The sequence below is a fragment of the Flavobacterium xueshanense genome (assembly GCF_900112975.1).
Taxonomy (GTDB): domain Bacteria; phylum Bacteroidota; class Bacteroidia; order Flavobacteriales; family Flavobacteriaceae; genus Flavobacterium; species Flavobacterium xueshanense.
This window is the reverse complement of sequence record NZ_FONQ01000013.1, coordinates 57672-110274: the sequence shown is the minus strand read 5'-3', so window position 1 is coordinate 110274 and position 52603 is coordinate 57672. Positions and strand designations below refer to the sequence as shown.

General features: G+C 34.3%; 45 protein-coding genes, 3 tRNA genes and 1 pseudogene (1 of these 49 running past the window's edge). 41 read left to right on the top strand and 8 right to left on the bottom strand.

What is annotated here, in order from left to right; translation table 11 throughout:
* From BMZ76_RS12265 to BMZ76_RS12250, 4 genes are all read left to right on the top strand, one after another.
* On the top strand, window positions 1-938 hold a 938-nt coding region (locus BMZ76_RS12265; protein WP_208857660.1), incomplete at its 5' end, for a transposase.
* 142 nt (window positions 939-1080) lie between these two features.
* Window positions 1081-4392, top strand: coding sequence for a T9SS type B sorting domain-containing protein (locus BMZ76_RS12260; RefSeq protein WP_091206950.1), 3312 nt, complete (start codon window positions 1081-1083; stop codon window positions 4390-4392).
* Window positions 4393-4607: 215 nt separating this feature from the next.
* A complete protein-coding gene (locus BMZ76_RS16205; RefSeq protein WP_244281810.1) occupies window positions 4608-5120 on the top strand; it encodes a hypothetical protein in 513 nt (170 codons plus the stop codon).
* 267 nt (window positions 5121-5387) lie between these two features.
* Window positions 5388-5783, top strand: coding sequence for a lipocalin-like domain-containing protein (locus tag BMZ76_RS12250; RefSeq protein WP_091206946.1), 396 nt, complete (start codon window positions 5388-5390; stop codon window positions 5781-5783).
* Window positions 5784-5827: 44 nt separating this feature from the next.
* On the opposite strand, the gene BMZ76_RS12245 is transcribed toward BMZ76_RS12250, so the two are convergent.
* Window positions 5828-6370: a group II intron maturase-specific domain-containing protein gene (locus BMZ76_RS12245; protein WP_244281809.1), complete on the bottom strand. Its 543-nt coding sequence runs from the start codon at window positions 6368-6370 to the stop codon at window positions 5828-5830.
* 702 nt (window positions 6371-7072) lie between these two features.
* Between BMZ76_RS12245 and BMZ76_RS12240 the strand changes: the two genes are divergently transcribed.
* The 8 genes from BMZ76_RS12240 to BMZ76_RS15930 all read left to right on the top strand — a co-directional run bounded on the left by BMZ76_RS12240 (window position 7073) and on the right by BMZ76_RS15930 (window position 13225).
* Complete coding sequence (locus BMZ76_RS12240; protein WP_091206943.1) at window positions 7073-7768, top strand: SMUG2 DNA glycosylase family protein; 696 nt, start codon at window positions 7073-7075, stop codon at window positions 7766-7768.
* Window positions 7765-8301 carry a DUF488 domain-containing protein gene (locus BMZ76_RS12235; RefSeq protein WP_091206941.1) on the top strand — a complete coding sequence of 179 codons (537 nt, stop codon included), beginning with the start codon at window positions 7765-7767 and terminating at the stop codon, window positions 8299-8301. The genes BMZ76_RS12240 and BMZ76_RS12235 overlap by 4 nt, the downstream gene beginning before the upstream one ends.
* 22 nt (window positions 8302-8323) lie before the next feature.
* On the top strand, window positions 8324-8533 hold the full coding sequence (locus BMZ76_RS12230; RefSeq protein ID WP_091206979.1) for a hypervirulence associated TUDOR domain-containing protein: 210 nt from the start codon (window positions 8324-8326) through the stop codon (window positions 8531-8533).
* Between the two features lie 245 nt (window positions 8534-8778).
* Entirely contained in the window at window positions 8779-11466 is a 2688-nt protein-coding gene (locus BMZ76_RS12225; RefSeq protein WP_091206976.1) for a cation-translocating P-type ATPase, read from the top strand.
* Window positions 11467-11517: 51 nt separating this feature from the next.
* Window positions 11518-11691, top strand: coding sequence for a hypothetical protein (locus BMZ76_RS15935; RefSeq protein WP_167547461.1), 174 nt, complete (start codon window positions 11518-11520; stop codon window positions 11689-11691).
* A gap of 644 nt (window positions 11692-12335) precedes the next feature.
* Window positions 12336-12713: a ribosomal maturation YjgA family protein gene (locus tag BMZ76_RS12220; protein WP_091206939.1), complete on the top strand. Its 378-nt coding sequence runs from the start codon at window positions 12336-12338 to the stop codon at window positions 12711-12713.
* Window positions 12714-12856: 143 nt separating this feature from the next.
* Window positions 12857-12988 carry a hypothetical protein gene (locus tag BMZ76_RS16320; RefSeq protein WP_262987287.1) on the top strand — a complete coding sequence of 44 codons (132 nt, stop codon included), beginning with the start codon at window positions 12857-12859 and terminating at the stop codon, window positions 12986-12988.
* Between the two features lie 90 nt (window positions 12989-13078).
* Complete coding sequence (locus BMZ76_RS15930) at window positions 13079-13225, top strand: hypothetical protein (protein ID WP_167547460.1); 147 nt, start codon at window positions 13079-13081, stop codon at window positions 13223-13225.
* A gap of 67 nt (window positions 13226-13292) precedes the next feature.
* Here BMZ76_RS15930 and BMZ76_RS12215 read toward each other — a convergent pair whose 3' ends face one another.
* A complete protein-coding gene (locus tag BMZ76_RS12215) occupies window positions 13293-14132 on the bottom strand; it encodes an alpha/beta hydrolase (protein ID WP_091206937.1) in 840 nt (279 codons plus the stop codon).
* 181 nt (window positions 14133-14313) lie between these two features.
* Window positions 14314-14691 carry a hypothetical protein gene (locus tag BMZ76_RS12210; protein ID WP_091206935.1) on the bottom strand — a complete coding sequence of 126 codons (378 nt, stop codon included), beginning with the start codon at window positions 14689-14691 and terminating at the stop codon, window positions 14314-14316.
* A 407-nt stretch (window positions 14692-15098) separates the two neighbouring features.
* Here BMZ76_RS12210 and BMZ76_RS12205 point away from each other — a divergent pair, with 407 nt between their 5' ends.
* Entirely contained in the window at window positions 15099-15383 is a 285-nt protein-coding gene (locus BMZ76_RS12205; protein ID WP_091206933.1) for a rhodanese-like domain-containing protein, read from the top strand.
* 1 nt (window position 15384) lies between these two features.
* Entirely contained in the window at window positions 15385-15702 is a 318-nt protein-coding gene (locus BMZ76_RS12200) for a rhodanese-like domain-containing protein (protein WP_091206930.1), read from the top strand.
* 265 nt (window positions 15703-15967) lie between these two features.
* On the opposite strand, the gene BMZ76_RS12195 is transcribed toward BMZ76_RS12200, so the two are convergent.
* The 3 genes from BMZ76_RS12195 to BMZ76_RS12185 form a co-directional block, all read right to left on the bottom strand.
* Complete coding sequence (locus BMZ76_RS12195; protein ID WP_091206927.1) at window positions 15968-17062, bottom strand: alkene reductase; 1095 nt, start codon at window positions 17060-17062, stop codon at window positions 15968-15970.
* A 26-nt stretch (window positions 17063-17088) separates the two neighbouring features.
* Window positions 17089-17595 (bottom strand): hypothetical protein, encoded by a 507-nt coding sequence (locus tag BMZ76_RS12190; protein ID WP_091206924.1) that lies wholly within the window; start codon window positions 17593-17595, stop codon window positions 17089-17091.
* A gap of 92 nt (window positions 17596-17687) precedes the next feature.
* On the bottom strand, window positions 17688-18269 hold the full coding sequence (locus tag BMZ76_RS12185) for a Crp/Fnr family transcriptional regulator (protein ID WP_091206921.1): 582 nt from the start codon (window positions 18267-18269) through the stop codon (window positions 17688-17690).
* Between the two features lie 151 nt (window positions 18270-18420).
* Here BMZ76_RS12185 and BMZ76_RS12180 point away from each other — a divergent pair, with 151 nt between their 5' ends.
* Complete coding sequence (locus tag BMZ76_RS12180; protein WP_091206918.1) at window positions 18421-19272, top strand: transketolase; 852 nt, start codon at window positions 18421-18423, stop codon at window positions 19270-19272.
* A gap of 75 nt (window positions 19273-19347) precedes the next feature.
* Window positions 19348-20301 (top strand): transketolase family protein, encoded by a 954-nt coding sequence (locus BMZ76_RS12175; protein ID WP_091206915.1) that lies wholly within the window; start codon window positions 19348-19350, stop codon window positions 20299-20301.
* Between the two features lie 69 nt (window positions 20302-20370).
* On the opposite strand, the gene BMZ76_RS12170 is transcribed toward BMZ76_RS12175, so the two are convergent.
* Complete coding sequence (locus tag BMZ76_RS12170; RefSeq protein ID WP_091206911.1) at window positions 20371-21354, bottom strand: BamM family beta-barrel-assembly machinery protein; 984 nt, start codon at window positions 21352-21354, stop codon at window positions 20371-20373.
* Window positions 21355-21433: 79 nt separating this feature from the next.
* Here BMZ76_RS12170 and BMZ76_RS12165 point away from each other — a divergent pair, with 79 nt between their 5' ends.
* Both BMZ76_RS12165 and BMZ76_RS12160 read left to right on the top strand, forming a co-directional pair.
* Complete coding sequence (locus BMZ76_RS12165; RefSeq protein WP_091206972.1) at window positions 21434-21823, top strand: RNA-binding S4 domain-containing protein; 390 nt, start codon at window positions 21434-21436, stop codon at window positions 21821-21823.
* Window positions 21824-21890: 67 nt separating this feature from the next.
* The gene (locus BMZ76_RS12160) at window positions 21891-22391 is read left to right on the top strand and encodes a phosphoribosyltransferase family protein (RefSeq protein WP_091206905.1); all 501 of its coding nucleotides are present in this window, start codon (window positions 21891-21893) and stop codon (window positions 22389-22391) included.
* Here the strand turns inward: BMZ76_RS12160 and BMZ76_RS12155 are convergent.
* Window positions 22383-22901: a shikimate kinase gene (locus BMZ76_RS12155; protein ID WP_091206901.1), complete on the bottom strand. Its 519-nt coding sequence runs from the start codon at window positions 22899-22901 to the stop codon at window positions 22383-22385. The two genes, BMZ76_RS12160 and BMZ76_RS12155, sit on opposite strands and share 9 nt — an antisense overlap.
* Before the next feature lie 127 nt (window positions 22902-23028).
* Between BMZ76_RS12155 and BMZ76_RS12150 the strand changes: the two genes are divergently transcribed.
* The 23 genes and pseudogenes from BMZ76_RS12150 to BMZ76_RS12040 all read left to right on the top strand — a co-directional run.
* Window positions 23029-23101: transfer RNA gene (locus BMZ76_RS12150), tRNA-Lys, on the top strand.
* Window positions 23102-23140: 39 nt separating this feature from the next.
* Window positions 23141-23213, top strand: a tRNA-Lys gene (locus BMZ76_RS12145).
* Between the two features lie 43 nt (window positions 23214-23256).
* Window positions 23257-23339: transfer RNA gene (locus BMZ76_RS12140), tRNA-Leu, on the top strand.
* A gap of 320 nt (window positions 23340-23659) precedes the next feature.
* Window positions 23660-23932 (top strand): helix-turn-helix transcriptional regulator, encoded by a 273-nt coding sequence (locus BMZ76_RS12135; RefSeq protein WP_091206896.1) that lies wholly within the window; start codon window positions 23660-23662, stop codon window positions 23930-23932.
* A gap of 522 nt (window positions 23933-24454) precedes the next feature.
* A complete protein-coding gene (locus BMZ76_RS12130) occupies window positions 24455-27304 on the top strand; it encodes a helicase-related protein (RefSeq protein ID WP_091206893.1) in 2850 nt (949 codons plus the stop codon).
* A gap of 5 nt (window positions 27305-27309) precedes the next feature.
* On the top strand, window positions 27310-31242 hold the full coding sequence (locus BMZ76_RS12125; RefSeq protein WP_091206890.1) for an Eco57I restriction-modification methylase domain-containing protein: 3933 nt from the start codon (window positions 27310-27312) through the stop codon (window positions 31240-31242).
* 3 nt (window positions 31243-31245) lie between these two features.
* On the top strand, window positions 31246-36414 hold the full coding sequence (locus BMZ76_RS12120) for a DEAD/DEAH box helicase (RefSeq protein WP_091206886.1): 5169 nt from the start codon (window positions 31246-31248) through the stop codon (window positions 36412-36414).
* Between the two features lie 288 nt (window positions 36415-36702).
* On the top strand, window positions 36703-36924 hold the full coding sequence (locus tag BMZ76_RS12115) for a hypothetical protein (RefSeq protein WP_091206883.1): 222 nt from the start codon (window positions 36703-36705) through the stop codon (window positions 36922-36924).
* A gap of 423 nt (window positions 36925-37347) precedes the next feature.
* Window positions 37348-37797 carry a LexA family protein gene (locus tag BMZ76_RS12110; RefSeq protein WP_091206880.1) on the top strand — a complete coding sequence of 150 codons (450 nt, stop codon included), beginning with the start codon at window positions 37348-37350 and terminating at the stop codon, window positions 37795-37797.
* An 87-nt stretch (window positions 37798-37884) separates the two neighbouring features.
* Window positions 37885-39144 carry a Y-family DNA polymerase gene (locus tag BMZ76_RS12105; protein WP_091206876.1) on the top strand — a complete coding sequence of 420 codons (1260 nt, stop codon included), beginning with the start codon at window positions 37885-37887 and terminating at the stop codon, window positions 39142-39144.
* Between the two features lie 159 nt (window positions 39145-39303).
* Complete coding sequence (locus tag BMZ76_RS12100) at window positions 39304-40350, top strand: hypothetical protein (RefSeq protein WP_091206873.1); 1047 nt, start codon at window positions 39304-39306, stop codon at window positions 40348-40350.
* Window positions 40340-40675, top strand: coding sequence for an STAS-like domain-containing protein (locus BMZ76_RS12095; protein ID WP_091206869.1), 336 nt, complete (start codon window positions 40340-40342; stop codon window positions 40673-40675). Before BMZ76_RS12100 ends, BMZ76_RS12095 begins: the two co-directional genes overlap by 11 nt.
* Entirely contained in the window at window positions 40672-41250 is a 579-nt protein-coding gene (locus BMZ76_RS12090) for a hypothetical protein (protein ID WP_091206866.1), read from the top strand. Before BMZ76_RS12095 ends, BMZ76_RS12090 begins: the two co-directional genes overlap by 4 nt.
* A gap of 317 nt (window positions 41251-41567) precedes the next feature.
* Window positions 41568-42959: an exodeoxyribonuclease VII large subunit gene (gene xseA, locus BMZ76_RS12085; RefSeq protein WP_091206862.1), complete on the top strand. Its 1392-nt coding sequence runs from the start codon at window positions 41568-41570 to the stop codon at window positions 42957-42959.
* A 1-nt stretch (window position 42960) separates the two neighbouring features.
* Window positions 42961-43158: an exodeoxyribonuclease VII small subunit gene (xseB, locus tag BMZ76_RS12080; protein ID WP_091206859.1), complete on the top strand. Its 198-nt coding sequence runs from the start codon at window positions 42961-42963 to the stop codon at window positions 43156-43158.
* A gap of 17 nt (window positions 43159-43175) precedes the next feature.
* Window positions 43176-43415 carry an SOS response-associated peptidase family protein gene (locus tag BMZ76_RS12075; RefSeq protein ID WP_091206856.1) on the top strand — a complete coding sequence of 80 codons (240 nt, stop codon included), beginning with the start codon at window positions 43176-43178 and terminating at the stop codon, window positions 43413-43415.
* Window positions 43416-43427: 12 nt separating this feature from the next.
* Window positions 43428-43637 (top strand): annotated as a pseudogene (locus BMZ76_RS16520) (SOS response-associated peptidase family protein); the annotation flags it as partial.
* Between the two features lie 149 nt (window positions 43638-43786).
* Window positions 43787-44371 (top strand): RNA polymerase sigma factor, encoded by a 585-nt coding sequence (locus tag BMZ76_RS12065; protein ID WP_091206848.1) that lies wholly within the window; start codon window positions 43787-43789, stop codon window positions 44369-44371.
* A 92-nt stretch (window positions 44372-44463) separates the two neighbouring features.
* Window positions 44464-45408: a FecR family protein gene (locus BMZ76_RS12060; protein WP_091206844.1), complete on the top strand. Its 945-nt coding sequence runs from the start codon at window positions 44464-44466 to the stop codon at window positions 45406-45408.
* A 116-nt stretch (window positions 45409-45524) separates the two neighbouring features.
* Window positions 45525-48944: a SusC/RagA family TonB-linked outer membrane protein gene (locus BMZ76_RS12055; protein ID WP_244281808.1), complete on the top strand. Its 3420-nt coding sequence runs from the start codon at window positions 45525-45527 to the stop codon at window positions 48942-48944.
* A 14-nt stretch (window positions 48945-48958) separates the two neighbouring features.
* Window positions 48959-50389 carry a SusD/RagB family nutrient-binding outer membrane lipoprotein gene (locus BMZ76_RS12050; protein ID WP_091206836.1) on the top strand — a complete coding sequence of 477 codons (1431 nt, stop codon included), beginning with the start codon at window positions 48959-48961 and terminating at the stop codon, window positions 50387-50389.
* Window positions 50390-50416: 27 nt separating this feature from the next.
* Window positions 50417-51988, top strand: a complete 1572-nt coding sequence (locus BMZ76_RS12045; protein ID WP_091206834.1) for a calcineurin-like phosphoesterase C-terminal domain-containing protein — start codon at window positions 50417-50419, stop codon at window positions 51986-51988.
* Between the two features lie 161 nt (window positions 51989-52149).
* A protein-coding gene (locus tag BMZ76_RS12040; RefSeq protein ID WP_091206831.1) for an SOS response-associated peptidase crosses the window boundary here: on the top strand, window positions 52150-52603 show its 5' portion. 164 nt of this gene lie beyond the right edge of the window; the window shows 454 of its 618 coding nt (coding positions 1-454); the start codon lies at window positions 52150-52152; its stop codon lies off the right edge, out of view.

Genomic DNA, 52603 nt, shown 5'->3' with positions numbered 1-52603 from the left:
AAAAGCAAAAATACATTGGGTATCAAAACACCATCGATACTACGGGAGTTACTCAAATTTCGACTTCCGATCCTGATAGTCGCCAAATCATGACGCGAAACAACATCTCGGAAGTCGCCTATACGGTACAAACCACGGTGGATGCGTTGCATAACATTCCAATTGATTTCAAGGTGACCAATGAAAACGATTCCAAAGCCATGGGCGGCATGTTGCGCCGAAGCAAAACCATTTTGGGTCATGCTAATTTTATCGCCGTTTATGACAAAGGCTATCATACTGGTAGCGAATTTGATTACGCTAACCGACTTGGTATCGATGTTTTAGTGGCTATTCCTGGCGTGTCTGCACACGCACCTGATACCGCTTTTGATGTAGAATATTTTAAATACAACAAAACTGCCGATTCCTATACCTGCCCTGCCCAGGAAACCCTAACTACCAACGGAAATTGGTACGCCAAAAAAAACGGGAAATCAATAACCAAGATGAAGCATTACAAAACCAGTGCTTGCTTGAATTGCAAACTCTTTACAAAATGCACTAAAAATGCCAAAGGCAGACTGATTGAACGCTCCCAATATGCCCATTTGATTTATCAAAACAAGGTTAGAATCGAAAACAATTACGAAGTCTACCGCAGACGGCAAGCTATAGTAAAACATTCCTACGGAGTAATAAAACGGAAATGGGATTTTTATTATATCATGACAAAGAAAACCATCAAACATGCCGCAGCTGATGTTGGATTAATTTTTTCAGCCTACAACCTGCGTCGGATATTTAATTTAATAGACCAAAATCTATTAAAACAATATCTAAAAGTATTGGCTTTGTATTTTGGGGTTCTAATACCAGTTTTTAACGCTTTTTACGGGTTGTTTTATTTTATGAATGAAGAATACTTTTTTCCAAAAAGAATTTTAATTGTAGTTTAAATCATATATATTTACTCACTGATTAACAAAAATGAGTTCGTTCGAAGGTTTTTAGACGAACTGACGTTGGCAACAAGCTAAGACAATGAACGCAGAATTCAATAACTCATAAACAATTAAAATCTTTAAATTACTAAATTTTATGAAGAATTTTTTGTTGGCAATTTCTATCTTTTTTTTCACACTTCCGAATTTTGCTCAAAATGCAGCTTCAAATTGGTATTTTGGAAAGTATGCTGGATTAGATTTTAGAAATGGACCTCCAATGCTTTTAACTGATGGTAAAATACAGACAAATGAAGGCTGCTCTTCTATTTCAGATTCGGATGGAAATTTATTATTTTATACTAATGGGGCTAAAGTATGGAACAAAAATCATAAAATTATGGTTAATGGTGATGGCTTGTTCGGACACTGGTCAAGTTCAAACTCTTCAATAGTAATACCAAAACCTAATTCAACAAATATTTATTATGTGATAACCCTAGATGAACCTAATCATATAACTTCTGGATATTATCCTAATCCAGATCCAGATCCAAGACATTTAGATCCAAATGATCCAACTACTGATTCAGACGACGGACTCAATAATGGCTTAAATTATTCAATAATTGACATGAGTTTGAATGGCGGTGATGGAGAAGTTCTTTCCAAAAATAATCACTTAATCACTTATGATCCTTCCGATATTGAACAGAAAAAATATAAGTGTTCAGAAAAACTAACAGCTGTATATAATAGTGATGGCACTGCTATTTGGTTTTTAACGTATTTTATTGATAAATTTTATGTGTTTAAGATTGATAAAAACGGAATAAACACAACGCCCATTTCATCACCTTCTGGTTTTACAATTCCTATAAATGGTTACTTAAATAACGCAATAGGATGTATTAAATTTTCTCCAGACGGCAAAAAGTTGGCAATGGCTAATACTTATTTAGGGGCCAATTCGCAAAATTTGTATCAAGGAAATGCATATTTATTTAATTTTGATAGCAATAGCGGACTTGTATCTGGCGGAATCAAAATACTAGATAATGATCATCCTTATGGTGTGGAATTCTCTCCAAACAGTCAGGTTTTATACATAAACGCTAATAAATATAATTCATTTAGTAGCGATTTATATCAATTTGATTTAACTGCATCAAATATTGCTAACTCAAAATACAGAGCATGGGGAGCTGCCGGAGCTGGAGCTTTACAACTTGCAATTGATGGGAAAATTTATATTTCGATGTCTGGCACTTGGTTTCTATCTCAAATACTTAATCCTAATATTTATGGAAGTAGTGTGAATATTACATGGTTTAATATTGATTTAGACGGATTTAATTCCTCCAGAAGAAGTACATTTGGTCTACCCTCTTTTATACAATCTAATTTTGAACAAAATTTAACTTTTGAAAACCTTTGCTTCGGAAGTGATACAAAATTTAATTTAATTAATTATACAAATGTTGATTCGGATTCGTGGAATTTTGGAGATCCGGCCTCAGGAACAGCCAATGAATCAACAGATTTAAATCCAGTACATACATTTACTGCCGCAGGTAATTATGAAGTCACTGTAACTGTAAAAAGCACCAATGGTATCACGCGAATCATAAAAAGAAAGCTCGAGATTACAAATTTGCCAATAGCACATCCAATAAAGGAAATATATGTTTGTGCGGAAGATAATAGTAGTTACTCAAATTGGGTATCATCTTTTCCTGCATCACATCTTGAAAAAGAAGTTTTGAGGGATCAAAAAAATATGATTGTAACTTATTACGAAAAATACGGAACCCCAATCTACAATATAGGAAATAGATCAATATTTGGTCAGCAAACAATAAAAGTACGTGTTGCGAGCAAAAACAACCCAACGTGTTTTGATGAAACAATTTTTCAGGTAATAGTTACTGATGGGGCAAAAGCATTTCCAATTGAGGACATATATGCTTGTGATAATGATGGAGATGGTTTTGCAGAATTTGATTTAAGCAAGGTTAAAGGAATGATAGCTGGAAACCAAACAGATATAACAGTTACTATTTTTGATGAAGATAATAATTTAATAAACTTATCCGCAACAGGTAGTTATGTTAACACGGTTCCGTTGAAACAAACACTCAAGGCACGAATTAGTGATAAAAATGCAAAATGTTATCAGGAAAAAAACTTTAATCTCTTAATTAGTTCGAAGCCTATTGCTCATTCGTTAACTACTTTAATTGGGTGCGATGATAACAACGATGGTATTTCGGAATATTTTGATACTTCAAATATAGAGTCCAATGTTATAGGAAATCAAACAGGAATGAAGGTAACTTATTTTGATAGTAAAGGGAATCAACTGTCAAGTCCTTTAGCAAATCCATTTACTAACACTGTCCCGAATCTTGAAACCATAACCGTAAGAGTTTCAAACCCACAAACAAATTGTTTTTCGGAAACATTTTTAAATATAGAAACTTCAACTAAACCACTAATTAATCAACCTAAGACGGTATACGCTTGCGATGAGGGCAATGGATTTTCTCATTTTAACACTTCAACAATTGAAAATCAACTGATTGAAAATCAAACAGGTTTACTTATTTCTTACTTAGATGAAAATGGAAATAAATTACCAAGCCCTTTACCACTAAATTATCAAAATACAGTTGCATGGTCTCAAACTATTAATGTGAGAGTTGAAAATCAATTAAATTCACTATGTTTTTCTGAAACTAGTTTTAATTTAATTGTAAATGAAATTCCTAAAATAAATCTTAAGGACGAATATAATTTATGTGATTTAGAGCCATCCTCATATATTGCTACAGATTCAAATTTTGATTCTTGGAAATGGACTTTTGAAGATGGTACCGTAATTTCTAATTCCTTCGAAGCAAATTTAATAGATGCAGGAATTTATACTCTTCGAGTTTCTAAAATAAGCAATGGAATATCCTGTGAAAATTCATTTTCATTTAATTTGGTTCGCTCAATTCTCCCTAAAATTTACGAAGTCAAAATTCAAGATTTTTCAGACAACAATTACATTGAAATTATAACCTCTGGAAATGGCGATTTTGAATATGCTATTGATGGATTTAATTTTCAAGATAACAACACTTTTCATAACATTTTAGGAGGAGTTTATGATGTTCAAGTTAGAGATAAAAAAGGTTGTGGCGTTGATAAACGAGAAATTGTACTGGTAGATTATCCTAAATTTTTTACTCCAAATAATGATGGATATAATGAAAATTGGCATATACTTGGAATAGAAAAGTTTCCTAATTCGGTTACAACTATTTTTGACCGCTATGGAAAATTCCTAAAGACGCTAATGTATAATGATATTGGATGGGACGGGACTTTCAATGGGAAAAAATTATTTGCTTCAGATTACTGGTTTACCGTTGAACTAGGAAATGGAAGGAATTTTAAAGGCCACTTTTCACTAAAAAGATGATTCTTTTAAGATATAAATTGGAAAGCCAGTTGCCAACAGTTAGGGTTTCGTTGCGTGCGTAGCACGAACAATGAATCCCGTGTTGAACGGAACCGATTACCTGCCGTCAACATTATGGAGTTATCGTAAAGATTTTAGAGGTATTTTCAAGAGGATTTGGTGCTCTTTTTTTTTGGATTAATTTTAACCTTAGTTTTTTGTGTTTTACTTTATTTTTGAGCATACGTGACCTTACCCGTAAAATCAGCTTTTACAGGAACTTGAACTTTGGCTACCGCCTAGATACCAATCAGGCGGACCGCGCTGGTCAAAAACTGCTATTCGGTGTAAATCGCAAACTCTTCAAAAAATGCACTAAAAATGCCAAAGGCAGACTTATTGAACGCTCCCTACACGTAGATTTGATTTATCAAAACAAGGTTAGAATCGAAAACAATTATGAAGTCTACCGCAGAAGGCAAGCCATAGTGAAACATCCCTACGGAGTGATAAAACTGCAATGGGATTTTTATTATATCATGACCAAAAAAACAATCAAACATGCATCAGCTGATGTTGGATTGATTTTTACGGCCTACAACCTGCGTCGGATATTTAATTTAATAGACCAAAATCTATTAAAACAATATCTAAAAGTATTGGCTTTGTATTTTGGGGTTCTAACACTAGTTTTTAACGCTTTTTACGGATTATTTTATTTTAAGGATGAAGAATACTATTTTCCATAAATAATTTTAATTGTAGTTTAAATCATATATATTTACTTACTGATTAACTAAAATGAGTTCGTTTGAAGGTTTTTAGACGAACTGACGTTATGGGCTAGTTGTGCAGAAATTACGCAGATGAAAACAATCAGAAAATAAGCATTTGTTTTCGCAAGAAGTATACAAATTACAAGCGTTAAAATTGGAATTTGACAGCGGAAACTTGAAAAGCAAAAATCATAAATCCGAAAATATAAAGTTACCTTCAACCTTTAGAAAAACTGCAAAATGAAAAAAGTATTAATTTTTATATTTCTATTAGCCTTTTTGACTCCAAAAGCTCAAAATAACGCTAAACAAGAAAAATTGATTAGAGGAACTTGGAAATATAACGTTGCCTATGATACAATAGCTGAAGTCGACACTACTGACTTTTACAAACCTTATGCAGAAAGAGAGAAAAAAATGTTTTTTACCAAAATTAAGGTAAAAAAGACAACAGCAAAACTATCTGACTATTTGGAAAAATGGAATGTAACTTGGGAAATTAAAAATTCAAACGAACTTTATTTCTTTTTAGAAGATAAAAAAATATTGAAATATTTAATAATAAAATTAACTGATAACACTTTAGAATTGCGTGAACCAAACTCTAAAGTAAGTACGCTTGTATATTACAAATAATAGAAAATGGAAAGTTGGAATCTACCAACAGAAACTGGAAAAGTCTACGGTTTTATAGTAATTTTGACAAAACAACCAGCCCATAATCGAGTAGACGGCTCCGCCAGAAACTGACGGAGTGCGCCTCTCACACCACCGTACGTACGGGTCTCATATACGGCGGTTCGCAAAGTGATGGGTTGAGTTCCATGTAAATCTCCAGCATGGATTGATAGCCTTTCTTCTTGAGCCGTAGTAGGGTAATTGTAGTGGTTAGAATTGGACTCTGAGCGATTCGCCAGCCTCCTTTTACTCACGCTTTGGTATTGTATTTTTGGTATTCGTGAATGCGGAGCATTTCTGGTTCTGCTCCAAGCATAAGCATGGTCTTTATCAATTCCCAGTCGCATCAGGTTTTTCCTTTTGCATTCGGGTTTCTTCCAGTCCGTCCAAATGCAATAGCGCAGTTTACTGCGCAACCAACCATCAATATCTCGTAACTTTCCTTGAACACTTGTCCCACGAAAATAGTTTAACCATCCTCGTTGGATTTGATTGATTTTTCGGATGCGTTCCTCGAAACTTTTGGGTGCGCTCTTGCGCGTCACCTATTTTAGACTCTGCTTGAGTTTTGCCCAAGCTTTGTCACCTACCGTTAATTGATACCTGCCTTTTAAGCCTTTTTGATAGGTCGATGCAAACGAAAATCCCAATATCGTGAACTGAATGGGTTTTCTAATCCCGCTCTTTTCCAGATTGATGGTCAGTTTCAGATTGTCTCTCAGAAATAGAAAGATAGCGTTTCCAATAGAAAATGAATTATATAAAGAATTAAAAAAATTCTACAATATAGGATTATTTAATAAGTCTATATACCTTGGATTCCCAGTTTTTGACATATTACTATGTGAAAACTTTAAATCTGAATACACAACTTACTCTGGAGTAAGAGAATATTACAACTCATTATATTATGTAATTCTAAATGGAATTTTGAGAGAAAAATAAAAACGAAAGGAAAGTAGCGGTTTTGCCGGATTTGGCTTTTTCGGCTTAATACTAAAATGGTTTTGTACTTGAATTAATAGTGTTTTATCAGAAGAAAATCTTAACTTAGTCAAAAACCTCTTGCAGCAAAAGAATATACTGGTAATTGTAAGTCAACATACTTGAATGTACCCAAATCGACAAGCCTAAAAAGATGAAATCAAATTTTAAAAACCAGTAAGATACAATAGGAACTTTGCATCTTTGTACTTCGATAAATATATTGAAAGAGTTTGCAGGATATAAAAATAAAATAAATCATAATGCCAAAAACCTTTGCAGATAAAGTTATTGATTTCAACCGCCATTTGAACTATTTAGGCAAACTACCAGAAGGTTTCCAGGTGCTGAATCCTTACTTGGATAACCTTGAAACAATGGAAGTAATGCAACAGTTTTATCACAAATATTATAACGATTCAAAACAGAGAAGATTTATTGTTGGTATTAACCCGAGCCGTCATGGAGCTGGGGTTACGGGTGTGCCATTTACGGATACCAAACGACTGGAAAGTGCCTGTGGTATCAAAATGCAATCGGCACATACGCACGAAGTTTCTTCTGTTTTTATTTATGAGATGATTGCCGAATATGGTGGAGTAAAAGACTTCTACAAAGATTTTTATATCAACTCGCCTTTCCCTTTAGCAATTATCCGTCAAACAAAAGACGGCAAATGGCTTAATGCCAATTATTATGACGATCCTATTCTTTTTGAAATGGTGAAAGATTTTATGATTATGTCCTTGAAAAAACATATTAGTCTGGGATTAGATACTTCGGAAGTTTTTGTGCTGGGCAAAAAAAATGCAGAATTTATCCAAAAGCTAAACAAAGAAGTAAAGTTATTTGATAATTTAAAAATTCTTGAACATCCACGATATATCCAGCAATATAAATCTAAAGAAAAACAACAATATATTGACAAATATATTTTAGCATTGAACAATTCCAAATGATTAAATTAGAGACACATACCATCTATACCATAGGGCATTCTACTCATAGTCTGGATGAATTTTTGAATATGCTGCGGTCTTTTGACATTAAAATTATTGCCGACATACGAAGTTTACCGGGCTCACGCAGGTTTCCACAATTCGACATGGAAAACATAAAAATATCCTTAGAAGAAACCGGAATACAATATATACATCTGGCCGATTTGGGAGGAAGAAGGAAAATGAAAAAAGACTCAAAAAACAATCGATGGAATAATGACTCTTTCAGAGGTTATGCCGATTATATGGAAACCAAAGAATTTGAAAATGCCATTGTGAAATTGGAACATATCGCTTTAGAACAGCCCACGGCTTATATGTGCTCAGAAGCGGTTTGGTGGAGATGTCACCGTTCGATGGTGTCCGATTATTTAAAAGCAAAAGGTTGGGCGGTATTACATATTATGGCAACAGGGAAAGTTCAAGGACATAAATTCACTTCACCAGCAAGAATAGTTGATGGTAATGTATTTTATTATGATGAAAATTAGATTTACATTTAAAAATAAGTTTATGGAAACAAAATTTAAAATAAGCGACAAAGTAAGCTGGAATTCCGAAGCGGGGAGAGTTTCAGGAACTATCATTAAAATACATACCAAAGATTTCGATTACAAAGGTTATACACACCACGCTACGGAAGAAGAGCCTCAATATGAAATAAAAAGCATTAAGACGGATCATGTGGCAGCTCATAAGGGTTCTGCCCTTACTAAACTCTGAGAAAAATAATCAGAGAAACGAATTAAAAAAACAACGAACCGCCACTAACTACTACAACGGATTTGGGCAATTGGCTTAATAGGAAGTTGGTCTTGTATTTGGGAAGATTTGGCAAATCCGAAAATAGGGCTTAATTTAGTCCAAAACCCGCTTTAGTACCAGAACGTTATGCTGAATTGTTCTCTTTACGAGTAATAAACAACAAAATAAATGAAAACGACATTTCAAATCCTGAAACTCCACAAATGAAAATTAAATATCCGCAATCGTATCCTCATTCCTTCTCTGTAGAAGAAGTTGTGATCGCATTCCAAACTGATTCTGAATCAGGGTTAAGCCAATCCGAAGCAGAGAAACGAACAAGAGAGTTTGGTCCGAATATTTATCAAGCTCAAAAGCAAAAAAGTATTTGGCTTATGATGCTTTTGCAATTCAAGAGCCCAATTGTCTATTTGTTGTTCTTTGCTGTTGCTGTTACTTTTTATTTTCAAAATGTTATTGAAGCAATAGCCATTCTTGCGGTAATAATGGTAAATGCTGCAATTGGATTTTTAATGGAGTTGCAAGCACGCAATTCGATGAATGCGTTGAAGGAAATGGATGTAATACATTCGAAAGTTATCCGTGATGGAAAAGTTCAAGAGATTCCATCTGAAAAAATAGTTCCGGGAGATATAATAGTGTTGGAAGCTGGTGATGTAATTCCAGGTGATGCACATCTGATAGAATCCAATCAGTTGCAGTGCGAGGAATCTTCTCTCACAGGAGAGTCACTTCCTACAGAAAAGAATACAGACAAACTTGCGAAAGATATTGCCCTTGGAGACCAATTCAACATGGTATTCAAAGGTACATCTGTTACAAATGGAACCGGGAAAGCCGTCATAACAGGAATTGCCCAACATACTCAATTAGGCACCATCACTTCTTTAGTTGAAAGTTCTAAAGAAAAAGAAACACCACTTGATAAAAAGATAGGAGCGTTAAGTAAAAAGTTGATATGGATTACGCTGGCAATGACAGGCATTTTTGCAATCACAGGAATTATTCAAGGCAAGGACTGGGTTCTCATTTTAGAGACTTCCATCGCTTTATCGGTTGCGGCTTTTCCAGAAGGACTTCCTATTGTTGCCACAGTAGCTTTGGCTTATGGAATGCTTTTGATGGCAAAGCGAAATGCTATCGTTAAAAAATTATCGGCTGTAGAAACATTAGGAAGTACCAATGTGATATTGACCGATAAGACAGGAACTTTAACAGAAAATAAAATATATGTAGATACTTTTTCTTTTCCCAATGAAAAAATAAAAGTTTCAATCGAAGACAATGTGTTGAGTTTTGCAGAAGGGAATATTAAAAAAAGTGAAGCTGAATTTCAAAAATTAATATTGATAGGTGCGTTATGTAACAATGTTTCCCCAAAGAAGGGAGATGACAAAACTGAATTGATAGGTGACCCAATAGAAATTGCTTTGGTACACCTCGCAGACGCATCAGGTTCTATTACTGAAGATCTGAAATTACAATATGAAAGAACTGGTGAGATACCTTTTAGTTCTGACACAAAAATCATGGGTACTTTGCACAAAAATTCAAACGGATATTTTGTAGCAGCTAAAGGTTCTGTAGAACATTTGTTGATAAAATGTAGTAAGATACAGACTGGATCCACCATACAAAACCTGAGCGAGGAAGACCGAAAAAATATTTTGGCGCAATCTGAAGAGATGGCTGCCGATGGTTTGCGGGTACTGGCTTTTGCCTTTAACGAGGAAGGGGAAATTAATAAAGATGATTTTTTGAATTCATTAGTGTATGTAGCGATGATTGGATTCTTAGACCCTCCCCGATTGGATATTAAAGAAGCCATGTTGACTTGTCGTAAAGCAGGTATCAAGATTGTAATGATTACGGGTGACCACCCTTTAACAGCTCTTAATATTGCCAAAAAAGTAGGATTGGTAGATGAAAACGAACAAAATGCAATTACTGGAATAGATATACCCGATATGGAATCGCTTTCAGATGAATGGAATAAAAAGATACTTTCCACGGCCGTATTTGCTCGTACCACTCCTAAACAAAAACTTGACATTGTAGCTACTTATCAAAAAGCAGGTAACATTGTAGCAATGACAGGTGATGGAGTAAATGATGCGCCTGCGCTTAAAAAATCAGACATTGGTATTGCTATGGGATTGAGAGGGACGCAAGTGGCTAAAGAGACTGCCAGCATTATTCTTAAAGACGATTCGTTTAAATCCATTGCACAGGCAGTATCGCATGGAAGAGAGATATTCCAGAACATACAAAAGTTTGTGATATATCTTGTCTCCTGTAATTTAAGTGAAATATTTATTGTGACTACTTTAGGTTTTGTTGCTCCTGCTTCTACATTGCTTCCATTGCAAATCCTGTTCTTAAATATGGTAACGGATGTATTTCCGGCACTCGCACTTGGTTTAGGAAAAGGAGATAAAACCGTTATGGAAAGACCGCCAAGAGATCCTAAACTCCTTATTTTATCTAATAAAGATTGGATTACTATTTCTTTTTATGCTGCTACCATGACCTTAGCAGTAATTGTTGCTGTGTTTTATTGCAAACAAACTATTTCAACTGATTCCAAAATTATAAACAATGTCGCATTTATTACGCTCGCATTTGCCCAACTGTTTCATGTATTCAATATGTCCTCAGCACATTCAAATTTTTTTGTGAATGACATCACCAAAAATAAATTTGTATGGATAGCTCTTTTAATTTGCACCGCTCTAATGGTATTGGTTTTTGCTATACCTCAGATGCGTTCAGTACTCCGCTTGGACGTGCTGCCTGCTCAAGTGTGGCTCGTGTCAATTTTAGCGGGATTGATTCCATTGTTGTTAGTTCAGGTCTATAAATTTATTTGGGAGAGAAAAAGTTCAAAATAAACCAACAACTAAAGTGGATTTCTACAACAGAGCTCATGACGACGATTCAAAATGACAAAACAAGTTGAAAACAGAAAAATGCCTGCCTTTGAAAGCTGTTTGGCAAAAGTGGCGGTTCAGTGCTTCGTAAAAACATTTGTGGTTCATCAAACATCGGTTCTCCGTATCAACATTTGTGGTAAAATCCGCCACCTTCACCAAGCCGTAGCACGTCAAACTGTCTAAAAACCTCCAGTTTGAGTTTTTGTTCTCGGACTCCTATCTTTGAAAAATCTCAAATATGGGATTCTCAGAGACTTGTTTTAGGTTTTTAGACAAACTGACATTATAGGCAACCGGCAAGCAACGAAAAAATGAATATACAGGAACTACATAGAAGAAATGTACAGATTGAAAATTATCAATCAATTTTTTTGACACTAAAATGTGATCAAAAAATAGGTTGTTTTGACATTTTCGGCAAATAAGAATTTGGATTGAAAAAAGGCACAATTGGACAACTTAAATGTTTTGAATCATCCGTTATTGATTAATTATGCATAGAATAAAATTGTGACGTTGCCAGCAGATTATTATTTCAGTTCCACAAGAAATTATGCTGCATTAGAAAATGAATTAGAGGTAACTTAATTAGATCTACTTTAGTTGGCAATTGGAATGGACACAGTTTGCAAAACTGCCCTAACGATTATGGTAAATTCGGATAGCTATTTCCAAATATTTACGGCGATGGCAAATAGCTTGAATGTTAAGAAAATTAACCGAAATATTGATTAGAAATATATGTAAAAATGCTTTTAAAAAAAATTAAATTTAATTTAAATCAAACAAATTTACACTCTGACTGACCAAATCGTTAAACTAAAAACATGTTTCAATTCAACCGCAACTATTTTGTGATTACCATTTTGCTTTTTCTGCTGGAAATTGAAATTGCTTTGTATGTTCATGACAACTTTATAAGACCTTATTTTGGCGATTTTTTAGTAGTGATTCTGCTCTATTGTTTTCTGAAATCCTTTGTAAAAGTATCCGTTTGGGTAGCCGCAGCTCTTGTTTTGGTTTTTTCATTTGCTATCGAAACCGCACAATATTTTAATTTGGTTGAAAAACTAGAATTACAGCATTCAAAAATTGCTAAAATTGTTCTTGGAAATTCTTTTGCGTGGATGGATTTGCTTGCATATACGTTGGGTATTTTAGCTGTGATTAGCATGGAGAAAATTTTATTTAAAACGAAAGACTAGAAAGCAATAATTACTACGAGCTCATACTAAAACAATCAAATTCTTGTAAAAATAAAGTACGTTTTTAAGAACCAATACTAAAAACTTTAAAAATTTAATTCAAAAATTACTTCCTCTGCTTCTTAGTCTGCTCATATAACGGATTGGGATTCGCTTTTTTTACGACTACCATTTGGTTTATTGCTGTTGGTCATGGTATTCCAAAAATGATCGAGCAAATGAATAGCACAACGGAATTTAGTGATCCAATTGGCATCAGAGTTCTCGAATTATAGGCTTTAACTGTTTTTGCCGAAGTTTTGTGCTCCGTATAAATAGTAATAGGATTTTGGACCAGACTGGCTTTAATTCCACTTATTATTACAATGGCAGTTGCCGTGTTTATTGTTCACATGAATAATGGACTGGAAACTATTGAATTAACAATACTCTATTTGCTATCCTATTGCGCTCTGCTTTTATGGGAAAGTGGTCAATATTCTGTTGATGCAATTTTGAAAAGAAAATCATAAAACAATTATTCTTAAAATTTTAATAATACAACCTTAGTTGTACTGTTTACAAGGTATAATTAAAGTTTTACTTTTTGTGCAATTTCATAAAAGCAATTATCTCATCAAAGCGGTTGCTCCATGGCGAGAAATACTGAAGCACCATCGGAACGTGCCTTTTATTCAATTTAATTGGCTTCACATCAGGTTGGAATGGTTGCAAAGCATCTATAAAACGGCTATTGGCAATTTTTATGGAATTATACGTTTTATCTCCTACATAAATTAAAAAGGGAGGCGTGTTTTTGTTTAAAAAATAGATTGGAGAAGCATCTTTCCATTGCTCAGGATTTGAGGTCCAAGTAGTGAGATAATCGTCTTTTGCCGTTGGCGGATTTCCTTCCAAATAATTTTTCATATCTAATCCTGCCGCATCGTTGAGGATGATTCCAGCAATACTTCCGGAAGCAATTCCGAATTTTGGATTCATAACCGCCAAAGCACCAAGATGCCCACCTGCAGAATGACCGCTAATATAAATCATCTTGGGATTACCATTGTATTGGCTGATGTTCTTTTTTGTCCACTGGATTACGGACACAATCTGCCGTGACATGTCATCATACGTAGCATCAGGACTTAACGTATAATCCGGGATAACCGTAATGACTGCTTTGCTGGCAAAATTCCTGCCCAGTAAATCATACGTTCCTTTCCTGCCATTGTTCCAATTTCCTCCGTGCACAAAAATTAAAACAGGTACTTGCGCTGCACTTGATTTTCGAGGCGCAAAAACATTTAGTCGGGGTGCTTTTGGGATATTTTTATTCGCAGATTCTAAATACGAAATATCAGTACTTTTTTTCGCACCGCAATTGACCAACATAAAAGCACTCAATAAAACGATGATGACACAAGAGAAACGCATATATATTTTTTACAAATATAAAATTAAAAAAAGTAGTCTCGGCACCGCTTATTCTAAAAACACAAAACAGAAATTAAGCGAAAAATACAAATACTTTTTTTATTTGACTTTCAAAACTATATAGTTCTAAACAAAAGAAGCTGCCCTTTGGAACAGCTTCTTCGTATTTATCGGTAATTGATTAGTTAAATTGTGAAGCCACATATTCAATTAAACTTTCGTCGTTCATTTTATTAGACGTACTTTGTTTCGTCTCTACATCTTTATATTGTGGAGTTTCACTCAAATATTTAATAAATTGTTCTTGAGCTATTCCAGGACCTGTTACGTGTAATTCATCAACATTTTGCATGTGAGAAGTGATGCTTTTGAATAATTTGTGAAGTGAATCTCGTTCAGCATTATTAGCTGCATTTTCATTTGAGTTACCACCTTGACCTTCTTCTTTTTCGTGCCCTAAAACTACGAAATCTCCAGAATCTACATTTTCTTTACCTACAATAATTGCATGATGTGAATCCATCCAAACTCCAAATTGTTTTTTACTTTTCTCTGACATTATTTTTTATTTATTTGTTTAATACTTTTAGTTTTAAATCGTCAAAAAGTATGCCGTGAAAGCTTAAATACTTTTTCTTTTAAAAACAAGATATTATTGTCAGTTATTCAGGCCCTGCCTTTAACAAAAAATTTAAGATTGACTGAAATAAATTATAGGTAAAAATTAATGAAATATAGCTACCTTTATTATCGCCCTGTAATAAAAAATTGCTAACCAAAATATTCTGAAAATATTGGATTTATAAAATCATTTTTTTCTAATTTATTAATTTATTGATGGCAACTTTTAATAAAAAACTCAATATCTCTTTGTGTGACAAATGACACCAAAAACCAACTCTGTAATTGTAATTTTGTACCATTCAAACAGCTTTAAAAACGCGCAAATATCTTAAAAATAAAATTATGGAATTATCAAAAATAATAAGAGAAAAACTGGGAACGATTGTCGATGTGCGTTCCTATGATGAATTTATGGGTGGCCATGTTGCGGGTTCATTCAATATTCCGTTGAATGAAATTCCGCATAGAATGCACGAAATACAGGAGCTCAAAGCGCCTTTGATACTGTGTTGTGCCTCTGGAAATAGAAGTGGCCAGGCGCAAGTGTTTCTGACCGCACATGGTGTCGAGTGTTATAACGGCGGTTCGTGGCTGGATGTGAATTACCTTCAATCTCAATCTGAATAAAATGATAGAAAGACTCAAAAAGTTATTCGGACTTGGTCCCAAAGTGAACTATCCGGAATTAGTGCAAAACGGAGCCATTATCGTTGATGTGCTCAGCAAAGCGGAATATTCAGCGGGGCATATAAAAGATTCTATTAATATTCCTGTTGATGCGCTACGCAATAATCTGTACAAACTGAAAGATAAAAACCAACCTATAATTACGTGTTGCGCTTCAGGAATGCGAAGTGCTTCGGCAAAAAGTATTTTGAAATCAAATGGATATACAACAGTTTATAATGGTGGTGGATGGAGCAGTCTTAGAAATAAAATAAGCTAAAAAAAAACTAATTTATTAGCGATGACGCTTGATGAAAAGAAAAAAACAGATGCAACATCAACAGGAATTGCCATGTCGACTATCAACAAACAAACCTGAAGAGCGGATGCAATTACAAATATTAAATGATAATTTTAATATCAAAACAGCATTACTAACTGTTTTCCAATAAGTAAGAAGCCCGCTAAATGCGGGCTTCTTTGTGAATTATAATCTGACTTGAATAAAAATGTATTGTATTTTTTCAGCTAACGAAAAATTTCTATTATTCAGCCATGGCCGGATAATCAGTATATCCTTTCACTGTGTCAGTGTAAAACGTACTTTGGTCTGGTGTGTTTAATGGCGCATCAGCTTTAAAACGAGCCACTAAATCCGGATTCGCAATAAAGGGAACTCCATAAGCAACAAGATCAGCGTAACCGTCTTCAATAACTTTGATACCCGTTTCTTTAGTAAAACTTTTATTGATGATTAAAGTTCCTTTGTAAAACGGTCTGAAATGTTTGGCCACTTCAGTAACTGCGAAAGGCACATCATCCACTGGCGTAAAAGGCTCCGTTAAATGCACATACGCTAAACCATAATCATTCAAACGGTTTACAATATATTCATGCGTTGGAATTGTCTCTTCATCCAGCATCATTCCCTGCGCATTGTGCAATGTAGGATTCAATCGAACGCCAACTTTAGAATAATCAATAACACCTTCTAAAGCATCAAGAATATTAAATAGAATTCGGGATTTATTTTCAATAGAACCACCGTATTCATCGGTACGATGATTGGAATAACCATTAAAAAACTGTTGCAACAAATACCCGTTGGCAGCGTGCAATTCGATTCCGTCAAAACCTGCAGTCATAGCATTTTTTGCTCCGTTTTTGAAATCTAGAACGGTTTGTTTAATGTCTTCAATCGTCATTTCTTTTGGAGTCACCGTATCTACAAAACCATCTTTGGTGTAGGCTTTTGCATGAGGATTCAGCGCTGAAGGTGCGTGTGCTAATTCGCCATTATGTAAATCCGGATGCGACAATCGTCCCGTGTGCCACAATTGCGCAAATATAGTTCCTCCTTTTTCGTGTACTGCTTTTGTAACCAGTTTCCAACCTTCAGTTTGTGCTGCACTGTAAATTCCGGGCACATTGATAAAACCAATTGCTTTTGTACTTACAAAAGTTCCCTCAGAAACAATTAAACCTGCTGTAGCTCTTTGCGCATAATATTCTGCCGTAAGTGCTGTAGCAACATTTCCTTCATTATTAGAACGGCTTCGCGTCATTGGTGCCATTACCATTCGGTTTTTTAAAGTATTGCTTCCTAATGTATAGGGTTGAAATAAAATTGATTTACTCATTTGATTTTTTGTTAAAAATTAGTAGTTTATGTTTGTGCGATACTGGCTTTCAAACCAATACTTGTAAAAAGAGTCCAAATAGTTTTTAAGGTTTCTTCATCATTTCCTTTCAAAAGAACGGAATTTTCTACTTCATCCATTGATTCGAAACTCTGAACAACTTTAGAAAAAGGAAACAAATGGTGTAATTTGTCAAGAGTACTTTCGAAATTAATCGTATTCTTTTCGTTTACCAAAACAACTACGATTTTACCCGTAGCGACTTTTCTGATTTTTTTAATAAAATTGTCATCAGTTCCCGTAGCATTTGAAAGTATAATAATATCCGCCTCCCAACTTGCATTAGTTGGACAAATCATCATCTCCGCATTTGCCTTAGGATACTCTAAAAGTATTTGGGCATGAACCTCATTCACTACAACAGCATCATGATCAAAAAGCAAAACGGGATTGGTTTTGGCAATTTGCTTCGCCAGAAAAATACTTTTGGTTTCTGAAACTCCAAGGACTGCAAATGTTCTTCTATTTGACATCAACTTTTATTTACGTGGCAAATTTAAGGCTGTACGGCTAAAGTTTCAGTTGATGTAAAACAAGAAATTCTATTGATGTAAATCAATTAAAATTACCTCCGATTGTTAATTTGTTTGCGAACCCTACTCAATGTTTCGGGTTTAAGTCCAAGGTAAGAAGCGATCATGTGCTGTGGAACACGTTTTACAATTCCGGGATAAGCAATTCCTAAATTGATATATTTTTCTTCGGCGGTTTCTGTTAAGGCCGAATTTATTCTGGCTTGATTTGCGATATAGGCATTTTGCAATAACAAGCGTTGGTATCTTTCGAACATGGGGATTTTATCCATCAAAGATTCTCTGGCAGCTGTCGTCAGCAAAAGCAGTTCAGAATCTTCAAGCGCTTCAATAGTATAAATAGAGTTACTGTTGGTCAGAAAACTGGACAAATCAGTAATCCACCAGCCTTCAATTGCAAATTGTACGATGTGTTCATTTCCTTTTTCATCCATGGAAAAAGAGCGAAGAATTCCTTTTTCAATAAAAGCATTGTAGATGCAAATATCTCCTTCTTGCAACAGGGTTTGTTTTTTGCGCAACTTTTTAGGGATAAAAAAAGTTTTACACAACTCCATTTCTTCTTGAGTCAGCATCACTTTTTCCTGAATGCTTTTGAATAATTGTTGAAACATGGCTGCAAGGTACTAAATACTCAATAATTCAGGGAGAATTTTATTGTTGCTAAAATTAAAATCCTTAATAACTATTGATAAATCTAAAAATGGAACCTTATATTAATCAAATTATCTGATTATATTTGCACAGTCTAATTTTAACACACAAATGAAACCGAACACACAACAATTAAACGATTTAACAATCCAAGTCAGAAGAGATATTCTTCGAATGGTACACGCAGTCAACTCAGGTCACCCCGGTGGTTCTCTAGGTTGTACTGAATTTCTTGTAGCCTTATACCAAAATATAATGGAGCGTAAAGAAGGTTTTGACATGGACGGTATTGGTGAAGATCTTTTCTTCCTTTCAAACGGGCATATTTCACCAGTATTCTACAGTGTTTTGGCAAGAAGCGGTTATTTTCCAGTTTCAGAACTGGCTACTTTCCGTTTGATCAATTCAAGATTACAAGGGCATCCAACTACACATGACGGATTACCGGGAGTTCGTATTGCGTCTGGTTCTCTTGGACAAGGATTATCAGTAGGGATTGGTGCTGCACAGGCAAAAAAATTGAATGGTGACAACCATATTATTTATACGCTTCACGGCGATGGTGAATTGCAGGAAGGTCAAAACTGGGAAGCGATCATGTATGCTTCTGCAAAAAAAGTGGACAACCTTATCGCTACAATCGATTTAAACGGAAAACAAATAGATGGTTCTACTGATGAAGTTTTAGCTATGGGAAGTGTCCGTGCTAAATTTGAAGCTTTTGATTGGGATGTTTTAGAAATTGAAAAAGGAAACGATATCGAAGCTATTATTGCTGGTATGAACGACGCCAAATCAAGAACTGGAAAAGGAAAACCAGTTTGTGTATTGTTGCACACTGAAATGGGTAATGGTGTAGATTTTATGATGTACAGTCATGCTTGGCACGGTAAAGCACCTAATGATACGCAACTTGAAATTGCTCTAGGTCAAAACTATACTGAAGGAGAAAGCGACTATTAAATAATTATGAATTATAAATTATAAATTATGAGTTCTCATAATCGTTTAATTTATAATTTATTCAATTAAGAAAAAATGAAAAAATATACAAATACAGGAAGTAAAGATACGCGTTCAGGTTTTGGAGCGGGAATGACTGAATTAGGTAAAAAAAACGAAAATGTTGTGGCACTTTGTGCAGATTTAATAGGATCCTTAAAATTTGACGATTTTAAGAAAAACCATCCAGAGCGTTTTTTCCAAATTGGAATTGCGGAAGCCAACATGATTGGAATTGCTGCAGGTTTAACCATTGGAGGAAAAATTCCTTTTACCGGAACTTTCGCTAACTTTTCTACAGGAAGAGTGTACGATCAAATTCGTCAATCGGTTGCGTATTCAGAGAAAAACGTGAAAATTTGTGCTTCACATGCCGGGTTAACTTTAGGAGAAGACGGTGCAACACACCAAATCCTGGAAGACATCGGCTTAATGAAAATGTTGCCGGGAATGACTGTGATTAATACGTGTGATTACAACCAGACAAAAGCAGCTACATTAGCAATTGCGGATCACCACGGTCCTGTTTATTTGCGTTTTGGTCGTCCGGTTGTGCCTAACTTTATGCCAGCTGACGAGCCTTTCGAAATAGGAAAAGCAATTGTTTTAAACGAAGGTTCTGATGTAACTATTGTAGCTACAGGACATTTAGTTTGGGAAGCGTTAGTCGCAGCTGAAGCATTAGAAGCACAGGGAATTTCGGCTGAAGTAATCAATATTCATACGATCAAACCATTGGATGAAGAAGCTATTTTGAATTCACTGGCTAAAACAAAATGTATTGTTACCGCTGAGGAACATAATATTCTTGGTGGTCTTGGCGAAAGCATTTCCAGAATCTTAGCCTTGAACAGTCCGTTACCGCAAGAATTTGTGGCGGTAAATGATAGCTTTGGAGAATCCGGAACACCAGAACAATTAATGGACAAATACAAATTGAACAATCAAGCGATTGTTGAAGCTGTAGAAAGAGTGATGAAAAGAAAATAATCTCTTCATTTTATACCAAAAAAAAACAGTTCAATTGAGATTGAACTGTTTTTTTTTGAATTGTATTTTTTAATTACATTTTACTAAATGTCTTTTTATCCTTGCGGGATCGGTCGTATTTCCGTTACAAGCAGGAATAGATTCAAAAGGAATCAAAACACCATTAGCACCTGTTATTTCTAATTTCGTACTTAGTCCATCAGCATCATCATCAACATCTAAAAAATTTGGAATTCCATCTTTATCAGTATCATCCGGATTTGCGACACCAGTTGCAAAAACACTCATATAACCATCCCCATCCAAATCCTCTTGAAAATTCTTAATTCCATCACCATCCGAATCGACTCTGCTAATTTCATATAATTTAATACTAAAAACCAAGGGCGCATACTCTGGAATAGAGACTTTTCCTGAATTATAATATCCTAATCCCGAAGGAATAAAAAGAACTCCAGCTCCAAAATCTTTGTAAGAAATGGTACCGTCATTATTAGATGAATACGTTCCTGATTTAAATTCTGGAAAAGTTTCTCCCCAACCAGTAATAGTCGTCGTTAGATTAAAAAACTGTTGCGGACTCTTAGATTCTTCGAAAAAAGTAGCGGTTAACGTTTCCACTTCGGCAACTTTTTGACGGGATAAATAATCTCCCTTATAAGAAGTTAGTATCTCGTCTGTATTTGTAGGTGATATTCCTGTTCCTGCTCTTAAAACCAAATAATATAGTTTATAAGTAATGTCGTGAAGTTTTACATTTCTACTCAAAAGTTTGGGATACGTTGCTCTATTCAAATAAGAATAAATAGAAGGTTGTGTTCCGCCTGTTACAATCTTAGTAAATGTAACATCTTGATCGTCTTGAAAACCAGCGTGGTTAACAACTGTAATATAATATGTTTTTAAATACTCTTCAATATCCGTTAAATCAGTTGCATACTGTACTGCATAGTCTCTTGGTGGGGTGATTTCTGCTGGGGCATCATCCTTTGAACATGAAAATAAAGAGACGGTTGTAATTAATAGAATAAAATAATACTTAAATTTGTTCATTATAGCTAATTTTTTAAGTGCGCAAGATACAATATTGATTGATTTTTGTAAACAATTTAACTCCGATTTTAGAAAATTTATGAGAATAGATAAATATTTATGGTGTATGCGGTACTACAAAACCAGAAACATGGTTACCGAAGCCTGTAAGAAGAATCACGTAACGGTAAACGGTCTAGTTGCCAAACCTTCAAAGGAAGTTTTTCCTACTGATAAAATTACTTTTAGAAAAGACCAAATTACCCAAATCATTACGGTTTTGGACATTCCTGAAAATCGTGTCGGGGCAAAATTGGTTGACATTTACAGGCGAAACGATACTCCGGCAGAAGCGTATCAACATCTGGAACTTTTAAAATTATCAAAAGAACACTATCGAAAAAATGGAACCGGAAGACCAACTAAAAAAGACCGAAGAGACATTGATGAATTTGGGAATGAAATAATTACTGACGACGACACCAAATAAAAAACAGGACTTAATCTATTAATCTAAGATCTTAATTGGCGGTAACTTAAAAAAATAAACTAAAATAATGAGCAGAAATATCATCTTAACGAAACAAGAAATAGAGCATAAAATAAAAAGAATTGCATACCAAATCTATGAAACCTTTGTAGACGAAGAAGAAATTGTAATTGCCGGAATTGCCACTAACGGTTTTATATTTGCAAAAAAAATCGCATTGGTTCTGGAATCCATATCGCCCATTAAAGTTTCGCTTTGCGAAGTGCAAATCAACAAACAAAATCCGCAATCGCCCATTAACACTTCCTTAACAAAAGAACAATACGCTAATAAAGGCTTAATTCTGGTTGACGATGTATTGAATTCAGGAACAACACTAATTTACGCAGTAAGGCATTTTATTGACGTTCCGTTGAAAAAACTTAAAACAGCGGTTCTCGTTGACAGAAACCACAAAAAGTATCCGGTAAAAGCAGATTTCAAGGGAATATCGCTTTCTACCTCATTACTAGAACACGTGCAAGTTGTTTTTGATGAAGACAATGATGACTGTGCGTATTTAAGCTAAAATGGCAACAATATCTAAAACCGTCTGATCAATGGTTTTATAATCAACTACCACTTTGTATTGTGCCTGATTGTAATAAAAGCTTCGATCAAAAAGATGTTTTGCAATAAACTCTTTCATTTCGTCCTCGTTTTTAGCGGCAATAAGAGGACGTTTGCTTTTATTATGATTCAATCTACTAAATAAAGTCTGAATTGACGCTTTAAGATAAATAGAAACAACATTATCGCCTTTTAGTAACTCATGGTTATCGGCATAACATGGCGTACCTCCGCCCAATCCTATAATTAATTGCTCCGGCGAATTCAATAATTCGACTAAAACTTCATGTTCTAACTTTCTAAAATATATTTCTCCATGTTTCTCAAAAATGACATTTATGGATAAATTTACTCTCTCTTCAATTTTTTTATCCAAATCCACAAAAGGAATTCCGATATTTTTGGACAGATTATTTGCAATTGTGGACTTACCACAACCCATGTAACCCAATAATATAATTTTTTTCATCTGAATAAAACCTTACAAATTAAGGTGTTGAGTAATTTTGTTTAAAAAAGACAAATTTATAATAAAATTGCTTTGAAAACTCCAAAATAAGTCCTTATATTTGCACCCGCATTCAAGGAAAGAATATGACTCGATAGCTCAGTTGGTAGAGCACATCACTTTTAATGATGGGGTCCTGGGTTCGAGCCCCAGTCGGGTCACAATTTTAGTGATCAACACATAATTTTCTTGAAAGCATTGACTCGATAGCTCAGTTGGTAGAGCACATCACTTTTAATGATGGGGTCCTGGGTTCGAGCCCCAGTCGGGTCACAAAAAGGTCGAGTAATTTATTACTGGACCTTTTCTTTTTTAAGGCCACGTGGAGAAACGGTAGACTTGCCAGCTTGAGGGGCTGGTGCTCGCAAGGGCGTGCGGGTTCAAATCCCGCCGTGGTCACTTTAAAAGCCTATTTATAAGGCTTAACAAAGGTTTTAGTCAACATTTAGTCAACCAAGTTGAAAAGTGTAGACTAAAGCCTTTTTATTTATTCCAAATTTACATTCTTAAACAACAGATAAAGCATTGTTTTTTTTATATAAAATGCCTTTACTTCAGGTATATCTTCAAAACTACAATTACTGTTTTTCCTTCTATCAAGATTGCAAAATTTATTTTATAAGCAAAGATTTTATTGCTACCCATCTCTAATAATTTAATTCACTTTGTTGAATTATTCTTTTTACTACTTTAAAAACATAACCACAAAATCTATTATCATGAAAAAAGAAATTATTCAATTTGATATTATTAGCGTGGAGGATTTTAAGGACGAAATTATAAAAGAAATTATCATAGCACTAAAAGACATCATACTTCCTATTCAAGAAATCAATGAAGATAAATTATTAACAAGAAAAGAGATCGCAAAAATGCTCTCTGTTTCTCTCGTAACTTTATGCGATTGGGAAAAGAAAAATATCATTCAATCCTATCGTATTGGCAATTTGGTTCGGTATAAAAAAAGTGTCATAATAAAAGCAATTAATTAAAAAAAACAATTTTTAGAACCACGGAATAAGTCTAAAAGTTGAAGCAATACTATTCTCTTCCTGCCGCTCAACTTTAATTAAATTTGTTCACGTAGTCGTTAACAAATTTCAAAGCTGCATTGAAAAACAATATTACTTGTAAGAATAACCAACCGTAAACCCGTCAAAAGCCGTTGACGGTTATGAAATCGCCCGTTGACGGAGCCGTTAACGGAACCGTCAACGGAATTTCTAAAAGGTTCTATTTTTTTACCTATTTACTTCAATCAATATCACTAAAAGTGAGTATTGCAAAATCGGTCAAAACCGCATTAATTTACAAATCAAAAAAAAGTCAAATTTAGTCATTTTTGAAAAAATTAGAGGAAGCAATAAAATTCTTAAAGCAATAAAATTCACAACAATTACTTTACAACATATTCAAATTTTGAATAGTTTAAATAGTTAAAAATATTTAGTTTTACAAGTCGAGATATCATACAAGATATAGAGCCATAAAAATAAAATACATCCCTAAAATAAATGACCACCGATAAAATTAAGCCTGGAATTATTGTTAACATGCGAAACCGCCTCTGGAGAGTAGACGAATTTGACGGTATAGAAGTTGTAGCAACTCCAATTACAGGCAACTCCGATGACCAGAAAACATTTTTAGCAGATATTGAAGATATCAGCGAAGAAAGATTTGAAAGTATAAATGCTAATTTACCAGGGGATTTAACTGCACAAAGGTTGCTTTTAAGAGCCTATCAATTTGATTTAATACATGGTTCTGCTCCGTTTCTTAGCCTACACCGTTCTTCTATTGTTCCTTATAATTATCAAATGGTACCGTTGGTATTGGCTCTGGAAAATCCAAATACCAGGATGTTAATTGGAGATGATGTTGGTTTAGGAAAAACAATTGAAGCAGGACTTATTATATCGGAACTAATTCAACGTGGTAAAGTAAAGCGAGTACTTTTCCTAACTCCTGCAAACCTTAAACCACAATGGAAAGAGGCATTAGAATATTTCTTTCACATTAAAGCAACAATCATAGATTCATATTCTAGAAAGGAATTTGAAAAAGAATTACCTGCAGGGGCTAATCCTTGGCAATATTTCCAATTTGTGATTGCTTCTGTCGATTACGCGAAATCACCCGATATTAAACAACAGATATCTGAACAAGATTGGGATTTTATGCTAGTGGACGAGGTCCATTTATGTGCAAAACCACACAGTAAATCAAACGTTACTAAGCAGCAAAAAAGATATGAATTGGTAAAAGATTTAGGGAAAAAAATTCCTAATGTATTATTTCTTACCGCAACACCTCACAACGGGTATTCAGACTCCTTTGCTAGTATTCTTGAAATCTTGAATCCTGAAATAGTAACTAGAAAAAGTAATGGTGATATCACTTTTGACAAAAACAAAGCCCGTTATAACGTAATTCAACGTAATAGAAAGAAATTAGAAGCCTGGTATAAAAAACAGGGTAAAAATTCCCCTTTTCCAAAAAGAGACCAAAAAGAAGTTATCATTGATCCAAAACCTAATGGTAAACTAATTCAATTACTGGATGCCGTGGAACGATATGGTGATTTTATTTTAAAATCAGCGCAAGAAAACAATTCAAATGGAGGCAAGAATATTGCGAATTGGGTAGCAATCCATCTTCAAAAAAGAGCTATTAGTTCACCATATGCTGTTTTAAAATCTTTGGAGAATAGAATCGCAACAATTGAAAATAATGTTGATAATATTACTGTCAATGATGCAGAAACACTTGAAAATTATGTCTTCGATTTTGTATCCGATGATGAAAGAGTTTCTGACGAAATGGCATCATTAAAATTAGATTTCGAAGCACTAAGTAGTAATGAAATCGAAGAGTTAAAATCCATTATAGAATTTGGAAAGACCCTAACTCCTAAAGATGATGAAAAACTACAAAATCTTAAAAATGTTATTCTCCCTGAATTAATGGCAAAAGATCCAAAAGTCATCGTCTTCACCAAATATAAAGACACGCTTGATTATTTGGAAAAAAACTTAAAAACCAAAGAATTTGATACTTTCATAATGCATGGTGACATGAGTTTGATGAGTAGAACAGAAATATTTGGGAAATTTGACAGAGCTAAAAGAGCTATTCTAATTGCAACAGATGTAATTTCAGAAGGTTTGAACTTACAGCGTCTTGCTTCTAATATCGTCCATTATGAATTGCCTTGGAATCCTAATCGATTGGAACAACGTAATGGTCGTATTGATAGAATTGGTCAAAAACGAGAAACTGTTTGCATAAGAACTTTAGTAGTTGACAAAACTTTAGACAAGGAGATTTTAGATTTATTGTTAGAAAAAACCAAAACAATTGAAATCGACCGTGATTATGCAGCTGCATTTTTTGGTGATGAAGAATATTTAAAAAGTATCATATTTGAAGCTTCTTCCAAAAAAAGAAGTAAAAAGAAAAATGTGCCCGATGGTCCTGATTTATTCTCAACAGTAGGAGTTGATGAAACAAAGAAAGCAGTAAGACAATCATTTTCTTTCCCTGAAGAGGATAAAAAACGTAAAATGAAAATTGAAGAAGAATCATTTTACAGTAGCCTTGATATTGAATTACCTGAAATAGATAAACGAATTGAAGAAACAAAACGAATCGTCGGTTCACAAGATCAAGTATTGATTTTTGTGAAATCAGCTTTAGCAAGATTCAATTCGGCTTTAATTGATAAAGGTTCGGGATTTTATGAAATAACAATTAATGATGACCGACTAGTCCTGCAACGTTTTGGAGATACTATTAAAAAAGTAACTTTTGATCCTGAATTAGGTTTAACAAATCCTGACGCAATAATTTTAGATGCTGGACATCCATTCGTTCGTAAATTAATTGAATTAGTAAAAGCCGAATTCTTCACCAACAAAGGATTGTATGGACGCAATGCCTACTTTTTTAGTGATGAAGTAGAATCAGTTCATTACAATTACAATTTCTTAGTTCGTTTTACAGTCGGTATTAAAGAGAAAAGAGTAATCGAAGAATTAGTCTCGCTAACTGTTGATAGTTATTCTGATAAAGAAATCAGTAACACCAATTTTTCGCCAGCAACTACAACAAGAAATCTATCGCAATCTGATTTCACAGAATACATTAATGAAGCATTACAATTAGCTAGTTTAGACAAAATCATTCAAAATAAAATTGAAGAGCTACGATTTAAACTGATTAACGAAAGACAGGAGCTTTACAAAAAAATATTAATAGAAAGTAAAAACTCATCCCAACCAACTTGGTTAGATGACATTATTTACATTGAAAAAGCAGGTTATGATTTGTTAACAGTAACAATAATCCAACCTCTTAATTAAAAAACATGGCATTAAGTTTTATTAAATCTAGTGGAAATATAATTACCGAAGACTTTTGTTTGGCTCTGGCCAGCGAAACAAAAGCCGATTATGTAAAAGATAAAAGTTTTGGTCCCGAAGTAAAAAAGGTAGATGAAACTATCGCAGAAACTTTCGAAAAACTTCGCGAACGTTGGGAGGAAAACAGATCCAACATTATCGAAAACAAATTGGATAATTCTGAATTAAGAAACAAATGGATAATCCCATTTTTAAAAGCATTAGGTTACCAGACTATTTTTGTCGCTTCCAATATTAAAAGTGAATCTGGAATTGAATACCAAATACCTTACAAGGGTTGGGACAGCGAATATGCAGCTCCTATCCATATGGTACATTCGTCTCAAGAATTTGACATTAAAGATAAAAGCAGCCGTACACATGCTAACAAAAGTCCACAGGATAGTGTGCAGCAATTCCTCAATACCAGTCACCACCAATGGGCAATTCTGATAAACGGTAAAAAAGTTAGAATCCTTCGTGATTTTTATCACTCTATTACCAAAGGTTTTTTAGAATTTGACATAGAAAGTATTTTCGAAACAGCGAGTTCCGAACAGTTTCGTGTGCTTTATAGAACACTCCATCAGTCACGTATTGACAACCAATATCAGGGAAATCAAGTTATAGAATATGATGAAGAAGGTGTTGCAATAGAAACCGAAGACAACTGTCTTTTAGAAAGCTTTCATAAAAAATCAAGAGAAACTGGAGTAAAAGTTGGTAACAAATTACGTGAGCAGGTTATTGACGCCATTGAAAAATTAGGAAACGGTTTTGCTGAAGATTTAAATCCCGATGAATTTCAAAACGGAAAAGTAAAAGCCTATTATGCCGAAATTTTAAATATCATTTACCGATTGCTTTTCTTAATGTTTGCAGAACAAAAAGGATGGCTTCCGGTGCGTAATAGTATCTATGCCAGAACCTACAGCCTTAATGCGTTAAGAGAAAGAGCAGAACGTGGTAATTTCAACCACGATGAGGAAAAAGACTTATGGGAAGGACTAAAAATAACTTTCAAATTAGTGACCAAAGGGTATACATTTAAAAACGGTGATATCATCAATGCATTTGGTGGGCAATTGTTCTCTGATAAAAAGTTAAAAACCATAAATGGACTTTCTCTTAAAAACAAATACTTGCTCGATGCCATTTACCATTTGAGTTATTTTAAAATGGATAAACTCAGCAACCGTATCAACTATGCAAATCTCGCCATAGACGAATTAGGCTCAGTGTACGAAAGCTTACTCGATTATGACCCCAAGTTAGCAAGAGAAGCCATAACTGTTGGTAAAAGAGAAATGAAACGGGGTCAATTTTATCTGGATGATAGAGGAACCGACCGTAAAACATCTGGCTCTTATTATACAGATAGCCGTTTAGTAGCACAACTGATAGAATCCGCATTAGTGCCTGTAATTAATAATGTTTTAGTTGGTAAAACTACTATTGCTGAAAAAGAACAAGCCCTACTCGATTTAAAAGTAGCCGATATAGCCTGTGGTTCGGGCGCATTCCTTTGTGCCGCATTAGAAAAAATGGGGGAAGAACTGTCATTAATTCGTATGGGTGATGAAGAAAGGCCAACCGAAGACCAATTACGTGAAGCAAAAAGAGACGTGCTCTTACATTGCATTTACGGAGTCGATTTAAATCCAATGGCATTAGAATTAGCCAAGTTTAGTTTATGGATTACGGCTTCCTTACCTGACATGCCAATGACTTTCCTGGACCACAAATTAAAATGTGGAAATTCATTAATTGGTGCCAACCCTGATTTAATCAAAAAAGGTATTCCAGCAGAAGCTTTTAATGCAGTTGGTAATGACAATCCTGCAATTTGTACGGAACTTAAAAAGAAAGTAAAAAAACAACTCGAACAATTAAGCAAATTAGAAGAACCAACAGAACAATACGGCTTTAAGTTTAAACGCAATGAAACCGATGAACTACTAGAACTACGTGAAAAACTCAACAAGCACAAACAAGAAAAAACGGATGATGTAGAGGCCGCTGAAGAAGAATTTCATAATTTAGAAAAGCTCGAAAAACAATTCAAAGATTGGGTGATGGCCGATGTGTGGACCGCTGCTTTTTTTATAGAAAAAGAAGAGCACGATCTCGAATTATATCCTACCAATACAACTCTTCAAAGTCTAAAAGAAAACCAACTGGTTAACAAAACTTTGATTGATAATGTAAAAATGTTATCAAGTAAATACAACTTCTTTCATTACCATCTTGAATTTCCCGAAGTATTTAAAAAAGGGGGGTTTGATTGTTTATTGGGGAATCCTCCTTGGGAAACAGTTGAATTTAAAACACAAGAGTTTTTTAAGACTTCAGCACCACATATAGCAAATATAACAGTGACAAACAAGCGGCTAAAGGAAATAGATAAGTTAAACATTTCAAATTCATCATTATATAATGACTACTTAAATGAAGCTTATAAATATGAGTCATATAAACGTTTTTATAAATTTTCTGGCACGTTCCCGCTAACCAATGAAGGGAAGATAAATTTATATTCCAAATTCACCGAAAAAATATTAAACCTTTCTAAGGCATCTGGAATAATAGTACAAGGGGATATTGCAACGGGGTTTGACACAAAAAAAATATTTGATTATTTGATTCAAAAAGAATTATTATCCAAATTCCACCACTATCATAACAGAGGAAAATTTTTTGATATACATAGAGATACGAAGTTTGCATTATTAACAATTGTACCAAATTCTATAATAACAGAATTTATGTTTAACATAATTTCCTATGATGAAATAAATGATGTCAATAGAAAAATTGTTTTAAGTAAAAAAGATATTGCATTAATAAATCCTAATACAAAAAATGCTCCTGTTTTAAGAAATAGTGAAGACTTATCGCTGTTAATTAAACTCTATTCATTTCCTATTGTTTGTAATCTCTCTCATGAAAATCCATGGAAAATTTTAAATCATAGAATGATTAATGGTTCTGATGATTCTAGATTTCTAAAATTATTATCCGAATTTGAATTTGAAGGAGATAAACATTCTCTAAGCATTAGTCTTGATCGGAAAGAGTATTTACCTGTTTATGAGTCAAAGTTGATGTGGCAATATGACCATAGATTTGCAACATATGAAGAAGTAACCGCAAAAGACATTTCAAATAGTAAACCTAAATATGTTAATTTAGAAGAAAAAGTTAATCCTGATTTTGAAATATTTACTAAAGATTATATAGATTCAGAAGTGTTTTTGGATAAATACTCAAAAAATTATAGTCAAGAATGGTTCATAATTTACCGTAATGTAACAGGAGCCGTTAATAATAGGACAACTATCGCTACAATCGTTCCAAAATTACCTATAGTTTTAAGTGCTTATATTTTAAAATTTGACAAATGTCATGATGCAAAAAATCAAGTATGTTTTCTTGCAAACATTAATTCATTTGTTTTTGATTTTATTTCAAGAAAAAAAATTGGGGGGTCTCATTTATCTGTTTATGTATTTGATCAAATTCCCGTGATATCTCCTTCACATTATAATTCAAAAATTATTGATGTTATTTCAAATAAAGTTTTAAATCTTACTTATACTTCCAATTCATTAAGCAAATTTGCTTCCGATTTAAGTTATTTAGAAAAACCATTTAAATGGAATGATAGAGAACGTTTCCAATTGCAGTGTGAGTTAGATGCTATTTACGCACATTTATATGGTTTAGAAAAAGAAGAAATGGAATATATTCTAGACACTTTCCCAATTGTAAAACGTAAAGACATAGCCAAATATGGCACATTCCGCACCAAAGATACCATCTTGAAACTCTATGATGAGTTTGCTTGGGTAAAGCAAGAAGTACAACAACAAGTAAAAACAACTACTGAAAAAGCATAATCAATGGATCCATTCAAAATATACAAATCAGTAAAAGAGCAATACAAGTCCTATATTCAAACCTTTCAGGTATTTAAGAACCCAGAAATTAAAAAATTTGTTGAAGACGGTATTGACAAGCGTAAAATGCTTTGGCAAGAACCAGTAATACAAATCAGCAAAAGGTTTAAAGCAGGTGCTTCTATTGATGAATTAATAAAAAAAGAATGGCTCAATGCAGCTTGCAACAATATATATTCAGGGTTCATTACCTACGCCCATCAGCAAAAAGCAGTAGAAATTGTTAGCTCCAATAATGAAAATTTAGTAGTTACTACAGGAACAGGATCAGGAAAGTCGATGTGCTTTGAATTACCTATTGTAAACTATTGTTTAGAGCAACATTCCAAAGGCGAAAAAGGAATTAAAGCCATAATCATTTATCCAATGAATGCTCTGGCAAACACGCAATATGAAGAGTTAGCCAGTAAATTAAATAGTTCGGGTTTGAAAATTGGTCTTTATACCGGTGATACTCAAAACACAGGTGAAGAAGCTTTGAAAGCCTACAAAGAAGTTTTTGGCGCAGACGCAATGCCTAACGATTCTGAAATCATCGACAGAGAACAACTACGAAGAACACCACCAGACATTTTAATTACCAACTATGTTATGTTGGAATTGCTGTTAACACGTAATGATGATGCCGTGTTATTCAGAGAAGAAGTAAAAAGAAATCTTCATTTTCTAGTACTCGATGAATTACATACCTATAGTGGCAAACAAGGTGCTGATGTAGCTTTCCTCATCCGTCGTTTAAAACAAAAAACAGATACTACTGGCAAATTAATTTGTATCGGCACATCGGCTACGATGGCCAATGACCTTGATGGAAAGGGTTCTTCAGAAGCAGTAGCAGGTTTCGCTTCAAGAATTTTTGGGGAGGAATTTTTATCTAAAAATATAGTAGTCGAAGAAGAAGATAAAACGATTGAATTTGATGGAGATAAATTAGCTCCTAAACTAACCCTTAATGAAGACGATTTCATAGATTTTGATGGTGAAAACATAACAACAGTATACCCTCTTTTTGAAAGAGTAATGGGATATGCCTATAGCGGTGAAAGTACAAGTTTAGCTTTAGGTGAAGAACTGAAAAATTCTAAACTATTAAGTTTCTTAGAAAAATCACTTAAAGAGGTTAAAGACCTTGGTACATTAGCGAAACAATACAAACAAGAAATCCGTCCAACAGAAACAGAAGAAGCTTGTAAACTCGAAATTCATTCAGGTTTGTTATTAGGTATGATGGGAACTGTTGTCTCAGCAATGGGAAGAGAAGTCCCTAGATTTGTACCAAAAGTTCATGCTTTTTATAATCAAGGTTCTGAATTAAGAGGTTGTTTAGTAGAAACTTGTGGCTATTTGAGTGATAGCGGAGAAACAACTTGCCCAGAATGCGAAAAACAAGGCAGAGATATCTCAACATTATTTCCATTACATTTTTGTCGTTCCTGCGGGCAGGAGTATTATGGAATGTGGTATGACGAACAAACCAATGAAGCCAATCCATGGACATATCAGGACGAAACCAACAGAGGAACAGCTGGATATTATACTCCTGTTTACAAAGAAGGTTTGAATAGTGTTCCTGAACAATGGTTAACACCGAAAAGAAGAGAATTAAAGGCTGCATACAATGATAAAAGACCAATTTTGGGGGTGTTAAATTCTCAAACTAACTCTTTCATAGAATATCATGAGGAAGAAGAGGAAATGGGAACCTTGATGCCTGCTCCTTTTTCCTACTGTCCTTCCTGTAGAACAGAACATGCTGGTAGTGCAACGGAGTTTTCTAAAGTATTTTTATTAAATTCTATAGGACGAGCTACTGGAACCAATGTAATTGTAACAGCCTCTTTAGGGGCATCACCTGAAAACGAAAGAAAAGTAATTGGATTTACGGATAATAGACAAGATGCAGCCTTCCAAGCAGGACATTTAGACCATTGGTATAATCAAATTTATTTTAGAAGAGCGTTGTATAACGTGCTTAAAGAACAAGAAGATTTTTTACCTGTAAAAGATTTACCAATCTTATTGTATCCGTTAATCATTGATGAAGAATACGAGAAATCTATTCCGTTTGCGCAACGGAGAATGTTTAAAGAAAAATATCTTAAATATCTTGAAACGTATTTGTATGTAGAGATAAGAGCTACTAAACGATTTATCAGTATAAACCTCGAGGATGTTGGATTGTTAGAGGCAACTTATGAAGCGCTTGACGAAGTAATTATCCAGCCAGAGCTGTCTTATTTCTCGGAATTGAAAGGTGTAGACAAACTGCTTTTAAAAGATTACATAACAGGTTTTATGGAAATTTTCAGAAGTGAGATGGCTATAGGTCATCCCAATCTTTTAGATAAATCAACATTTCGCCAACAGGTAATTGACTTCATTGAACAAAAAGCCCCTGAGAAAAGAATATTTGAAGCCATAGAAGATACAAACGTAGGTATTTATACGAACGGTGGTAAAGAAAGATTTGCAAAAACACCGAATTTGACCTTCCATGCTTTTGATGGCTCGCGAGCTTTAAACACATGGGTGAGAAAATGTTTTCAGTTGGAAGAAACGGAAGAAATTGTTACTGTAATTCAGCAAACAAGGGAATTTTTAGTTTTAATGGGCTATCTGGCAAAACAAAAAATAAATTATGAGGATGTCTATTTCATAGAACCAGATATGATTTTAATTCAATCACCAAAATCAGAATACAGATACATGTGTGGTAAATGTGGTTCAAAATACAATTGGGCTAGCATTAATCGTTGCATTAAACCGGCTTGTAAATCAACATTAGTGGCTGATGTAAAACAAGAAAATTTTTATACTATACAATACACTAAACCTTTTAATGGTAAAGAAAACATTATTGCAGAAGATCATTCAGGTCAGGTAAAAGGTCAGGACAGAAAAAGAAAAGAAAATTTATTTAAAAAAAATCCACCGGAAATTCAGTTTCTTATAGCCACACCAACCATGGAATTGGGTATTGATATTGGAACATTATCTTCCGTTTATTTAAGAAATGTGCCACCAAACCCTAGTAATTATGCACAACGTGCAGGTCGTGCAGGTAGAAGTGGTCAGGGTTCAATTATTCAAACTTTTTGTGGTTCGGGTTCCAGTCGTGGTGTTCACGATCAATATTATTACAATAGACCTGTGGAAATAGTTTCTGGTAAAATCAGTGTCCCTCGTTTCAATTTAGCGAATGTTACTTTATTTCAAGCGCATGTAAATTCTTTGGTATTACAAACAATAGACAAAAAATTACTTACCAAACCGGAACAATTTATCGACTTCAGTAATAGAGATGATCTTCCAATGATGAAAGATTACATTGAAGATTTAATAGAATCCATTCAAAAAAACAAAAAGACAATACTGAATAACATCAAAGAAGCCTTTAGTAACGAAATTGACGTCTCATATGGTCAGATAACTTGGGCAGCAATAGAAGACCAGGTTGACCAATTTGCCTATTATTTTGATACGGCTTTTAATAATTTGAGAGAAGATTACAAAGAATCACTCAAAGAAATTGAAGAAATTGATGCACGTATACGCAATGACGGAAATTCTGATTTCTCGTTACCTGGTAGAAGAAATGCGCTGGAAAAAAGAAATAATAATCTTAAAAATGGAAAAGAAGATTTCTATGTGTATCGCATGTTATCGCAGGTTGGATTCCTTCCTAATTATGCTTTTCCATCGAAAGTTACATCAGTAAGATTATTGCACAAAGGAGAAGAAGAAGAAATATCAAGAGACCATGCAATGGCAATCAGAGAATTTGCGCCGTTAAACACACTCTATTATGGTGGGTTAAAGTATAGTATTCAAACAGTCAGTAAAGAAGTGGATCCTTCCAATAAGTTTAATGCGGTTGTTTGTAATGATTGTGAACATGTAGAAAAATTAGGTACAGCTACTCAAATTCCATCCAATTGTCCAAACTGTGGTTCGGTATGGGAATCTCAGACCGTCATTAATGTGATGAAATTTCCAAAAATGCGAGCGCAAAAACGTAACAGAATTACAGCGGACGAAGAAGAAAGATTAAAAGGAGGTTACAAAATAATCCACAGCTACAAACCAACAGGAAAAGCAGAAGTAAACGAAGTTATATATCACGACAAAAGCATTTGTAGAATTTCATTTGAACGTAGTGGTGAAATGAATCACCTCAATTTAGGACAAATGGCTGACTTTAATAAGGGTGATGTTGGTTTTATGTTAGATACTTTTAATCTGAATTGGGTTCCATTGAATAGGTTTGATGATTATTTGAGAGAAAAGAACTTGAATGCCAATCAAATAAATAGGAATATATCATTAATAACAGAGTCTAGAAATGATATAATTACATTACAGCTTAAAGAACCTTCCATTGGAAACGATGAGGTATTTGGAAAAACATTATATAATGTTTTAGTCCAAAGTATTTGTACAGTTATGAATCTTGATGATAATGAAATTAATGGTTTATACCAGCCAATAATCGGTCAAAATTGTAAACTAATCATTTTTGAAACTTCTGAGGGAGGAACAGGAACATTATCAGCAATTGTTAAAGATGTTGATTTACTAAAAAGAATAGCTATTAAAGCTTTAGATATTTTACACTTTGATGAATTCGGCAATGATAAAGATGGGGCTTGTGCTACCTCTTGCTACAATTGTATATGTAATTTCTTTAACCAAAGAGATCATAAACTATTCGATAGAAACATAATAAAAGACTTCCTATTAGAATTATCAAATGCTTCTTCAGTTAATGGTTCGCAAGATGACAATGTAATATTTGAAATTTTCATCAAAGAAGCAGCATCAAGCTTTGAGGCAAGTATGTTGTCAAAACTGAAAGAAAAGAAAATAAAACTCCCATCTCAATTACACAAAAACATCGTAAAAGATGGAGAACCAATAGCCGAAGCCGACTTTTATTACGAACCGAAAATTTGTGTTTTCATTGATGGTCCTGATCATGACAAAGATTACATAATTCTAGATGATAAAAAGAAACGTACTAAACTAAAAAAACTTGGTTATAAAGTGATAGTGATACACCATTCAGATAGTAATAAAGGTTTGGAAGATTTGATTAATTCGATTAGTAAATAAAATATAAACGCTTACTAGAACTCAACCACAAAATCCATGAAGAGGAAGTAGTCGCTGGTATGTGGAATAACTAGAAACCGGTGAAGGAGGAGAAAGTGGTTAAGGGTAAGAAAACTGGGACTGTGGTGAATGAGTCGGGGGAGACCTTATGGACAAACCGAGATGTTTGGGGACTAGATGCAAATAGCTATATCTGATCAAGATCTCCGGCCTTATTTAGAAATACATATTCATTTACTAAAAGTAAAAATGATCGAGAAAGTTTATAAATCTCAAAAAAATTAATTTATGGCAATTTTAGGTAAAGTAGTAAAGCTAAACAATGAAAATATAAATATTCACTCAGGGGAAGTTGTAGCGGATGTAACTATGGATAAACAATATCTTCAAATTAGAACTTATGCAATGGGAGATACTGATCGAGAAAGAGGCTCAAAACAAAACATCCAGATTACAAAGGAAAAAGCATTAGAATTAAAAGACATTCTTGAACAATTTTTAAGAAGCTAAATAAGTTACAAGTTGTTGTAGATTTTCAAACTAAGCTATAAGTAAGTCACCACCCCTCTTCTGCAGACGATTTTAACAAATTTGAATTTGAACTGTACTATATAAATTAAACATAAAAAAAACAATAACCCGAAAATTTAATCTATATGAACGAAATTATTTGTCCAAATTTTAAAAAGGTTTTTTTGGTTTCGCAAAGTTGTTAGGAGAAATCGTTTTTTGTAACAGGGAAAGCCATAAATAGAATTTACAAATAATTTGATTCAGGAATAATTTGATCCATTCTAGCAAGGATAATGATTCTCAGCATTTTTCTATAACTGGTTGGAGCAGTCATCCCAGCCGTGGTATAAGGTCGAGCCGTTAATAACTATTTCTTCCAATTTCCTAACAACCAATTTCAATCTTCTCTAATTTTGTAAAATGAAATTACGAAGCCTGCATAAACCCCCAACATTGGAATTTTACTTCCCGGACTATTCTTCCGCATTAAAATTGCCTTTTTTTGATGTGGGTATCAGTGCGGGCTTCCCCTCGCCTGCTGATGATTTCATTGAATTAACCATCGACTTAAATAGGGAATTCATTAAGAATCGGGATTCCACTTTTTTCGCAAAAGTAAAAGGACATTCGATGAAAAATGCCGGAATCAATGATGGTGATTTATTAATTATTGACAAAAGCTTGGAACCTCAGAACAACAAAATAGCAGTCTGCCAAATCGATGGCGAATTTACCGTAAAGCGCATCAAAATTGAAGAAAACATCGTTTGGCTCATTGCCGAAAACGAAGACTACAAACCCATTAAAGTAACACCTGAAAATGATTTCATGATCTGGGGGATCGTTACGAACTGCATCAAAACGTTCTAACCTTTTTGGTGAAAACTGAATACTCAAAACTGAATATTCAAAAATCAAAACTGAACACTGAACACTGAATACGGAATACTCAATAATATGTTCGCCCTAATAGACTGCAACAACTTCTACGCCTCTTGCCAAAGAGTCTTCGAACCCCATTTAAGAAACAAGCCCATAGTGATTCTTTCTAACAATGACGGTTGTGTTATTGCGCGTTCTAATGAAGCCAAAGCATTGGGAATCCCAATGGGTGCTCCGGCATTCGAGTACAAAAATATTTTTATTGCCAACAATGTATTTGTCTATTCGTCCAATTATGCACTATACGGCGATATGAGTTCCCGGGTAATGAACATTCTGGCGACGTATTCTCCTGAAATTGAAATCTACAGCATCGATGAAGCCTTCCTAAAATTCAAAGGTTTCGAAATGTTCGACCTAAATGAAATTGGATTAGACATGCAGCGCAAAGTGACAAAGGGGACAGGCATTCCAGTTAGTATCGGTTTTGCACCAACGAAAGCTTTGGCCAAAGTGGCCAATAAAATTGCCAAGAAATTCCCAGAACGCACTAAAAGTGTGTACAACATAGATAGTGATGAAAAGAGAATTAAAGCTTTAAAATGGACCAAAATCGAAGACGTTTGGGGTATCGGCCGTAAGCATGCCAAACGATTACAAGCCAAAAACATTTTTAACGCCTATCAATTCACACAGTTGTCTGATGAATGGGTCCGTAAAGAAATGGCTGTCGTTGGGTTGAGGTTAAAACACGAATTGGAAGGCAAACCAACATTAGATTTAGAATCCCCAAAAAACAAAAAGATGATTGCCACCACACGTTCATTCGAAAAAATGTATACCAAAATCGAGGACCTATCAGAAAGAGTATCAACCTTCACGGCATCCTGTTCACAGAAACTACGAATACAAGGCAGCCATTGCAACATGATTATGGTATTTGTTCAAACCAACTATTTCCGCAAAGACCAACCGCAATATTCGCGTAACATCATCATCAATACCGACTTCCCAACCAACTCCACAATAGAGCTCAACCACTATGCACAAATTGGACTAAAAGCACTTTTTAGAGAAGGTTATAATTACAAAAAAGCAGGCGTAATAGTGATGGGCTTAACGCCAAATAACGAAACCCAATTATCTTTATTCAACACCTCAAATCCAAAGCACCAGCCACTAATGAGTGTGATTGACAAAATGAATAAAAGTTACGGCACCAACAAAATCAAATTCGCCACCCAATCCCTCGACCGCCAGTGGAAAATGAAGCAGGAAAAACTTTCCCCGTCCTTCACAACAAAAATTAAGGAAATTATATCTATCCAATTATAATAGTGTACTAAAAGTTGTATACATTTGAAAATCGCTAAAGCGAAATAAACATTAGTTTATCTACCCATTTTAGGTGTAAATGCTAATGCTTGTTGCGCTCATAAATAAGCTAGCTATAATGTTGCCCAACAATCACTTAAAAAGGTATTAAATAACTATATGAAGAAATTTTACACAACGTCTAAATTCAAAAAACGTAATCAGAAAAAGTCTTTAGATGCTATTAAAAAATATAAAAAAAGAAAAGAAAAGAAATACACTTACGTTGAAAGTAAATCAAAAAAAGATAGAAAAAAAGGTAAATACTACAACACCGTGGAACGGAAACCAAAAATAATTCCTTTAAGTGCTCCAGCTGATTTTAGTTTAATAAATAATACTGAAAAAACAATAAGTTATTTTAATTTAGCGCAAAATACAATAAAATCAAACAATGGTATTTTATTTGATATTTCTAAAATAACAACTTTAACAACTGACGCGATTGCTGTTCAAATAGCAAAAATCAAAGATGAACGATTTCATTTAAATCAACGAATTTTAGGTAATGAACCTGATGATGAAGATTTAAAAAAGCTATTCACGCAAAGTGGATTTTATGAATACGTGAATACTACAAATAAACACCCGAAAAATGACAAAAAATTATTAATACATGAAATTACAAACAACCGTGTCGAGCCAGACATAGCTAAAGAAGCTTGTCTGATAGGTTTAAAATATACTTTTAAAAACGAAGAAATCTTTGAACCGTTATATGATATTTTGATTGAAATCATGCAAAACACAAATAATCATGCTGGTAATACTAGAGGAAAATACGACTGGTGGCTTCATGTTTATAATCATTTAGATTCATCGAAAACTAGCTATACATTTTTAGATCTTGGGGTCGGTATTTTTGAAAGCTTACCTGTTAAATCATTTAAAAGAGATGTATTAGAATTAATTGGTCTTACTTCAAATTTGGATTTAGTACCTAAATTGTTTGCCGGTGAAATCAAATCTAGAACAGCAAGACCTGAACGAGGAAAAGGTATTCCTCAAGTTTTCGAATGTAGCCAAGATCCTGTTTTTGATAAATTTATATTAATTTCAAACGATATTTATGCAGATTTGAAAACTAAGGAAAATAAAATAATTAAAACCCCATTTAACGGAACTTTGTTCTATTGGGAAATAAACAACAATCAAAATGAAAATTAAAGACACATTAATAATTGCCGTTGAATTTAAAGATAACCCTGGAGCCAGAGACAGAGAGGACGGTCCTAATTCTGGACAGGAGTTTCTAGAGGATGTTTTTTTAACAAGATTTAATAAAGCTGTTGAAGAAAACTACATAATATTAATAGATTTGGATGGAGTTTGGGGATATCCATCTTCTTTTGTTAGTGGTTCGTTTGGAAAATTATCTATGGAACGTGGTTCAGAAATATTATTAAAACATTTACAATTCAAATCTGATAAAAATCCAATTAGAATAGATAAAGTATTAAATGAAATAAAAAATCCAACTCCAAAAAAATGAAATATTTAAAAATATTGCTATTTATTTTATTCTTTATTGGTACAGTATCAATTGGATATTTTATCAAAAGCTATCCTATAATTGAATTTGATAAAAAACTAAAAATATATGAAGTATTTAATCTAATTTTAACTGCCACCATTGGTTTATCTATTCCTTTTTTTATAAAACGATGGATTGAAGATAGTAGACATGTTAAGAATAATTTGATAATTGAATTAAAGGACACTCTTTCTGAAATCATTACAATTAAATCAATAATTAAACAATGTTTTAATGATAACACTATTTCTCAAAGACATAAACAACAAATAATAGTTCAATTTGAAGAAACAGATTTGAAATTAAATTGCTTAGAAGAACAGTTTAAAGAATCTTTTGATAACGAAACAAAAACGATGAGAGCCGAAATTAAAGCGGAATATTTGAATTATTGGAAATATTCTACTGGTGCAGAAATAATGTCTGAAAATTTTATCACTGTATCTGAAATTTTCTACAGAAGTCATAATGAAATCTTCAATAAACTTGAAACTAAAATTAAACAAGCAATAAATAAAGTCCATAGAATTTAATAAAAAAAAACTATTGTTGCCTGCCATTTTAAGTTAGCGGGAGTTTATTGGAATTACCGTTATACATCAAGTTTTTGTTAATCCGAAAATTGAGTGTTAACGATTTTACAGTCATCTTTAATTACCGAAACGTTAGCTATTAATTACATATGTACCCATTCCAATTAATATACAATAACGATTTACCTCTCATTTCAGACCTTTCTACAGTTAGAGTACTAAACTAATAATCACCTTCCAATAAAAGAGTGATAAAACTGCTTTATCTTTGAAGTAACATTAAAGGACCACCCTTTTATTCATAATTACAAAATCACATGCCTGAAAAAATCAATGATAAGACTATTTTTTCGCTGCTAGAGGTAACGAATAGTATCAAAAAAACGTTAGAAGAAAGGTATAAAAGTGCGTTTTGGATTAAAGCTGAAATGAACAAACTCAACCATTACAGTCAATCCGGTCATTGCTTTCCCGAAATAATAGAAAAAGTAAATGGTAAGGTAATTGCTCAAATAAAAGCAACGTTATGGCGCGATGATTACCAAAATATAAATCGTAATTTTCTACGAATATTAAAGGAACCGCTCAAAGATGGAATTAAAATTTTATTCCTTGCTAAGATATCCTTCGATCCAGCTTTTGGCCTTTCACTTCAAATAATAGATATTGATCCCCAATACACGCTAGGTGATTTAGAAAATGAAAAGCGGGAAACGATAAAAAAACTACAGCTGGAGGGTATCTATGATCAAAACAAAAAGTTAGAACTCTCTTTTTTACCCCAACGAATTGCAATAATTTCGGTAGAAACCAGCAAAGGATTTGGTGATTTTATCGATGTAATTGATAAAAATTCATGGAATTACAAGTGCTTTTATCTTTTATTTCCATCCATACTGCAAGGAGAGAAAGCAGTTCACGGTATCATTGCGCAATTAGAAAGAATTAAAAAAGTAATCCATCATTTCGATGCAGTCGCTATTATCAGGGGTGGCGGCGGTGATGTGGGCTTATCCTGCTATAACAATTACGATTTGGCCAAAGCAATTTCCCTGTTCCCTATCCCAGTTATTACCGGTATTGGCCATGTCACAAATGAGACTGTCTGCGAAATGATTGCACATACTAATGCAATAACACCAACAAAACTTGCCGAATACCTGATACAAAAATTCCATAATTTCTCTGTACCAATTCAAAAAGCCAAAGAAAAAATAGCAGACAAATCCAGACGATTGTTAAGTGAAGAGAATACAAAACTAGAATCCGAACTTAAATTATTTCGCTCGATAACAGTTAATATTTTGAACACCAATGAAAACCGAATCAAAAATGCCAGCTACGCAATTCAACAACAATCACAATTTATAGTAAAAAACAACCACGAAAAATTAAACGTATTACAAGCAAAAACACGCATTGCAACTAAATTCAATCTGAATCAATTAAAAGTAGTAGTAATTCAATTGCAAGAAAAATTAGAATTTCAGCCCATACTATATCTCAAAAATTCCGAACTTGCATTGGAAAACATAGAAAAAAATATCCAAATCATGGATCCGATAAATGTTTTAAAAAGAGGTTTTAGCGTAACATATTTAAATGGAAAAGCTATCAAAGAAGTGTCCCAATTGGAAGAAGGCGCAATAATACAGACAATGCTATTTAGCGGTACAATAGATAGTACAATCACAAAAATTAAAGAATAAAATGGAAAAAGAAATGAATTATACGAATGCTTTTGAGGAATTACAAAAAATTGTTACCGAAATAGAGCAAGGAGAAATCTCTGTTGATGAACTATCTGCAAAAGTAAAAAGAGCAACAGCACTAATTAAATTTTGCAAATTAAAATTAACCACAACAGAAGAGGACGTGAATGCAATTTTAAAAGAACTCGAAAATTAATAAATAAAGAAAATAGTATGTGTTTTCATTCCAAACAAACCATATTAGCATTATCAGTACAAAGAAGGTTTGATGCAACTATTGACAATCCAGTGGAATTCAAACCCTGTGCTCACATAAATGGTTTTGAATATCCTAAAACTCCTGTAATTATTGATGAAAAACCAAACATCATTACAGATTACAATTGGGGTTTAATGCCAGAATGGGCAAAGGAGGAGGAAATTAAAAAATACACGCTAAACGCTAAAATATAAACGGTCAACGAAAAACCTTCTTTCAAAAATTCAGTTAATAAAAGATGCTTGGTTATTGCTAATGGGTATTACGAATGGCAATGGTTGGATCTAAAAAGGAAAGCAAAACAAAATTTCGAATTGCGTATGCCCAATGATGAACTGTTTCCCTTTACTGGATTCGATTCCCATTGGTTATACAAAGAAACAGGAATTAAAAAATACTTATCCTTACAACCTTAAATACTACCAAAAATGTTTAAATCGTAACTAACTAAACATAGTTAAACCTCGTAAAGGGCACAAATCATCGACATTCGTTAACTATAACTTAAACTCATTTCGAATTTCAACCACCTAAAATTGACTTCATTTGTGGCAACTACAAATGAATGAAAACATCACTACTGCTATTATCGGATACAGAATTGCAAAAAAAACTACAGCGTCAAGATCAGCTTGCCTTTGAAGTCTTGTTTGATCGTTATTGGAAAAGATTGTATTCCTTTGCTTTTAAAATCTACAAAGAAGAAGCCATTTGCGAAGATATTGTTCAGGAAATATTTATCACTCTTTGGGAAAAATCCATTAACACCAACATTGTCAATTTAGAAGGCTATTTACTCCGAGCCGTCAAATACAAAGTCGCAAACTACATTCGGGATTTAAAATTCGATTCCGGACATGTTGAAATACTTCAAAACATTCCGCATCCTTCAAAAACAGACAAGCACTTAGTCTACCAAGAATTTGAAGCAGGGATTTTTATGGAAATTAAAAAATTGCCTCCGAGAAGCCAGGAAGTATTAATTCTTAGCCGATTGGAGCATTACACCAACATTGAGATAGCCCAAAAATTAGGCTTATCAGTTCGCACGGTAGAAAAGCATATTAGTGATGCTTTAAAATTGCTTAAAATGAAGATTGATCCGTATCAATTCTCGGTTTTTATTACCGGAATGTTGCTTCAATGTTAATACGCTTCAACTTCTGTTAACAAATCTTTAAGACTAAATTTTCTACTACGTAAAAAGAATTCAAGCGGGTACTTATAGTTAAAAGACCCATTTTGCAAAAAGAAGACTTCATAACATTAGCCCACAAATATGTCCAAAATAAATGTTCCTTATCAGAAAAAGAAGCAGTGGAAACCTTCTTTTTAAGACAAACAGAGAGAGAGCAAAACACCATAATTCTTTCGTTAAACGAAGAAAAAAGGAATACAATTCTGCAGAAAATAAAAACTGAAATTAATAAGCCCAAGAAAAAAATTCGGTCTTTATATTTTAAAATAATTCAAATAGCCGCAATTGCCATTATTGTGCTGGCCATTCCTCTTTTGATAACCCGATCAACAAGTAAAAGTCTCATAACACAATCCGCTGCCAAAGGAGAAATAAAAACACTCTTTTTACCTGATGGGAGTCAGCTAATACTTAATTCCAACAGCAGTATTACTTACTCGAACGACTTCAAAGATAACCGAAAGCTAATTCTTAAAGGAGAAGCTTATTTTAAGGTAGTAAGAAATCCAAATAGTCCTTTCACAATTGAAACACTCCAATTTATAACCAAAGTTTTAGGAACTTCTTTTACCATTAAAGCGTATGAGAATTATCCAAACAGCATTAGTGTCCTTTCGGGAAAAGTGAAAGTAAATTCAATAGAAAATCCAAATCAAAATATTTTCCTCACCAAAAATCAACAATTACTTTTTCAAAAATCACAAGTACCGCAGGTTTTAAACGATTCTCGTGAGGACTTTTTGGCATGGACCAAAAATATTGTGGTGCTTAAAAATACAAGCCTTGGCGAAACTGCTGAAATTTTGAGAAATAAATTTAATGTTACCATTCTTTTTGACAATCCGAAATTAGAAAAGCTTCGGATAACCGGGAAATTTAAAGATGAAAACATCACTACAGTCCTTAAAAGCATTGCAGAAGTAAAACAATTAGAAATCAATTTTCAAACCCCAAATAAAATTTTTATACGAGAAAAACCAAAGAAGTAATTACGGAAATTCGCTATTAAAATCAGGATTAAGTTGCATTCGAATTGAAATCCTATTAAAAAATTAAACACTTAAAAATCATTAAAATGAATTTGAAAATCCAATTTTTTTTTTCCATGAAATTAAAAAAATACCTTTATTTATTCAGTTTCCTCTTTGTATTTTCGGAAACCTATGCCATCCCTTTTACCGATGTAAAGTATGAAGAGAAAAATCTCTCTGTCAATATCAAAGAAGTTCAAATTACAGAAGTTTTTGATATATTGGAGAGCAAGACTAACTATACCTTTGTTTTTGATGAAAAAATATCCTCATCAAAACAACGTTTAACTTTATTGGCTAATAAGGAAAGTATAAATACTATTTTAAACAAAATTACAGCCCAAACAGGTTTCCAATTTAATCGAATTAACAATACTATTTCTGTTACGAAACCCGCTTCGATCCAGCGAATTATCCGCGGTAAAGTGAATGACTCTCAAGGGATGCCGCTACCCGGTGCAACCGTTTTAGAGAAAGGAACCACAAACAGTACTACAACTGATTTTGACGGAAATTTTAGTCTAAAAACAAGCTCCGCTACTGTGGTTTTAGTGGTTTCATATATGGGCTTTGATAATAAAGAAGTACCTGCGAATTATTCAGCCCCACTAGTAATCCGCTTAATAGAGAACACTAATGCGCTTAACGAGGTGGTGGTAACCGCATTAGGAATTAAAAGACAGGAAAAACAATTGGGTTTTTCGCAACAAACCATTAGTGCCAATAACTTGGCACAAACAGCCCCGAACAACTGGTCTTCCGGATTAAAAGGAAAAGTGGCCGGTTTGAATATCGTTTCCTCAGGATCCGGCCCTTTAAATTCACAACAAATTACTTTGAGAGGAAACAATTCGCTAAATCCTAATGGCAACAACGCCCTCATTGTTGTCGATGGCGTTCCTATCAATAGTAAAATAACGAGTTCAGGGTCAGATAGTGCGTATATGGGAAGCGATTCTCCTGTTGATTTTGGTAACAGTATTTCAGACCTTAATCTGGACGATATTGAAAATGTTACGGTTTTAAAAGGACCCGGAGCAACAGCACTTTATGGAAGCCGTGCTGCAAATGGTGCTTTAATCATCACTACCAAATCCGGTAAAAAGAATAAAGGACTTGGAATTACATATAACTCAGGGATCACTTTTGACGTTATTCAGCGTTGGCCTGATTACCAATATGAATATGGTCAGGGTACCGGAAAATCGTTTGACAAAAATAAAAATCCTTATTATTCCTATTTAAGCTCTGCGGATGGAAACAATACGGGTTCTACCAGCAGCGCCTGGGGTCCAAAATTCGAAGGACAATCTTATTTCCAATACGATCCTTTGACAGAAACACAGGGAGTAGAAAGAACACCATGGATTCCTTATAAAAATAATATTAAAGATTTCTGGCGTACCGGAACTACTATTAACAATAGCATCACACTTCAGGGCGGAGACAAGAATGGCTCTATGAGAATGTCTGTTGGCCATTCAAAAAATGAATGGATTATGCCCAATACCGGATTTGAAAGAATAACGGCTTCTGTAAATGCTGATTATAAAATATCAGATAGAATCAAAATTGCTTCGGTGATTAATTACAACAACAGAGACAGTGATAATTTACCGAGTACCGGATACAATAACGGTTCTATTGCCTACTTTACTATTTTCCAAAATCCAAATGTTGATCTCGACTGGTACAAACCTATTTGGAAACAAGGTCGGACCCAAATTCAACAACTGCAACCTTTCAGCAGTTATATTGACAATCCCTATCTGATTGCCAATCAAGCGACAAACTCTTTAGGGAGTAATCAAATCGTGGGTAATTTGAATGCTACAATCCAGTTGGCTCCTCATTTAGATCTTTTACTGAGAACCGCATTAAACACCTACCACCAAGATCGGGAGCAAAAAAGACCGTTCAGCATCAATCGCTACGCAAAAGGATTTTTTAGAACTCAAGATGTTTTTATGCAGGAAGTAAATTCTGATTTTTTATTAACATATAAAAATAAGCTATCGGAAGATTTTTCTTTTTCTGCTTCGGCGGGAGGAAATGCCATGAGCTATAAATACCAGAGAATGGATGCGGCTATTGAAGGCTTGGTCGTTCCAAATGTTTACAAATTAGCAAACGGCATCAGCAACCCCATTATCAATGTCAATGACAGTTATAAAAAAGTCAACAGTTTGTACGGACTGTTCTCTTTCTCTTTTAAAGATCAAATTTTTCTGGATTTAACGGGCAGAAATGACTGGTCCAGTACTTTACCGGTACAAAATAATTCTTTCTTTTACCCATCAGTAAATACCAGTTTTATTCTTTCTGAAATTTTTAATTTACCTAAATCTTTAGAGTATTTTAAATACCGATTATCCCTTGCCCAGGTAGGTAACGATACTGATCCGTACAGAACCAGTAAATACTACGATCAATCTGCCTTTGCCAGTTCAGCAGTAGCGCCGTCAACACTGTACAACTCCAATTTTAAACCGGAAATCACGACCAGTATTGAAACTGGTTTTGAAGGGCGGTTATTAAAAAACCGAATCAATTTTGATGCAACGGTATATCAGACAACGACAAAAAATCAAATTATTTCTGTTCCCTTAGACATCACAACGGGTTTCAGTTCAGGGATCATGAATTCAGGAGAAGTTCGAAATAGAGGTATTGAACTTACCCTAACAGGAAAAATAATTAATCTAAATAAATTAAAGTGGTCAACAACGCTAACCTGGTCTAAAAACTGGAATCGCGTTATGGAACTTGCAGATGGTATTCAGGGCCAACAAACCATCGGATCAGGAGGTTCAGCAACATTAATTGCCAAAGAAGGCGGAACAACAACCGCAATTTACGGTTATGGTTTTGTACGATCTCCTGACGGACAAATTGTATATGATAAGAAAGGCTTGCCAGCTTATCCAGATGAAATTCAATATATTGGCGATGCAACACCCGATTGGAGAGCAGGATTATACAACAGTTTTAAATTTGGAAATCTAGGTTTAAATGTCATGCTCGATGGTCAACTTGGCGGAATAATCTACTCGCAAACACACCATAAACTTACCGAAATGGGAAAACTAATGTCCACTATGAAAGGACGTGAAGAAGGAGGAATTGTAGGAGATGGAGTAGTTTTAAACAATGACAATACCTATTCTCAAAATACAACTAAAGTAATGACACCAGACTGGTATGCCAGATACTACCGCAGAGCCAATATTGAGTCCAACTCTTTTGAAGCTTCCTATGTAAAATTGAGAGAAGTAAGTTTGCAATACAGCATATCATCTGAGTGGCTTAAAAACACCGGTATCACCAGCTTAGACCTATCTGTTTTCGGTAGAGACTTAGCGGTTCTTTCTGACTTTCCTATTTTCGATCCGGAAACGGCAGCCTTAAATGGAGATACCATTTTACCGGGTATCGAAATGGGTCAAATGCCCACACCGGCTAACTATGGTTTTAACTTAAAAGTGAATTTCTAAATTATTATTTAAAGATGAAAAAGATAAAAATTTTTACGGCAATTTTAGCCTTAGTCCTACTAAACTTTGCTTGCACGGGCGATTTCAGTGAACTCAATGAAGATCCAAATCGAATTGCTCAAATAAGTCCGGGAACTTTAATAAACCCAATCATTTATGGTCTTGCGGCACACAATGCAGGCCGAAGTGCCAATGTCACTTTCGATTTAATGCAGGTATCTTTGCCTTTTCCTAGTGTTTCCGGAGGGCTTCATCGCTATGATTTAAGTCAGGAAATAGGATATTCGTCTTGGGCAAATTATTACAAATGGCTGAATAATATAAAAGAAATGAAGGCCGCAGCCGTACGAGCAGAAGATCGCAATTATGAAGCGATTGCATTGACGTTAAATGCCTGGGTTTATGCTAACCTTACGGATATTTTTGGACCGGTTCCCATGACAGAAGCAGTTAACGGAGAGGAAGGCAATCTCTATCCTGCGTTTGATTCGCAGGAAGTGATTTATACCACTATTTTAGCTGATTTAGAGCGAGCCAATACACTGTATAATACCGCTACTCCTATGATTTATGCCAGTGATATTCTATTTCACAACGATATCACGAAATGGAAAAAGTTTACTAACTCTCTTCGAATGCGTTTATTATTGAGAATATCCAACCGTACGGAAGCCAATTCTTTTCAGAAATTGGCGACGATGATTCAAAATCCAACAAAATATCCTGTTTTTGAAAACACTTCCGAATCTGCGATTTTGGAAGTGACCGGAGTGACACCGAACGTTTCTCCCTGGGGAAGACCGCAGGATTTTAGTTTAAACACAAAAATAGCCTCCTTTTTCATTGACAATCTCAACACCATGGCAGATCCCCGAAGACCATTTATTGCCGGTGTTGCCCGAGACTTGAACAATGTTTCCATTGGATACAAGGGTATTCCCAGTGCCTATGCGGGTGCTGAATCTCAGTTTACTTATAATGCTTCTACTTTTAATGCCGCTCAGATTACCAATCCCATGAATATTTTCTTACTGACCTATGCCGAAGTCGAATTTATAAAAGCCGAAATGGCACAAAGAGGATTCACCAAGGGTGCCGAATCGCATTATAAAAAAGGAGTTCAGGCAGCTATGGAGCAATTGGGAGCCCAAATACCGACTACTTATTTTAATAATTCGCTGGCGGCGTATAATGACACTTTAGAAAGAATCATGCTTCAAAAGTATTATGCGCTTTACTTTATCGATTACCAGCAATGGTTTGAATACCGTAGAACAGGATTTCCTATACTTCCAAAAACGACTGCTATGGAGAATAATGGACTCATGCCGTCCCGTTTTTTCTATCCAACTAGTATTCAAATCAATAACCAAAAAAATTACCTCCAAGCATTAGAAATACTGGGCGCAGATGATATTAACACTAAAGTTTGGTGGGATAAATAAAAAATCTTAATTACATATAAATAAACGATGAAAAAAGTATTGTTATCCGCATATGCTCTTTTGTGCTCCATCCCTTTTATGGCACAAACCAATGTTCAGGGTTTTGTTTTCGAAGATCATAATCAGAACGGTAAAAAAGAACGAAATGAAAAAGGAATTGTCAATGTTTCCGTGACCAATGGTCTGGAAGTGGTCCTCACTGATGAAAAAGGCAGATACATCCTGCCGATTAGCGATGATGCAATCATAGCCGTAATTAAACCTGCCAATTATAGAGTTGGCGTAAATGAAAATAATCTGCCTCAATTTTTTTACAATCACAAACTTAAAGGTTCTCCTCAGTCAAAATATAAAGGAGTGAATCCAACGGGAAAACTGCCTGAATCAGTCGATTTTGGTTTAGTTCCACAACAGGAAAACCAAGAATTTACGGCCCTTATTTTTGGAGATCCGCAACCTTATACTCAGGCAGAAGTCGACTTTTTTGCCAAAGGAATTGTCGCTGAAGTAGAAGGTATCAAAAATGTCCCTTTCGGTTTGAGTTTGGGCGATTTGGTGGGGAATGATCTTGCTCTTTTTAATCCTTATATAAAAGCAGTTAAAAAAGCAGGAATTCCGTGGTACAATTTATTGGGAAATCACGATCTTAATTTTGATGCTACTACAGATGAAATGGCCGATGAAACTTATGAAGCCCATTTCGGCCCAGCCAATTATGCCTTTAATTATGGGAAAGTCCATTTCATCGTAATGGATAATGTGCTTTATCCTGATCCTCGAAATCAAAAAGGATATTGGGGTGGTTTTACACCAAAACAGTTACAGTTTATTGCCAATGATTTAAAACTGGTTCCAAAAGAACATTTAATAGTGCTGGCTTTTCATATTCCGATAAGTGAAACCGAGGGAGATTCATTCAGAGATGCAGATCGCGATCAGTTATTTGAACTTTTAAAAGATTTTCCAAACACTCTTTCTCTTTCAGCCCATACGCACATTCAGCGTCAGGATTACTTTGGAAAAACCGAAGGCTGGTTACAGGAAAAACCGCATCATCATTACAATGTAGGAACCACTTCCGGAGACTGGTATTCCGGAAAACTCAATGAACAAGGGGTTCCGGTTTCGACCATGCGCGATGGAACACCAAAGGGATACGCTTTTATTAATTTTAACGGAAATCAATACAGTTTAGATTATAAAGTTGCGGGTAAACTCAAAACCTACCAGATGGACATTTTCGCACCCAAAGTAGTAGAGAAAGGACGTTCTACCCGATCCGGAATTTATGTAAATTTCTTTATGGGAAGTAAAAACGACAGCATTCAATATCGTGTAGACCAAGGAGAATGGAAAGCGATGGAGTACGTAGAGGAAATAGATCCATCCTACGCCACGACGGTTTATGAATGGGATCTTACCGAAGTATTGATTCCTGGTAGACGCTCATCTAATCCTACCGAAAGTAAGCATCTTTGGAGAGGAAAAATCCCAACGGACCTTGAAATTGGAAAACATAATATCGAGATTAAAGCAATCGATCAATTTGGAAAAACCTATACCGAAACGGCTTCATACCGATTAGAGAATCACAAATAAACTTATTTTTTAAAGGCTCGCCAAAGATTTTATCTAAGCGAGCCTTTTTATATTTTAATAATATTTAAAAAATGCGTTTTCGATGTCAAATTAACCACAACCGAAGAGGATGTGAATGCAATTTTAAAAGAACTCGAAAATTAATAAATATAGAAAATAGTATGTGTTTTCATTCCAAACAAACCAAATTAGCATTAAAAGTAGAAAGCAGGTTCAATGCTACTATTGATAACCCGGTGGAATTCAAACCAAGTGCTAATATCAATGGTTTTGAATATCCCAAAACTCCTGTCATCATTGATGAAAAACCAAATATCATTACCCAATACAATTGGGGTTTGATACCTGCATGGGCGAAGGATGAAGAAATTAAAAAATTCACGCTAAACGCCAAAATAGAAAGGGTCAACGAAAAACCGTCCTTCAAAAATTCAGTTGATAAAAGATGCTTGGTTATTGCTAATGGATATTACGAATGGCAATGGTTAGATCCAAAAGGGAAAGAAAAACAAAAATACGAACTTCGCTTGGCCAGCGAAGAACTGTTTGCTTTTGCGGGTTTATATTCCCATTGGGTCGATAAAGAAACCGGAGAAATCAAAAACACCTACACGA

Bases quoted from the DNA above. Each gene is read 5' to 3' on its own strand.
- BMZ76_RS12075 (WP_091206856.1), top strand. From the start codon at position 43,176: ATGTGTTTTCATTCCAAACAAACCATATTAGCATTATCAGTACAAAGA.
- BMZ76_RS12095 (WP_091206869.1), top strand. From the start codon at position 40,340: ATGAAAATTAAAGACACATTAATAATTGCCGTTGAATTTAAAGATAAC.
- BMZ76_RS12065 (WP_091206848.1), top strand. From the start codon at position 43,787: ATGAAAACATCACTACTGCTATTATCGGATACAGAATTGCAAAAAAAA.
- BMZ76_RS12155 (WP_091206901.1), bottom strand. From the start codon at position 22,901: ATGAAAAAAATTATATTATTGGGTTACATGGGTTGTGGTAAGTCCACA.
- BMZ76_RS12130 (WP_091206893.1), top strand. From the start codon at position 24,455: ATGACCACCGATAAAATTAAGCCTGGAATTATTGTTAACATGCGAAAC.
- BMZ76_RS12120 (WP_091206886.1), top strand. From the start codon at position 31,246: ATGGATCCATTCAAAATATACAAATCAGTAAAAGAGCAATACAAGTCC.
- BMZ76_RS12045 (WP_091206834.1), top strand. From the start codon at position 50,417: ATGAAAAAAGTATTGTTATCCGCATATGCTCTTTTGTGCTCCATCCCT.
- BMZ76_RS12250 (WP_091206946.1), top strand. From the start codon at position 5,388: ATGAAAAAAGTATTAATTTTTATATTTCTATTAGCCTTTTTGACTCCA.
- xseA (WP_091206862.1), top strand. From the start codon at position 41,568: ATGCCTGAAAAAATCAATGATAAGACTATTTTTTCGCTGCTAGAGGTA.
- BMZ76_RS12215 (WP_091206937.1), bottom strand. From the start codon at position 14,132: ATGCGTTTCTCTTGTGTCATCATCGTTTTATTGAGTGCTTTTATGTTG.
- BMZ76_RS12210 (WP_091206935.1), bottom strand. From the start codon at position 14,691: ATGTCAGAGAAAAGTAAAAAACAATTTGGAGTTTGGATGGATTCACAT.
- BMZ76_RS12110 (WP_091206880.1), top strand. From the start codon at position 37,348: ATGAAATTACGAAGCCTGCATAAACCCCCAACATTGGAATTTTACTTC.
- BMZ76_RS12050 (WP_091206836.1), top strand. From the start codon at position 48,959: ATGAAAAAGATAAAAATTTTTACGGCAATTTTAGCCTTAGTCCTACTA.
- BMZ76_RS12115 (WP_091206883.1), top strand. From the start codon at position 36,703: ATGGCAATTTTAGGTAAAGTAGTAAAGCTAAACAATGAAAATATAAAT.
- BMZ76_RS12220 (WP_091206939.1), top strand. From the start codon at position 12,336: ATGTTTCAATTCAACCGCAACTATTTTGTGATTACCATTTTGCTTTTT.
- BMZ76_RS12185 (WP_091206921.1), bottom strand. From the start codon at position 18,269: ATGTTTCAACAATTATTCAAAAGCATTCAGGAAAAAGTGATGCTGACT.
- BMZ76_RS12190 (WP_091206924.1), bottom strand. From the start codon at position 17,595: ATGTCAAATAGAAGAACATTTGCAGTCCTTGGAGTTTCAGAAACCAAA.
- BMZ76_RS12235 (WP_091206941.1), top strand. From the start codon at position 7,765: ATGATTAAATTAGAGACACATACCATCTATACCATAGGGCATTCTACT.
- BMZ76_RS12135 (WP_091206896.1), top strand. From the start codon at position 23,660: ATGAAAAAAGAAATTATTCAATTTGATATTATTAGCGTGGAGGATTTT.
- BMZ76_RS12105 (WP_091206876.1), top strand. From the start codon at position 37,885: ATGTTCGCCCTAATAGACTGCAACAACTTCTACGCCTCTTGCCAAAGA.
- BMZ76_RS12170 (WP_091206911.1), bottom strand. From the start codon at position 21,354: ATGAACAAATTTAAGTATTATTTTATTCTATTAATTACAACCGTCTCT.
- BMZ76_RS12175 (WP_091206915.1), top strand. From the start codon at position 19,348: ATGAAAAAATATACAAATACAGGAAGTAAAGATACGCGTTCAGGTTTT.
- BMZ76_RS12200 (WP_091206930.1), top strand. From the start codon at position 15,385: ATGATAGAAAGACTCAAAAAGTTATTCGGACTTGGTCCCAAAGTGAAC.
- BMZ76_RS12090 (WP_091206866.1), top strand. From the start codon at position 40,672: ATGAAATATTTAAAAATATTGCTATTTATTTTATTCTTTATTGGTACA.
- BMZ76_RS12260 (WP_091206950.1), top strand. From the start codon at position 1,081: ATGAAGAATTTTTTGTTGGCAATTTCTATCTTTTTTTTCACACTTCCG.
- BMZ76_RS12160 (WP_091206905.1), top strand. From the start codon at position 21,891: ATGAGCAGAAATATCATCTTAACGAAACAAGAAATAGAGCATAAAATA.
- xseB (WP_091206859.1), top strand. From the start codon at position 42,961: ATGGAAAAAGAAATGAATTATACGAATGCTTTTGAGGAATTACAAAAA.
- BMZ76_RS12180 (WP_091206918.1), top strand. From the start codon at position 18,421: ATGAAACCGAACACACAACAATTAAACGATTTAACAATCCAAGTCAGA.
- BMZ76_RS12195 (WP_091206927.1), bottom strand. From the start codon at position 17,062: ATGAGTAAATCAATTTTATTTCAACCCTATACATTAGGAAGCAATACT.
- BMZ76_RS12165 (WP_091206972.1), top strand. From the start codon at position 21,434: ATGAGAATAGATAAATATTTATGGTGTATGCGGTACTACAAAACCAGA.
- BMZ76_RS15930 (WP_167547460.1), top strand. From the start codon at position 13,079: ATGGCAGTTGCCGTGTTTATTGTTCACATGAATAATGGACTGGAAACT.
- BMZ76_RS12055 (WP_244281808.1), top strand. From the start codon at position 45,525: ATGAAATTAAAAAAATACCTTTATTTATTCAGTTTCCTCTTTGTATTT.
- BMZ76_RS12100 (WP_091206873.1), top strand. From the start codon at position 39,304: ATGAAGAAATTTTACACAACGTCTAAATTCAAAAAACGTAATCAGAAA.
- BMZ76_RS12205 (WP_091206933.1), top strand. From the start codon at position 15,099: ATGGAATTATCAAAAATAATAAGAGAAAAACTGGGAACGATTGTCGAT.
- BMZ76_RS12240 (WP_091206943.1), top strand. From the start codon at position 7,073: ATGCCAAAAACCTTTGCAGATAAAGTTATTGATTTCAACCGCCATTTG.
- BMZ76_RS12230 (WP_091206979.1), top strand. From the start codon at position 8,324: ATGGAAACAAAATTTAAAATAAGCGACAAAGTAAGCTGGAATTCCGAA.
- BMZ76_RS12125 (WP_091206890.1), top strand. From the start codon at position 27,310: ATGGCATTAAGTTTTATTAAATCTAGTGGAAATATAATTACCGAAGAC.
- BMZ76_RS12225 (WP_091206976.1), top strand. From the start codon at position 8,779: ATGAAAATTAAATATCCGCAATCGTATCCTCATTCCTTCTCTGTAGAA.
- BMZ76_RS15935 (WP_167547461.1), top strand. From the start codon at position 11,518: ATGACAAAACAAGTTGAAAACAGAAAAATGCCTGCCTTTGAAAGCTGT.